At 42.4% G+C, this 57,671-nt stretch carries 54 protein-coding genes and 1 riboswitch (1 of these 55 running past the window's edge); of the genes, 24 read left to right on the top strand and 30 right to left on the bottom strand.

Annotated elements, in window-relative coordinates:
• Window positions 1–254, top strand: partial view of a GAF domain-containing sensor histidine kinase gene (locus NWQ57_RS02890; protein WP_306020513.1) — the end only. 919 nt of this gene lie to the left of the window's left edge; only the last 254 of its 1,173 coding nucleotides appear in the window; its start codon lies off the left edge, out of view; it ends in the stop codon at window positions 252–254.
• A 242-nt stretch (window positions 255–496) separates the two neighbouring features.
• Here the strand turns inward: NWQ57_RS02890 and sohB are convergent, their stop codons facing one another.
• Both sohB and NWQ57_RS02880 read right to left on the bottom strand, forming a co-directional pair.
• On the bottom strand, window positions 497–1,519 hold the full coding sequence (sohB, locus tag NWQ57_RS02885; RefSeq protein ID WP_306020512.1) for a protease SohB: 1,023 nt from the start codon (window positions 1,517–1,519) through the stop codon (window positions 497–499).
• A gap of 100 nt (window positions 1,520–1,619) precedes the next feature.
• Entirely contained in the window at window positions 1,620–4,205 is a 2,586-nt protein-coding gene (locus NWQ57_RS02880) for a VolA/Pla-1 family phospholipase (protein ID WP_306020511.1), read from the bottom strand.
• Window positions 4,206–4,465: 260 nt separating this feature from the next.
• Between NWQ57_RS02880 and NWQ57_RS02875 the strand changes: the two genes are divergently transcribed.
• Window positions 4,466–5,206 (top strand): YciK family oxidoreductase, encoded by a 741-nt coding sequence (locus NWQ57_RS02875; RefSeq protein ID WP_306020510.1) that lies wholly within the window; start codon window positions 4,466–4,468, stop codon window positions 5,204–5,206.
• A 74-nt stretch (window positions 5,207–5,280) separates the two neighbouring features.
• Here NWQ57_RS02875 and glnS read toward each other — a convergent pair whose 3' ends face one another.
• Window positions 5,281–6,948, bottom strand: a complete 1,668-nt coding sequence (gene glnS, locus NWQ57_RS02870; RefSeq protein ID WP_306020509.1) for a glutamine--tRNA ligase — start codon at window positions 6,946–6,948, stop codon at window positions 5,281–5,283.
• 275 nt (window positions 6,949–7,223) lie between these two features.
• Between glnS and NWQ57_RS02865 the strand changes: the two genes are divergently transcribed.
• Window positions 7,224–8,258, top strand: a complete 1,035-nt coding sequence (locus NWQ57_RS02865) for a LacI family DNA-binding transcriptional regulator (protein WP_306020507.1) — start codon at window positions 7,224–7,226, stop codon at window positions 8,256–8,258.
• A gap of 18 nt (window positions 8,259–8,276) precedes the next feature.
• Here NWQ57_RS02865 and NWQ57_RS02860 read toward each other — a convergent pair whose 3' ends face one another.
• The 9 genes from NWQ57_RS02860 to NWQ57_RS02820 form a co-directional block, all read right to left on the bottom strand.
• Complete coding sequence (locus NWQ57_RS02860; RefSeq protein ID WP_306020505.1) at window positions 8,277–9,965, bottom strand: alpha-amylase family glycosyl hydrolase; 1,689 nt, start codon at window positions 9,963–9,965, stop codon at window positions 8,277–8,279.
• Between the two features lie 9 nt (window positions 9,966–9,974).
• Window positions 9,975–11,489, bottom strand: coding sequence for an MFS transporter (locus NWQ57_RS02855; RefSeq protein WP_306020503.1), 1,515 nt, complete (start codon window positions 11,487–11,489; stop codon window positions 9,975–9,977).
• 317 nt (window positions 11,490–11,806) lie between these two features.
• Window positions 11,807–12,262 carry a thioesterase family protein gene (locus NWQ57_RS02850; RefSeq protein ID WP_306020502.1) on the bottom strand — a complete coding sequence of 152 codons (456 nt, stop codon included), beginning with the start codon at window positions 12,260–12,262 and terminating at the stop codon, window positions 11,807–11,809.
• Between the two features lie 27 nt (window positions 12,263–12,289).
• The gene (locus tag NWQ57_RS02845) at window positions 12,290–12,973 is read right to left on the bottom strand and encodes a rhomboid family intramembrane serine protease (protein ID WP_306020501.1); all 684 of its coding nucleotides are present in this window, start codon (window positions 12,971–12,973) and stop codon (window positions 12,290–12,292) included.
• A gap of 90 nt (window positions 12,974–13,063) precedes the next feature.
• Window positions 13,064–13,669, bottom strand: a complete 606-nt coding sequence (locus NWQ57_RS02840; protein WP_306020499.1) for a nucleotidyltransferase family protein — start codon at window positions 13,667–13,669, stop codon at window positions 13,064–13,066.
• A complete protein-coding gene (locus NWQ57_RS02835) occupies window positions 13,666–14,673 on the bottom strand; it encodes an XdhC family protein (RefSeq protein WP_306020497.1) in 1,008 nt (335 codons plus the stop codon). The genes NWQ57_RS02840 and NWQ57_RS02835 overlap by 4 nt, the downstream gene beginning before the upstream one ends.
• Window positions 14,674–14,686: 13 nt before the next feature.
• The gene (locus NWQ57_RS02830) at window positions 14,687–15,841 is read right to left on the bottom strand and encodes an RDD family protein (protein WP_306020496.1); all 1,155 of its coding nucleotides are present in this window, start codon (window positions 15,839–15,841) and stop codon (window positions 14,687–14,689) included.
• 14 nt (window positions 15,842–15,855) lie between these two features.
• Window positions 15,856–17,037, bottom strand: a complete 1,182-nt coding sequence (locus NWQ57_RS02825; RefSeq protein ID WP_306020495.1) for a VWA domain-containing protein — start codon at window positions 17,035–17,037, stop codon at window positions 15,856–15,858.
• Window positions 17,037–17,873 carry a MoxR family ATPase gene (locus tag NWQ57_RS02820; protein ID WP_306020493.1) on the bottom strand — a complete coding sequence of 279 codons (837 nt, stop codon included), beginning with the start codon at window positions 17,871–17,873 and terminating at the stop codon, window positions 17,037–17,039. Before NWQ57_RS02820 ends, NWQ57_RS02825 begins: the two co-directional genes overlap by 1 nt.
• A 186-nt stretch (window positions 17,874–18,059) precedes the next feature.
• On the opposite strand from NWQ57_RS02820, the gene cysK reads away from it, so the two are divergent.
• Both cysK and NWQ57_RS02810 read left to right on the top strand, forming a co-directional pair.
• Window positions 18,060–19,022: a cysteine synthase A gene (gene cysK, locus NWQ57_RS02815; protein WP_306020492.1), complete on the top strand. Its 963-nt coding sequence runs from the start codon at window positions 18,060–18,062 to the stop codon at window positions 19,020–19,022.
• 102 nt (window positions 19,023–19,124) lie between these two features.
• Window positions 19,125–19,568 (top strand): hypothetical protein, encoded by a 444-nt coding sequence (locus NWQ57_RS02810; RefSeq protein ID WP_306020491.1) that lies wholly within the window; start codon window positions 19,125–19,127, stop codon window positions 19,566–19,568.
• Between the two features lie 40 nt (window positions 19,569–19,608).
• Here NWQ57_RS02810 and ggt read toward each other — a convergent pair whose 3' ends face one another.
• Complete coding sequence (gene ggt / locus NWQ57_RS02805) at window positions 19,609–21,312, bottom strand: gamma-glutamyltransferase (RefSeq protein ID WP_306020490.1); 1,704 nt, start codon at window positions 21,310–21,312, stop codon at window positions 19,609–19,611.
• Window positions 21,313–21,531: 219 nt separating this feature from the next.
• Here ggt and rrtA point away from each other — a divergent pair, with 219 nt between their 5' ends.
• Entirely contained in the window at window positions 21,532–22,140 is a 609-nt protein-coding gene (gene rrtA / locus NWQ57_RS02800) for a rhombosortase (protein ID WP_306020489.1), read from the top strand.
• Between the two features lie 13 nt (window positions 22,141–22,153).
• On the opposite strand, the gene NWQ57_RS02795 is transcribed toward rrtA, so the two are convergent.
• Window positions 22,154–24,649: a prolyl oligopeptidase family serine peptidase gene (locus NWQ57_RS02795; RefSeq protein ID WP_306020488.1), complete on the bottom strand. Its 2,496-nt coding sequence runs from the start codon at window positions 24,647–24,649 to the stop codon at window positions 22,154–22,156.
• A 150-nt stretch (window positions 24,650–24,799) separates the two neighbouring features.
• Here NWQ57_RS02795 and NWQ57_RS02790 point away from each other — a divergent pair, with 150 nt between their 5' ends.
• The gene (locus tag NWQ57_RS02790) at window positions 24,800–25,339 is read left to right on the top strand and encodes a glutathione peroxidase (protein WP_306020487.1); all 540 of its coding nucleotides are present in this window, start codon (window positions 24,800–24,802) and stop codon (window positions 25,337–25,339) included.
• Between the two features lie 56 nt (window positions 25,340–25,395).
• Here the strand turns inward: NWQ57_RS02790 and NWQ57_RS02785 are convergent, their stop codons facing one another.
• The 5 genes from NWQ57_RS02785 to NWQ57_RS02765 all read right to left on the bottom strand — a co-directional run bounded on the left by NWQ57_RS02785 (window position 25,396) and on the right by NWQ57_RS02765 (window position 30,505).
• A complete protein-coding gene (locus tag NWQ57_RS02785; protein WP_306020486.1) occupies window positions 25,396–25,995 on the bottom strand; it encodes an FMN-dependent NADH-azoreductase in 600 nt (199 codons plus the stop codon).
• A 102-nt stretch (window positions 25,996–26,097) separates the two neighbouring features.
• On the bottom strand, window positions 26,098–26,862 hold the full coding sequence (locus NWQ57_RS02780) for an SDR family oxidoreductase (RefSeq protein WP_306020485.1): 765 nt from the start codon (window positions 26,860–26,862) through the stop codon (window positions 26,098–26,100).
• A 40-nt stretch (window positions 26,863–26,902) separates the two neighbouring features.
• Window positions 26,903–27,670: an SDR family NAD(P)-dependent oxidoreductase gene (locus tag NWQ57_RS02775; protein ID WP_306020483.1), complete on the bottom strand. Its 768-nt coding sequence runs from the start codon at window positions 27,668–27,670 to the stop codon at window positions 26,903–26,905.
• Complete coding sequence (locus NWQ57_RS02770) at window positions 27,667–28,671, bottom strand: NADP-dependent oxidoreductase (protein ID WP_306020482.1); 1,005 nt, start codon at window positions 28,669–28,671, stop codon at window positions 27,667–27,669. Before NWQ57_RS02770 ends, NWQ57_RS02775 begins: the two co-directional genes overlap by 4 nt.
• A 28-nt stretch (window positions 28,672–28,699) precedes the next feature.
• Window positions 28,700–30,505, bottom strand: coding sequence for an acyl-CoA dehydrogenase (locus tag NWQ57_RS02765; protein ID WP_306020481.1), 1,806 nt, complete (start codon window positions 30,503–30,505; stop codon window positions 28,700–28,702).
• Window positions 30,506–30,667: 162 nt separating this feature from the next.
• On the opposite strand from NWQ57_RS02765, the gene NWQ57_RS02760 reads away from it, so the two are divergent.
• On the top strand, window positions 30,668–31,642 hold the full coding sequence (locus NWQ57_RS02760; protein WP_306020480.1) for a GlxA family transcriptional regulator: 975 nt from the start codon (window positions 30,668–30,670) through the stop codon (window positions 31,640–31,642).
• Between the two features lie 400 nt (window positions 31,643–32,042).
• Window positions 32,043–32,351 (top strand): isoamylase early set domain-containing protein, encoded by a 309-nt coding sequence (locus tag NWQ57_RS02755; protein WP_306020479.1) that lies wholly within the window; start codon window positions 32,043–32,045, stop codon window positions 32,349–32,351.
• Between the two features lie 56 nt (window positions 32,352–32,407).
• Here the strand turns inward: NWQ57_RS02755 and NWQ57_RS02750 are convergent, their stop codons facing one another.
• The 3 genes from NWQ57_RS02750 to NWQ57_RS02740 form a co-directional block, all read right to left on the bottom strand.
• Window positions 32,408–34,369, bottom strand: a complete 1,962-nt coding sequence (locus NWQ57_RS02750; RefSeq protein WP_306020477.1) for a beta-galactosidase — start codon at window positions 34,367–34,369, stop codon at window positions 32,408–32,410.
• A 178-nt stretch (window positions 34,370–34,547) separates the two neighbouring features.
• Window positions 34,548–35,474 (bottom strand): electron transfer flavoprotein subunit alpha/FixB family protein, encoded by a 927-nt coding sequence (locus NWQ57_RS02745; protein WP_306020476.1) that lies wholly within the window; start codon window positions 35,472–35,474, stop codon window positions 34,548–34,550.
• Window positions 35,474–36,223 (bottom strand): electron transfer flavoprotein subunit beta/FixA family protein, encoded by a 750-nt coding sequence (locus NWQ57_RS02740; protein ID WP_306020475.1) that lies wholly within the window; start codon window positions 36,221–36,223, stop codon window positions 35,474–35,476. The genes NWQ57_RS02745 and NWQ57_RS02740 overlap by 1 nt, the downstream gene beginning before the upstream one ends.
• Window positions 36,224–36,664: 441 nt before the next feature.
• On the opposite strand from NWQ57_RS02740, the gene NWQ57_RS02735 reads away from it, so the two are divergent.
• The 5 genes from NWQ57_RS02735 (at window position 36,665) to fldA (ending at window position 40,770) form a co-directional block, all read left to right on the top strand.
• Complete coding sequence (locus NWQ57_RS02735; protein ID WP_306020599.1) at window positions 36,665–38,302, top strand: electron transfer flavoprotein-ubiquinone oxidoreductase; 1,638 nt, start codon at window positions 36,665–36,667, stop codon at window positions 38,300–38,302.
• A gap of 110 nt (window positions 38,303–38,412) precedes the next feature.
• Window positions 38,413–38,808: an H-NS family nucleoid-associated regulatory protein gene (locus NWQ57_RS02730; RefSeq protein WP_306020473.1), complete on the top strand. Its 396-nt coding sequence runs from the start codon at window positions 38,413–38,415 to the stop codon at window positions 38,806–38,808.
• Between the two features lie 57 nt (window positions 38,809–38,865).
• Window positions 38,866–39,669 carry an alpha/beta fold hydrolase gene (locus NWQ57_RS02725; protein WP_306020471.1) on the top strand — a complete coding sequence of 268 codons (804 nt, stop codon included), beginning with the start codon at window positions 38,866–38,868 and terminating at the stop codon, window positions 39,667–39,669.
• Window positions 39,670–39,981: 312 nt separating this feature from the next.
• Window positions 39,982–40,191, top strand: coding sequence for a DUF2788 domain-containing protein (locus NWQ57_RS02720; RefSeq protein WP_306020470.1), 210 nt, complete (start codon window positions 39,982–39,984; stop codon window positions 40,189–40,191).
• 54 nt (window positions 40,192–40,245) lie between these two features.
• On the top strand, window positions 40,246–40,770 hold the full coding sequence (fldA, locus tag NWQ57_RS02715; protein ID WP_306020469.1) for a flavodoxin FldA: 525 nt from the start codon (window positions 40,246–40,248) through the stop codon (window positions 40,768–40,770).
• 125 nt (window positions 40,771–40,895) lie between these two features.
• On the opposite strand, the gene NWQ57_RS02710 is transcribed toward fldA, so the two are convergent.
• Window positions 40,896–42,905, bottom strand: a complete 2,010-nt coding sequence (locus NWQ57_RS02710; protein ID WP_306020468.1) for a methyl-accepting chemotaxis protein — start codon at window positions 42,903–42,905, stop codon at window positions 40,896–40,898.
• 283 nt (window positions 42,906–43,188) lie between these two features.
• On the opposite strand from NWQ57_RS02710, the gene fur reads away from it, so the two are divergent.
• On the top strand, window positions 43,189–43,608 hold the full coding sequence (gene fur, locus NWQ57_RS02705) for a ferric iron uptake transcriptional regulator (protein ID WP_306020467.1): 420 nt from the start codon (window positions 43,189–43,191) through the stop codon (window positions 43,606–43,608).
• A gap of 163 nt (window positions 43,609–43,771) precedes the next feature.
• Here fur and moaE read toward each other — a convergent pair whose 3' ends face one another.
• The 6 genes from moaE to moaA form a co-directional block, all read right to left on the bottom strand.
• Window positions 43,772–44,263, bottom strand: a complete 492-nt coding sequence (gene moaE, locus NWQ57_RS02700; protein ID WP_306020466.1) for a molybdopterin synthase catalytic subunit MoaE — start codon at window positions 44,261–44,263, stop codon at window positions 43,772–43,774.
• Window positions 44,264–44,265: 2 nt separating this feature from the next.
• Complete coding sequence (gene moaD / locus NWQ57_RS02695; RefSeq protein ID WP_306020465.1) at window positions 44,266–44,523, bottom strand: molybdopterin converting factor subunit 1; 258 nt, start codon at window positions 44,521–44,523, stop codon at window positions 44,266–44,268.
• Window positions 44,524–44,538: 15 nt separating this feature from the next.
• Window positions 44,539–45,042, bottom strand: a complete 504-nt coding sequence (moaC, locus tag NWQ57_RS02690; protein ID WP_306020464.1) for a cyclic pyranopterin monophosphate synthase MoaC — start codon at window positions 45,040–45,042, stop codon at window positions 44,539–44,541.
• Window position 45,043: 1 nt separating this feature from the next.
• Window positions 45,044–45,589: a molybdenum cofactor biosynthesis protein B gene (moaB, locus tag NWQ57_RS02685; RefSeq protein WP_306020597.1), complete on the bottom strand. Its 546-nt coding sequence runs from the start codon at window positions 45,587–45,589 to the stop codon at window positions 45,044–45,046.
• A 36-nt stretch (window positions 45,590–45,625) separates the two neighbouring features.
• Window positions 45,626–46,195 (bottom strand): molybdenum cofactor guanylyltransferase, encoded by a 570-nt coding sequence (locus NWQ57_RS02680; protein WP_306020463.1) that lies wholly within the window; start codon window positions 46,193–46,195, stop codon window positions 45,626–45,628.
• A 1-nt stretch (window position 46,196) separates the two neighbouring features.
• Window positions 46,197–47,165 (bottom strand): GTP 3',8-cyclase MoaA, encoded by a 969-nt coding sequence (gene moaA / locus NWQ57_RS02675; RefSeq protein ID WP_306020462.1) that lies wholly within the window; start codon window positions 47,163–47,165, stop codon window positions 46,197–46,199.
• Window positions 47,156–47,317, bottom strand: a riboswitch (molybdenum cofactor riboswitch). (Overlaps the previous gene by 10 nt.)
• Before the next feature lie 239 nt (window positions 47,318–47,556).
• On the opposite strand from moaA, the gene NWQ57_RS02670 reads away from it, so the two are divergent.
• The 6 genes from NWQ57_RS02670 to NWQ57_RS02645 all read left to right on the top strand — a co-directional run bounded on the left by NWQ57_RS02670 (window position 47,557) and on the right by NWQ57_RS02645 (window position 53,114).
• Entirely contained in the window at window positions 47,557–48,474 is a 918-nt protein-coding gene (locus tag NWQ57_RS02670) for a kinase (RefSeq protein WP_306020461.1), read from the top strand.
• Window positions 48,464–49,285: a mannosyl-3-phosphoglycerate phosphatase gene (locus NWQ57_RS02665; RefSeq protein ID WP_306020460.1), complete on the top strand. Its 822-nt coding sequence runs from the start codon at window positions 48,464–48,466 to the stop codon at window positions 49,283–49,285. Before NWQ57_RS02670 ends, NWQ57_RS02665 begins: the two co-directional genes overlap by 11 nt.
• A gap of 45 nt (window positions 49,286–49,330) precedes the next feature.
• Window positions 49,331–50,557, top strand: a complete 1,227-nt coding sequence (locus NWQ57_RS02660; RefSeq protein WP_306020459.1) for a glycosyl transferase — start codon at window positions 49,331–49,333, stop codon at window positions 50,555–50,557.
• A gap of 11 nt (window positions 50,558–50,568) precedes the next feature.
• Window positions 50,569–52,326: a sugar phosphorylase gene (locus NWQ57_RS02655; RefSeq protein ID WP_306020458.1), complete on the top strand. Its 1,758-nt coding sequence runs from the start codon at window positions 50,569–50,571 to the stop codon at window positions 52,324–52,326.
• A 323-nt stretch (window positions 52,327–52,649) separates the two neighbouring features.
• A complete protein-coding gene (locus tag NWQ57_RS02650; protein ID WP_306020457.1) occupies window positions 52,650–52,859 on the top strand; it encodes a hypothetical protein in 210 nt (69 codons plus the stop codon).
• Window positions 52,860–52,895: 36 nt separating this feature from the next.
• Window positions 52,896–53,114: an EF-hand domain-containing protein gene (locus NWQ57_RS02645; protein WP_306020456.1), complete on the top strand. Its 219-nt coding sequence runs from the start codon at window positions 52,896–52,898 to the stop codon at window positions 53,112–53,114.
• Between the two features lie 147 nt (window positions 53,115–53,261).
• On the opposite strand, the gene NWQ57_RS02640 is transcribed toward NWQ57_RS02645, so the two are convergent.
• Window positions 53,262–54,101 carry a sulfurtransferase gene (locus tag NWQ57_RS02640; protein ID WP_306020455.1) on the bottom strand — a complete coding sequence of 280 codons (840 nt, stop codon included), beginning with the start codon at window positions 54,099–54,101 and terminating at the stop codon, window positions 53,262–53,264.
• 313 nt (window positions 54,102–54,414) lie between these two features.
• On the opposite strand from NWQ57_RS02640, the gene NWQ57_RS02635 reads away from it, so the two are divergent.
• From NWQ57_RS02635 to NWQ57_RS02625, 3 genes are all read left to right on the top strand, one after another.
• Entirely contained in the window at window positions 54,415–55,761 is a 1,347-nt protein-coding gene (locus NWQ57_RS02635) for a uracil-xanthine permease family protein (RefSeq protein ID WP_306020454.1), read from the top strand.
• 27 nt (window positions 55,762–55,788) lie between these two features.
• Window positions 55,789–57,159: an 8-oxoguanine deaminase gene (locus NWQ57_RS02630; protein ID WP_306020453.1), complete on the top strand. Its 1,371-nt coding sequence runs from the start codon at window positions 55,789–55,791 to the stop codon at window positions 57,157–57,159.
• Between the two features lie 272 nt (window positions 57,160–57,431).
• Window positions 57,432–57,671, top strand: a 240-nt coding sequence (locus tag NWQ57_RS02625; RefSeq protein WP_306020452.1) for a hypothetical protein, incomplete at its 3' end; no start/stop codon positions are given.

Raw genomic sequence — 57,671 nt, 5'->3', positions numbered from 1 at the left:
AAATCATCGAGGTAACATCAACCATCATTGAGGGCGTTTTCTCATTAAGTGTCAGTAACGGGGGCTCTCCTATCAGCCCAGAGACAGTTGATAAGCTTTTTCAGCCTTTTTGGCGCAATGAAAGTAACAAGAAAACCGGCGGTTTGGGTTTAGGTTTGTTCATAGCCTCTCAAATAACCTTGTCCCATAACGGATCGCTGACGGTAAGTTCAAATGAGAGCAGAACTGTTTTTACCTTCCAAGCAAGCCTTTGAGCCTTCAGTGTTATCACTGCGCCGCAAATAAAAATGTTAGAGAGTGCTTAACAGTTTAGCCGCAGTAATTGTCTCAATATCTGAGCTCATAAGGCGAATGTAAAAACACATAAGACATGGGCTTCTCAAGTTCAACATCATCTGAAATTAGGCATCAATAAAAAAGGCAAACTACCTTGCAGCAATTTGCCTAACGCTAAGCACTAATCAACGATGAGCTTGCGCGAATAGTGCGCTACGGCTTATTTAAACAAGTTGTTCTGCATTGACCATAATTTCACAAGCACCGACTCAATCGCGGTACTGGCGGCAAAACCTAGACGTTCAGCGATATTCTTTTTCATGGAATATTTAACGCTATAGATTTTACGTTGCTCATTGGCACGTAATAAATAATCGTCTGAAGTTTGAATTTCATCAACCAAACCTAGTTCTAAGGCTCTACTACCATACCAGTATTCACCGGTAGCCACTTTACTTATGTCTAATTCAGGACGATGCTCTTGTACAAAGCCTTTGAACATTTGATGAACTTCTTCTAGTTCTTCTTTGAATTTTTCGCGACCTTGCTCATTGTTTTCACCAAACATGGTTAATGTGCGTTTAAATTCTCCCGCGGTGTGTTGCTCCCACTCGATATTACTTTTTTTCAATAATTTATTAAAATTAGGCAATTGAGCAATGACCCCAATCGAGCCAATTATGGCAAATTTTGCAGCGAGTACTCTATCCGCAACACACGCCATCATGTAACCGCCACTGGCAGCGACCTTATCAACTGCAACCGTGAGTTTGATCTTTTTATCGCATAATCGTTGCAGTTGAGATGCGGCAAGTCCATAACCGTGCACTACTCCGCCGCCACTTTCTAGGCGTACCAGCACCTCATCTTCTGGTTTGGCAATCGTCAAAATGGCAGTAATTTCTTCTCGTAGATATTCTACTTCATGGGCATCCATTGAGCCTTTAAAGTCGATAACAAACAAATGGCTGCTTACTTGGTCTTCGGCACTCTTCTTTTGTTGTTTTTCTGCTTTTTTCTGTTCTTTATTATGCTTTTTTAACTGCTCTTTGGTGAGTAGCATACTGCGAGAATAATCGGCGACGTCTTCAAGTTTTTCTGATAAGGAGGTAATTTCGAGGTGTCCTTTCCCTGACTTTTGCTTAGAGGCTAAACTGATAATTCCTCCAATTGCTAATAGTAAGGCCACAACAATGGTAATCGCCTTAGCGGTAAATAAGCCGTATTCATATAAAAATTCCAAATTGGTACTCTCCTAATTTCGTTTCACACTTTATGGGGATGAATAACTAAAAAAAAAGCCAAGTCTAAGACTTGGCTTTGTTAAATCAACTTTTTCTAACTTAGTTCGCTACAACACTGGTATCTGACACAACAATAGTGGCTTGTCCCATTAGGTCAGTCGCAAAAAACTTAGCAATTTGAGCTTGCATTTCACGAGTTGTCGCCATGCTGAGCGCGGGATTCAACAATGAGCTATGCTCGCCACTGGTAAAACGAACAATGCCATTCCCTGGTGTAGTCGACACCACTCCTTCTAATCCAATAAGCGAAGCAAGAGCCTCAGTACCGGCTAGTGGAGCAACAAAATTAGGAATAACGCGATCTGAAAGTGCTGTTGAGCCATCATCATTTGTACCACCACCAACTACCTCAGCCATGTATACCGGCGTTTCAGTTGCAGCTAGTTGTGCTGCATAGGTATTTGGGTCGCTCGAATCTAATAGCGTTTGAGCAGCAAAGGTAAATTGAGAAAACAAGGCATTAGCTGCAGCACTTTGCTCTGCGCTAAAGCCTGCAGAAAATGCTGCGTAAGCAGGCGAAATCGCGCTTTGTAGCGGCAAACTATTTTCCTGTGCAAAGGCAGCTAAAAATTGTTGAAACTCAGTGGAAGATGCTGCAAACAACGAGCCCTTCACTAAATTACCAAAGGAGGCTGATTGCATAAGGAAATTTGCCACACCACCGCCAGGAACATTTAACGCAACAGCATTAAACTTGAACATCCCATCAAAAGCAGCTAACGCCGGATTGACTTCACTCAAGCTGGTATTGGCCACAGTTACTGCCGTGCTACCGATAATCGAACCAAGAGATTGTCCGGCTAAATAGACATTAGAGGCGTCAATATCAATACTCCCACTTGCATCAGCAAGTGCATGTAAACCTAAACGTAAGCCAAGAACATCGGCGATACCTTGCCTGGTGTTATCTCGGGCGGTTAACAAACTACTTAAGTTGAAATAATCTGTAGTGCTGCCACCAAAACCACCAGAAGCGTTAACAATAGTGCCATCTTCCAAGGTAAAACCGCGGCTACCATGTAAGGGATTATCAATCGCCACTGTGGCAAAACCGGCCAGTGATAGCGCGCCAGATAAGATCAACATATCTTCTTTTTTAGAGGTAATACCGTGGGTTAAAATCACCACAGGCCAACCGGCTTCTGGCTTAGAAATCGCTGTAACAGACCCACTCAAACCGGCTAATGCCGCCACAACGGCTTCATCAGGTACGGTAATTTGTACCTGCAAGGTTTCAGTACCGTTGGTGTTTCTGCCCTGTGGTTTTACAATTGGGCTGTAACGGGTAACGTGACGCTCATCACTTATTCCCAGTGCCGATACATCTAAATCTAACAACTGACCATTAGATGCGGCCTGACACAGGGCATTGTTGCTGCCCACAGGTAAGGTGCCATTGGCAATCAAACTAGGAATATTGTCTGCACCAATACCTTGCAGCGCTAAACCATTGGTACATGCTGCATGCCAAAAATCACTCAGGGGCGCAGTAGTACTTAAGTAGTAAGGTAAATCAATACTACCAGAACTGACTTGAGACGCACAAAATGGCCCTACTTGTGCGAAGGTACTTACTGCTGTTGAAAATAATGGTGAAGTGGGCGTTGCTAAGGTCGCTGCCAAGGCACTACAACTTTTCAAGCCGTATTGTTCCAAACCAGCAATTTGATCTGCGCTTAATAAAGCACCAGCAAGCACATCAAAGGCAGTAGCGTTTTGCTGTTCGGCTACAGTAATAGAAGGTAAATACTGCGCGGCCACTTGTGGGCTTACGCCCTGTGCCAAAGCACCTGCAAAACCTGCAATTTGAATGCCTTTCATGGTATTAAAAATGGTATCAGTGGTTTGCGTAGTAAAGGTAGAAGTGAAAATGATGGAATCAGCGTCTACCCCACCTTGACTCACAACCACTGACTCATAGGAATTCACTAAACCTTGCAGCGCCAGTTGAGAATCGCTAGATAGAGGTTGTGTAGTAATAGGTAAACTCACCGACTCATAAGAGGTAGATGCTTTTAGTGACTGACCATCGCTGGCCTTCAAACCATCGGTTAGGACCACGTAATATGACGTTGAACCTTCAAATGCTTTAAGTGGAATAATCGCAATATCGTCGCCGACAGCTTGAGCGGCAAAATCGACCCCAAAGGTAAGCTCTTCGTAAATCTTACAGCCCGTTAAAGGTGACGCGGTTAAACAATCAGCATCGTTTAATGCTCCGCCAATTGCCCCTTTAAATAAGCGCACTGAACCTGGGGTTGACACCGAAGCGGCGTCAAGAGAAATACCAGCAGGATGAGAAGTTGAAATACTGAATGCTTGCTGTGTAGACCAACCGTCTTGCGCACCTAAGGCTACCGATGGGCTGCCAAAGTCAGGAGCCATGCCCCCCGCTTTTGCTGCAACCTCATCTGGTACTTCTAGGGTGCCATCTTGAGTTTGTGCTGCTAATGCAAAAAGCAGATCGCTAGGAACCGGCAATACTCCGGCGCTGGGATCAAATACAATTCTTGAAGCAGCTCGGTCGGTGCTGCTTGCACTTTTCATTTCTTCAACGGTGTCTCCACCACAACTACTTAGTCCCAAAACAGCTGAAATACTCATAGCGAGTAATAATTTTTTCATAAGGTTTCCACGTTATCCGATGATTGTTGTCTGTTAATTTGGCCGTTTCTTTTATTGATTTTGTACGAAGGGTTTATCCGTGCAAGCAACAAGTTAGACCAGTTAAACTTGTTGCAATCTTATTGACTTTATTTGCTTTTTGCAAAGCTTTGTTAATATTTTGTAAGCCAAATCTGCCAATAAATGAGAAATTGCCTAAAAGTGCAAAAGTTCATTTATCAATGATATTATCCTGCCATCACTAACAATTAAGTTACTCCATGCTCAATTACACACCTCAAACACAATATTTAAGAGACAAGGTTATTTTAGTCACAGGCGCTGGTGACGGCATCGGCAAAGAAGCGGCCCTACAGTATGCTCGCTATGGTGCAACCGTTATTTTACTTGGTAAAACCGTCAAAAAATTAGAACAGGTTTATGATCAAATTATCAGCGAAGGCGGTAAAGAGCCCGCTATCGTGCCACTTGATTTACAGGGTGCAACTCCTAATCACTACGCGGGTTTAGCAGGTTCCATTGAACATCAGTTTGGCAAACTCGATGGTTTACTGCATAACGCGGCTAAACTGGGTAACCTCGGTCCCTTTGTTCAAATTCCAGTGGAAGAATGGCAATCTATTATGCAAGTAAATGTAAATAGCCAGTTTTATTTAACACAAGCTCTGTTACCACTGTTAAAAAAAGCGCCCGCAGCTTCGGTTATTTTTACCACCTCAGGTGTTGGTATCAAAGGTAAGGCCTATTGGGGGGCTTATGCTGTATCAAAATTTGCCACGCAAGGTATGATGGAGGTATTGGCTGATGAATATGAGAACTCGTCAATTCGTTTCAATTGCTTAAATCCCGGCGGCACCAAAACGGCAATGCGTGCATCTGCTTTTCCTGCCGAAGATGCGAGTTTACTTAAAACCCCTGCGGATCTTATGCCTTACTACTTGTATTTGATGGATGCCAATAGCTCAGCAGAGCGCGGAGAGACCATGCACGCACAAGCTTGATTGCCCACTTTTTGACGTTTCAGGCATAAAAAAAGCAGACTACGTGTCTGCTTTTTTTGTCTTTACCCTGTGCCTTACTCTTGATCTGCCTTTGCCCAAGAATCACGTAATCCAACAGTGCGGTTAAACACCAACTGGTCAGTGGTGCTACTTTTATCCAAAGTAAAGTACCCCATGCGTTCGAACTGTAATGAGTGACCCACCTCAGCATTTTGCAAACTAGGTTCAACAATAGCCTGTTTCACTAATAAGGATTCTGGATTCAAGGCCGCTAAAAAATCGTCTTCCCCAGCTGGATTGGGCACACTAAATAATCTGTCATACAAATTAACTTGTGCTTTTAGGCCATGAGTGGCTGAAACCCAATGAATAACCCCTTTAACCTTACGGCCATCGGCTGGATCCTTACCTAGGGTTTGTTCATCATAAGTGCAGTAAATGCAAATTACATTGCCTTGTTCGTCTTTTTCAACGCGCTCGGCTTTGATCACATAGGCATTGCGTAAACGCACTTCTTTGCCTAACACTAAACGTTTAAATTTCTTATTGGCTTCTTCGCGAAAATCTTCCGCTTCGATATAAATCTCGCGGGTAAAGGGTAATTGACGCGTCCCCATCGATTCATCATTAGGATGATTCTGTGCCACCAAGGTTTCGCTAGTATCACTTGGATAATTTTCAATAACGAGCTTTACAGGGTCAAGCACAGCCATCGCCCGTGGTGCATGTTCGTTTAATTCTTCACGTATACAGGCGTCTAACATAGACATTTCAACCAAATTATCCATTTTAGTCACACCAATACGTTTGCAAAACTCAACAATCGCGTTCGGTGTAAAACCTCGTCGACGTAAACCAGCAATAGTAGGCATTCGGGGGTCATCCCAACCCGCCACATGTTTTTCTTCAACTAGTTGAATAAGCTTACGTTTACTGAGCACAGTGTATTCAAGATTTAAACGAGAAAACTCGTATTGATGAGGCACTGTATCAATGGTGATATTACTCAATACCCAATCGTATAAACGACGATTATCTTGAAACTCTAATGTACATAATGAGTGTGTAATCCCCTCAATTGCATCAGAGATACAATGCGTAAAGTCATACATAGGATAGATACACCAAGCATCACCGGTTTGGTGATGATGGGCAAACTTAACACGGTATAACGCTGGATCACGCATACACATAAACGGTGAAGCCATATCAATTTTAGCGCGCAACAAACATTGGCCCTCTTGATATTCTCCCTGTTTCATTTTTTCAAAATGCGCTAAGTTATCTGCTACAGAGGCATCTCGGTAAGCGCTGTTTTGTCCAGGCGCCTTTAGCGTGCCGCGCAGCTGTCTTACTTCTTCTGGCGTTGAAAAGTCAACATAAGCCAAACCTTTGTTGATTAATTCAAGAGCAAAACCATACAACTGCTCAAAATAATCAGATGAATACCTGACTTTACCGTGCCATTTGAACCCCAACCAACTCACATCCTGCTGAATGGCATTCACATAATCGATGTCTTCTTTTTCAGGATTGGTGTCGTCAAAGCGAAGATTACAATAACCTGCGTAGTCTTGAGCTATGCCAAAATTCAAACAAATTGATTTTGCATGGCCAATGTGTAAATAACCATTTGGCTCAGGTGGAAAGCGCGTTTGAACAACGTTATGCAAGCCACTTTTAAGATCGTTATCAATAATTTGACGAATGAAGTTGGTCGGACGACTGTCAGTCTCGGCCATTAAGAATATCCTCTTAGCAATGATTGGTAAAATACGAGCCGCATATTATAACAGGTTGAAGTGAGTGCATAAGGGTTTTTCAGGGCCTAAGTACGCTGATCGTATCTTTAAGCGCCATCCTACGATTTTTGCTTAATTTTCCAGCATCGCTGTTTTCTTTTTTATGTTTTTGCAGAATATTAAGGAACAAAATCATAAGCTGGTGTATAAAAGTCAAGTTCGAGTCGTCACAGTCAAATAACGCAAATAGCGTTTCAGGGAATAAAGACGTAGTTATGAGAGATAAAGCAACATCTTTTGATATTGCCCACTTAGCCGGTGTATCACAGTCGACAGTTTCCAGAGCCCTAAGAAATAGCCCTTTGGTGAATAAAGAAACTCGCGAAAAAGTCCAAGCTATTGCAGCCGAGTTAAATTATAAAGTAGACAAAAACGCCAGTAACTTACGACGGCAACAAAGCGGTACGTTGGCGTTGTTGTTGTTTGAAGATCCTACGTCTGACGATTCGCTTATCAATCCGTTTTTCTTATCGATGTTGGGCAGTATTACCAAAGCCAGCGCAAAAGCGGGTTATGACTTACTTGTCTCATTTCAAAATCTAAATGACGACTGGCACGCCGAATACGAAGACTCGAACAAAGCGGATGGCATTATTCTGTTGGGCTACGGTGATTATGTGGATTACCGTGACAAACTGGCCAAATTAGAAGAGCAGCAAACACATTTTGTTCGCTGGGGAGCGCATGATGTTGATCATCCAGGTGTCTCAATAGGCAGCAATAATATTCAAGGTGGTTTTGACATCACCCAGCACATGATTAATCAAGGCCGTACAACCTTTGCTTTTATCGGTGGTGCCGACAAACACTGCCCTGAATTTATGGACCGCTATATTGGTTTTAGTCAAGCCTTACAAGAAGCTGGCTTGGTGCATAACCCCGTTATGCAAATTGAAGCAATATCCACCGAAGACTCTGGCTATCAAGCAACATGCAGTTTACTGGCAGCAGGTTTACCTTTTGATGCCCTAGTTTGTGCCAGTGATTTAATTGCGATGGGCGCAATGAGGGCATTGCGCGATAACAATATAAGCATTCCCCAGCAAGTTGCGGTGGCAGGTTACGACAATATTCCTATCTCAAGTTTCGCCAACCCCGCTTTGACCACCGTGCAGCAAAACACTAAATTAGCCGGAGAAATATTGGTTGAAAGCCTAATACAATTGATTAACGGCAGTAGAGTCGAACAATATTTAATGCCAGTGGACTTGGTTATTCGTCATTCTTGTGGCCATGTAGCGCAGAGTTAAATCTGCGCGCCACTTTTCCTACTTATAACGCATTAGCGCACTTAACTCTGTGAGTAATGCTTCTTGCGTCACCTCACCCTTATATAGCCATACTTGCACATCATGAGGCCCGACACTGCTGTTTAAGGTGTCTTGGCGGTCACTGATATTACGTTGTTCATCTGATGATTGGCGATACCAAACACCCTGCTGCAAGGCCTTATTGACGCTAAATTCCGCAGCGGTGTCGCCTTTATTCAACATCACTAAGGCAACTTGTGAAACCCCCTCTTTTACCAAGACGCGGTAGAATGCCGCTTTGTTACCCGCAAGCTCAATATTGACCTGTAAACCGTTTTGTAACGCAGGTATGTTTTTACGCAAGTTGGCGACACGGCTTAAGGCATGATGAATCGGGTGCTGTTTGGCCAATTCAATATTAGCTTGACCAAGGTAGTTACGATTACCTTGATGCTCCGCTTTACCGCGCATAAAGCCAAGCTCAGAGCCTTGGTACACCACTGGAATACCGCGACTCGTGAACAACCAATTATTCGCATCAATGAAACCCTCATCGGAGGCATTCATCCGAGGCATGTCATGATTGTCATAAAACGTGGTTAATTCATAAGGGTTTTCGTAGGGACCATGGGTTAAATACAGGACTTTTTCTAACTCTGCAAAATCGCTGTCTGGATTTTCAAACACTGACACAATGGCTTTTTGTTGCGGAAAATCCAATACACTAATTGCTCCATTTTTAGCCAAAGTATGCTGAGCAATAAAATTTGCATCGTAATTAAAACTTTCACCAAACATATAAAAGTTAGGGTATTTTGCTCTGATCCTATCGGACATCAGTCGCCAAAATGCATGTGGTACATGACGAATCGTGTCTATTCTAAATGCATCTGCGCCCTGCTCTATCCAATATAGATATGAGTTAATCAGATAGTCTTGGACTTGGGCATTACTTTCATCTAAGTTTGATAATTGCAGAATATCAGGAAACTTGTGAAAAAAGTCATGCAAGGGCTTAGCTGGGTCAAGTGCCTCTGGGGGCAGATTTTGATGGTCCGCCACCAATTTGCCATCCCTATCATACAATTCGCCAAATTTTGCTTGATCCTCAGGCATATCAAAGGAAGGCGTGCCGTGATTAGCAACTATGTCTAATACGGATTTTAAACCAAATTTTTCACGCATTTGTTGAGTATAGGCTTTGTAGTCCAAGCCAGGCGAGCCTAAATGCTCGTCCATCTGATAAAAGTTATTGGCCCAATAACCGTGATAACCGGTTTTACCACCATCTTTAAATGCACCACCAAACGTGATTGGTTCACCACCACTAAAAGCTTCATCAGGGTTATCTAAAATTGGTGTTAACCACACAGCGGTAAACCCCATATCTTTGATGTAGGCAGCATTATTTAACACACCTTGTAAATCCCCGCCCATGTAACCCACATAGGCGGTGTCGCCACTCTCGTTGCTTAAGGGCAAACCAAAAGTAGGATATTTACCACCCTGTTGCGGGTGATTGTTACTTGGATCACCGTCAACAAATCGATCAGTCATCACAAAATACACGGCTTCTTTGGTAAATGGCTGACTTGAACCATAAAACTCCTGAGGTGCCAGCGTAGTGCTCGTTCGCGTAGTCGTTGTACAGGCACTTAATACCAATGAAATGGCCAGTGCTAATTTTTTTGTGTGTCTTTGCTGCATCATTTTTCCTTAACCTTCAGTTGGCACTTGTACACGTAATGTCATCAAACCAGCAATCAACATACTGCAACCACCGACAACCAGGGCATAAATAGGCTCATTGTTAAATACTTTAGTGACTAAAAAACCCAGTATGCTGGCTGCTAGTATTTGTGGGATAACGATAAAAAAGTTGAAGATACCCATATAAACGCCGAGCTTTTTAATGGGTAAGGCATTCGATAATAACGCATAAGGAACCGACAACACTGAGGCCCAAGCAAAACCGACGCCAACCATGGAGAGCACTAACCAATTAGGATCGCGAATAATCAGAAAAGAAATAAAGCCCAGACCGCCTAACCCAAGGTTAATCAGATGGGCGAAACGTAAGTTAGTTAATTTTACAATGATAGGAATTAAAATCGCTGCAAAAATAGAGGTACCGTTATAAACGGCGTAAAGCACTCCCACCCAGTCAGCGCCCTCATTATAGGCTAAAGAACTTGGGTCTTTACTACCAAAATGAAACGAAGCAACACCGGATGTCATGTAAATCCACATTGCGAAAAAAGCAAACCACGAAAAAAATTGCACCACGGCAAGCTGACGCATGGCAACTGGCATTGCAAACAAATCATTCATGACTTCTGAAAAACCGTTAGCGGTCGATTGCCTATTAGCAAACCATCCTGCCAGCAACTGACACACACCAAAAGCGACTAACATGCCCGCAGCGATATACAAATTTTTATCGAGACGCTCAATATTAACGGCAATAACTAGCGCTAAAATAAGACCAAGGAGAGTAAATATCGCTCCGCCCTTGAGGTAACTGGCTGGCGAGCGAATATTTTCTACCACTTGTGCACCAAGACCCTTGTCAACTTCTGCCTGCTCAAATTCAGCCAATTCTTCTGGTGAATACTCTTTTGTTGAATACACCGTCCAAGCAACACACAGAAAAAATATGGTGCCACCGGCATAAAATGAGTATTTCACTGAGTCTGGAATAAGGCCAGCTTGCGCCACATTGGACACATCAAACCAATTTGTCATCATCCACGGTAAAGACGACGCTACTACCGCTCCTACCCCAATGAAAAAGCTTTGCATTGCATAACCCAGTGGACGCTGCTTTTTAGGCAACATATCACCAACAAAAGCCCGAAAAGGCTCCATTGAAACATTAATCGACGCGTCCATTATCCATAACATACCGGCCGCAACCCACAACGCCGGAGAGTTAGGCATAATAAACAACGCTAAACTTGCAGCAATGGCACCAAACAAGAAATAAGGACGGCGACGGCCCAAGCGGTTCCACGTTTTATCACTGAAGTAACCTATGATGGGCTGGATAATTAACCCAGTAATAGGTGCCGCTACCCACAGTACAGCCATATTGTTGTAGTCAGCGCCAAGGGTTTCAAAAATTCGACTGACGTTAGCGTTTTGCAATGCAAAGCCAAACTGAATACCCATAAAACCAAAACACATGTTCCAAATTTGCCAAAAATTCAATGTGGGTTGTGACTTATTCATTTATATTTCTCTGATTATTGAAATCTAGGTGAATACGCCTTTATCAGGCGCTGAAAAGTAGGTGTTAACTGTGATAATAGCAATGAATGAGCGCTGAGTATCAGCAACGTAAACGTATTGTTAATATTCGGTAACAGCAAATAGCCGCTAGACTACCCGTTATGACAGTATTTCAACAACATTTTGCATACGTATTCAGTTAAATTACTCAGATTATGTTAACGATTTGACCCTGTTTATAAACCGCGAACGTTTAAAAAAGCCCGTGTCCAACACGGGGAGCATCGAGCCACTTGCAGGAGCATTCTTTAAGTGAATTAAGTGAGGTCAATGCCTGCTTGATTAACCTGTATTGGTGCGGTTTCACGACTTAGTTGCTCAATTAACCAAGGTGTTAGCGGTGTTTTTTGAAAGGTTTTTGCGTCAACCAATACATAAGTTACCTGTGCTTCTACTACAGTTTGTAAAGTAGCAAACTGGCGTATCGTGACAGAATAACGATAAGAAGTATGACCAAATTTGATGGGAATGACTCGCAATTCAAGCACATCATCGAAAACCGCAGACGAGCGAAAATCGATTGTAAGATTAACCACTTGATTATCTAGCCCTTGTTCTAATAGTTTTTGAAACCCACCGATTTTGTACCGCATATATTCGGTAATCGCCAAATCGACATAATCACCATAGCGAGCATTGAATACCACTTGCTGTGCATCACACTCACCATAGCGTACACGGATCAATAAACTAAATTCTGCTTGTTGGTCCAAAGCGACCTTCCTTATTGTGTTAGTCAGTTAGGGTGGTCCAAGCCGTGCAGAAATGTCTTGCCGCTCAGCTTGCTGACTTTCTACTTGCCACTCATCGCCGATAATAGGATCATCTTCTTGAATGACTTCCCAGCGGTAACGCTTCACAGGTGGCAGAGGGTCAACATTTCGCCAAAGCAAAGCAGCGAGCGCACCTGCCAGCGCGCCAAAAAAGTGATATTCAAAACTGATGTATTCTTCTCGCGGAAATATCGTCATTGTCATACCGCCATACAGCAAAAATACTATCATCATAATAGCAACAGAGCTCTTATCTCGGCGAAATATGCTGGCCACCAATATAAAAAAGAACAAGCCATGGGCGATACCACTTGCTCCGATATGGTTAGCCTCTCTGGCAAACAGCCACACACCAAAGCCAGAAACCAACCAAATAAGCGCTAACACTCTGGCCCATACTTTGGGGTAGCCTAGCGCCAGCATGGTGCCCATAATAATCAGCGGCAAGGTGTTATTAAACAAATGCTCAAGCGATCCATGCACCAAGGGCGCAGTTAAAATACCCAGCAACCCAGACACGTCAAGAGGTCTAAGACCCATCCAAGACAAAGGCCAATGAAACAGTATTTCAGCAGATTTTAAGCACCATAGTAACGATACCAGTAGCGAGCTAACTATAATACTTTGACGAAAACGGCTATATTTTTTCATTCACCTTATATGCGGCACATAACATTAATTTAAAGTTTAAAAGGCCAATTTTCTGCATTATTGACTCGGCCATTGTCTATTTAGCTGAGCCTAGGCTTTAAACTGGGCCAACGATTTAGCTTTTTTAAAATCCTCTGGAGTATCAACGTCAAACTGGGCATTGGGGATATCTACCGTCACAACATGATTGGCAAAATGTTCGAGAACACTTTTTGCACCCTTGTCACCTCGTAACTCAGATAAATGAATATAATAGCTCCTCGGAAAAATACACGGGGCGCCCACTACATTATTGTAGCGGGCACTGATAATAGCCTCAGGAAATTCTTGATGTACTTTTATTAATCGTTGAATGTCTTCACTTTGCAATGCTATTTGATCTGCCAAACCTACTAATACATGAGTGCTTGTAGGTGCGACGTTTTTGATAAAATCAGCCAAACTATGGCCCATTCCTAAGGACCAGTTAGGCGCATAATAACACTCAATATGCTGCCCGACGGCCGCAATTATTTTGTTTTGGTTAGCCCCAACCACAATCGTAAAAGCAGCACGTTGTGCAAGGTAACCAAGGGCTGTTTTATAACAATTAATAGTATGTTCAAGCAGGCTCAGCCCCTTAATTTCGGCCAATTGTTTGATGCCGAAAAAGCGTTGACTGCTGCCCGCAGCTAAAATGACTGTGTGTAATGTCATGGCTTTACTATGCGGCTAATAGATTGTGCGTCCGTTTTTTCTAAGAAGGCATGCACCTCAGACACCATAGACAAGGCAATTGATTCTGGTAACTCACCGCCTAAGCGCAAACCAACCGGATTCGCCAAAGGATAGTGTAAATGTTGTTTAGATAACCTAGCGTGCGCAAGAACCCGTTCGGTTCGATGTAAAGGCCCTAATAATCCCACATAACTGGCCGCACTGTGCTGCAACAAACTGAGGGCTTGTGCATCTAATTTTATGTTATGGGTCAGTACTAAAGCGGCGTCTATTTGTTGCAACCATCTTGCCTGGCTCAGTTCTTCGAATGGTTGCCTAATAATGTGCTGCGCGTCGTTAAAATACCCCTCTCGTGCGTAACCGCTGCGAGGGTCGAGCAATAGCACTTGCCAACCGAGGGCGGCGGCCATTGCTACTACAGGACGGGCATCCACCCCTGCACCAAAAATAGCTAAGAAATAGGCACTGCGGATGGTTTGCGAAAAATAGCGTTCATTGTCAATTTGCTGAATACCACTATTTTTAAGCGCATCTTGAGTCAAGGCCTCGCTTAATTGATTATAAGGTTTTGCTTGATCAATACGCTGCACATAGGTGCCGGCTTGATTATTTTGCAGTAAGCCATAAAGAGTATGTAAGTGCAGGTAATCATTTGCCTGACTCACGGGTTGCAGAAGAATTTCGACCATCCCTCCACAGCCTATACCAAGTTGCCATGCTAAATCTTCTTCTTCGCGCATGTCATATTTTACGATACGATTTTGGGCATTATCCCAACAGCGTCTTGCTTGTCGCATGATGTCAGACTCTAAACAACCACCGCTTAACATGCCAAAATATTGGCCAAGGTCGTTAATCATCATCATGGCGCCTGCTTTACGATAAGAAGAGCCTTCGGTGTTTATTATGGTAGCCAATACCCATTGTTGAGCATCTCTTTGAGGCAGCCAATGGCCGAGGAGTTTATCTAATTGATTTGCCATAATTCACTAATAGTTATGCTGATTGATTTTCAGGAATAAAGTCGATTTTAGCAATACGTAAATCGATCACGACGGTGTGAGATATTTTATCTTGTATGGCTTGACGATTTGGATCCCAATACACTTGTAAAAACCCTAGCAAACCGGTGGCAAAACCCGCCCCGTAGCCACCATAACGGCCAAAGCTTTCCCAAAGATTGGGCTCTTTACCGTCAAGTTTAATGACTTTAATACCTAATAACTTTTTGCCCGGCGTTTGCCCACGAAGCCAAGCGGTAAAAATAGAAAAATAAAACGCTGCCCAACCAAAGCCTAAGCCTAAATCTTCCATGATGCCTTCAAACCAAGCCAAAATACCGGGTTCTTTTTGCTCGTTTGGGGCGTCACTCTCGTCTTTTGGCGTAGGCACCGCTTGGTCGGATGCAAGTGACTCAGCAGGCAATTGACCTTCACTGTTATCCACTAATTTATTATCAAGTTCAGCTTCTTGAAACTTAAGTTGATCTTGCCATTGTCTTAACATCGCACTTTTTTCTTGTGCAGAAAGTTGCTTCTCAGCCATATCGAGTAAACCTTCGAGTATATCGAGCGCTTCTTTTTCGGGTAAGGCTAACTCATTAAGCGATTCAGCTAAGTCATTACCTAAGGACTGCCAACACAAATACGTATTAGGGCATTCACCTGAGTCTACTTTTTCTACTAAGGCATTCGCCGAGAGCATATACTTAGTGGTCACTGCCACCACAGCCAATGCTTCTTTGCCGCTTATCTCGGTATAGTCTGTCGCTCCGTCATTTTTCGGTTGATTTAGTTCAAATGTCTCGAACACACCAAGAGCAAATATAAACAGTAACGAAGCGGCAATAAACCTAAGTGCGAGGCGCCCAGCATTAAAACGCTTTTTTAGCTTCAAACGATTACCAGCACGAAAAAAGGTTACCGCCGCCACACCGGCTAATAGAAAACTGGCTGATTGCGATAACATTGCGATTAACAAGGCATCAATACCAATGGCAATAGCGCGTTTTATGGGCCGTGCCAACGCAGTACCAAACAACTCAGGCGACACATGAAACGCATAAGGCGTAACAATTTGACGGGTTTCTTTGCGGGTTAAATGATGTTCATCTTGCTGATTTTGCCCAAGGACTTCGTTTTCAACGTGCATGTTTTACCCAAAATTTAGTGGCGCTTAATTAAGCTTTTTATGCCCTCGCTCAGACCGTCAAGTGTTAAAGGAAACATGCGTTCATCGAGTAGCTCTCGCATGATTGTAATCGAATGATAGTAATTCCAATAGTCTTCTAATTGAGGATTTAACCAAATAGCATGTTCAAAATGATGTAATAAACGTTGCATCCACGTGGCACCAGGTTCTTCATTCCAGTGTTCGACACTGCCACCGGGATAGGTAATTTCATAAGGTCCCATGGTCGCATCCCCCACAAAGATAACTTTATAGTCACGGCCGTATTTATGAATAATGTCCCACACTGATAGGGTTTCGCGCTCTCGGCGTTTGTTGTCTTTCCATACACCTTCATAAACACAGTTGTGAAAATAGAAAAATTCGAGATGCTTAAACTCCGTTTGCACCGCCGAAAAAAGCTCCTCACATTCTTTGATATGGGCGTCCATCGAGCCGCCAACATCAAAAAACATCAATACTTTTACTGCATTGTGGCGCTCTTTCACCATATGAATATCAAGCAAACCCGCGTTTTTGGCCGTAGCACCAATGGTGGTATGAATATCCAGTTCTTCGGTGGCGCCACTGCGGGCAAATTTTCGCAGTTTTCTCAGTGCGACTTTAATGTTTCGGGTACCGAGTTCGACGTCGCCCGATAAATTTTTAAACTCGCGTTTTTCCCAAACTTTTGCCGCTGAAAAATTACGATTACCTTGCTGGCCTATTCTTACGCCCTCGGGATTATAACCATTGGCCCCAAAGGGAGACGTGCCGCCAGTACCAATCCACTTATTGCCCCCTTGATGACGTTTTTCCTGCTCAGCTAAACGCTCTTGCAGTTTTTTCATTAGCTCATCAAGGCCGCCCATGGCTTTAATCTTAGCTTTCTCTTCTTCAGTAAAAAAACGATTTAAGGCATTGTTTAGCCAGTCTTCAGGAATGTCTTTACCAAACAAATCAAGACTTTGAACGCCTTCAAAATAATCTGCAAAGGCGCGATCAAATTTATCAAAATGACTTTCATCTTTGACCATGATCAACTTAGACAAGTGATAAAAATCATCAACACTGGCAAAAATAACGCCTTTTTCTAAGGCTTCGAGTAAGTCGAGCAACTCACGCAAACTCACTGGTAATTGGTAGTCGCGTAATTTAAAGAAAAAATCCACTAACATTAGCGACGCGCCATAAAGACCAATTTTTCAAACAAATGAATATCTTGCTCGTTCTTAAGTAGCGCACCGTACAAAGGCGGTATCGACTTTTTGCCGTCTTTATTTTGCAAGGCTTCTGCAGGAATATCTTCTGCTACTAATAACTTCAACCAATCTATTAACTCAGATGTCGAAGGTTTCTTTTTTAAACCAGGGATATCACGAAGTCCAAAAAATGCTTCGAGGGCTTGGTTTAATAAGTCTTTTTTGATCTCAGGGTAATGCACATCAACTATTCTTCGCATTTCATCTGCGTCTGGAAATTGAATGTAGTGAAAAAAGCAGCGACGTAAAAAGGCATCTGGCAGCTCTTTTTCATTGTTTGAGGTAATAATGACGATGGGACGCTGCGCGGCTTTTACAAGCTGCTGAGTCTCGTACACAAAAAATTCCATTTTATCTAACTCTAAAAGCAAGTCATTTGGAAACTCGATGTCGGCTTTATCGATTTCATCAATTAATAAAATGGTGCGTTTAGTTGACTCAAACGCTTGCCACAGTTTTCCCTTTACGATGTAGTTGGCGATATCGTGAACTTTGTCATCGCCTAATTGCGAGTCGCGTAAACGCGAAACGGCATCATATTCATATAAACCTTGTTGTGCCTTGGTGGTTGATTTGATATGCCATTGAATGAGATCCGCACCTAAACTTTGTGCCAATTGTTCGGCTAACATCGTTTTACCCGTTCCTGGTTCACCCTTGATTAATAATGGTTTTTCTAGTGTGATGGCGGCGTTGACCGCGAGTTGTAATTCGCGACTAGCGATGTATTTTTCGGTTCCTTTAAACGACATTCATGACCTCTAATTCAAATTAACAAATGATTAACCATAAGATATAGCGAAATAGCACTTTGAATTTACGTACTTCGCCTTAATCTTGTCATGGTAAAACAGAATTGTGCTCAATACGTATCAATAATAGTGATAAATTCCAATTGATTTGAACTGGGTTCATCTAAAAATAGCAAGGAAATAAAAATGCAAATTTACGACGATAATTCATTAGCCATCGGTAAAACCCCCTTGGTCAAACTAAATCGCGTTAGCGGTGGTAACGTTTACGCAAAAATTGAAGCGCGTAATCCAAGCTTCAGCGTAAAGTGCCGTATCGGTGCCAACATGATTTGGGATGCAGAAAAAAAAGGCATACTGACTGAAGGTAAAGAACTGGTTGAAGCAACCAGTGGTAACACTGGTATTGCATTGGCTTTTGTCGCTGCAGCAAAAGGCTACAAATTAACCCTCACTATGCCAAGCTCAATGAGCTTAGAGCGCCGCAAACTTTTAAAAGCACTCGGTGCAAATTTAGTGTTAACTGAAGCCGCTAAAGGCATGAAGGGCGCAGTAGCAGCAGCTAACGAAATTGTTGCTTCCGATCCTGAAAAATTTATTCCTTTGCATCAGTTTGAGAACCCTGCTAACCCAGAAATTCATGAACTTACCACAGGGCCTGAAATCTGGAATGATACCGATGGCGAAGTCGACATTTTTGTCGCAGGTGTCGGTACTGGCGGAACCATGACAGGTGTTAGCCGCTATTTAAAAAGTAAGGGGAAGACCATTACCTCTGTCGCGGTCGAACCAGCTGATTCGCCGGTTATTACTCAAGCCAAAGCAGGTTTACCTTTAACCCCGGGCCCACACAAAATCCAAGGGATCGGCGCTGGTTTCATTCCTGGCAACCTCGACTTAGACTTGGTTGATGCGGTAGAACAGGTCACCAATGAAGAATGCATGGCAATGTGCCATCGTTTAATGAAAGAAGAAGGCATCTTAGTGGGTATTTCTTCTGGTGCGGCTGTGGTTGCGGCAAAACGTTGGGCAGAAAAGCCAGAAAACGCCGATAAAAAAGTGGTGGTCATATTGGCCAGTGCGTCTGAGCGTTACTTAAGTAGCCCGCTTTTTGCCGGTGAGTTTTCAGAAACCGAAAACGTGCAATAAGCCTAAAGCTGATATACTTAACAAAGGGAAGCTTATGCTTCCCTTTTCTTTTGTGATTCGTTATAAAACAAGGCAGATCCTACTAAAAAGAGTGTTACTTACATGTACTTAAGATTAGGCCTAGTCATGCTATTACTGACTGCGATCGTTGGTTGTGATGGCTTAGAGAAAAAACAAGGAATGGGCAAATATGGCATGATGGACCCTAACCTGCCTGAATATACCGCCATTGAATTTTTTGATCACATGTTTCACGATGATGATCTCACTGAAGCGCTGAAGCTCAGCAGCCCCACTTTGAAACGCTTAATTTCCTCTTACCATACCAACCGTAATGCACAACGGCATGTTCTAAATTTACGCTTTGATAAGGTAAAGATCACGCCTCACACCGGTAGTGCTGGCCGGAATGAATTTTCTAAAGAGTCCAAAGTCATTATCTTTTTTGAAGGTGAACTCAACGGCAAGATCCTCAAAGATATGCGCGTTGTGGATTTAATTCGTGATGGAAAAGAATGGAAAGTAGATAAAATTAGTATTAAATAAGCCTTTGGGCAGCCTCAAATTAGAAGCTGCCTTTTTATTTTTACATGCCTACTGCTACGCCCTCTCTGCGAGGATCTGCCCCACCTATTAAAGTGTTATCTTTAATCTGAATACCATGTAAACCACTATTTAAATCTATTATTTTGACTTGATGGCCTTTGGCTTTTAAACCTTCTGCCAATTCTTCTGCCATAGTCCCTTTTTCCAAGGCAGTGTAATCGTTGCGATCAGTGACATGAGGTAAGTTAATAGCCTGCTGAATATCTAATCCCCAATCAAGTACACCTATTAAGGTTTGAGCAACATAGTTAATAATGCGACTGCCGCCAGGTGAACCAAGGGCAAGAAAAAGCTGCCCCTCTTTATCGAATACCATAGTCGGGCTCATGGCACTGCGTGGACGTTTTAGCGGCTCTACACGATTTAATACTGGTTTACCCATTGAGCTGGGATTTAAGGAAAAATCTGTCATTTGATTGTTAAGTAAAAACCCTTCAACGAATACCCCAGAGCCAAATGCAAATTCAATACTGGTGGTCATCGATAACGCGTTTCCTTCACTATCGACAATAGAAATATGACTGGTATTGGGCAATTCGTAAGCGTTATCTTGGCCAACTTTTAACATCGCATAAGGTTGTCCCGGCCTTGCTCGTCCCATGTCTTTATTTAGATCAATATGTCGTGCTCTGCTGCTTAAGTAACTTTGGCTTATCAAACCACTAATTGGCAAGCCTGTAAAATCTGTGTCCGCAATATACATCTCGCGATCAGCAAACGCTAATTTTGAAGCCTGAGTAAACAGGTGCATCGCCTCGAGAGAGTTAGGCGCATATTGCGACAAATTAAAGGGTTCTAACATTCGCAGAATCTGCAAGACATTAATGCCTCCAGAACTCGGTGGCCCCATCCCACAGACTTTAAAATCTTTATAAGCGCCACATACCGGTGAGCGTTTTAACGCTTGATATTGAGCAAAATCTTCCTCTGTGATTTCGCCTGGGTTAATGGTGGTAAATTGTGCAGCCTTGGCCATGGATTTAGCCAGTTCACCTTGGTAAAACCCATCAGCGCCAGTTTCAGCTATATGCAGCAATGTCCGAGCTAACGCACTGTTTTTTCGTAACTGTCCTTTTACTAAAGGTTTTCCATCAGGATAAAAATATACCGAAGAGTCTCTGAATTGGTACAAACCAGGATGAATTTTTAAGGCTAACAACGTGGCCAGTCTATCAGACACACGAAAGCCACCCTCTGATGTATTAATGGCGTCATTAAACAATTGAAGCCAAGGTAACTTTCCAAAATCCTGATGAGCTAATTCTAAGGCTTTTAGTACACCGGGCACGCCTACTGACTTACCGCCTACCACTGCGTCAATCCAAGACATGGGTTTGTCAGGCGTTTGCATAAACATGCTGGTTCTGCTTGCTTTTGGTGCAGTTTCACGGCCATCAAATGTATGCAGCTTTTTGCCTTTATTGTCCCAGTATAGAATAAAAGCCCCACCGCCAATTCCTGAAGATTGAGGCTCAACTAAGGTTAACATTGCTTGAACGGCAATGGCGGCATCGATGGCACTGCCGCCTTTTTCTAAGATATTTTTACCGGCCCACGACGCATAAGGATTTGCCGCTACAACCATGTATTTCTTAGCATTAAAAGCGTTTTTGCTCTGTCTTCCGGTGGCGGCTTCCGGTTCCCGATCTTCTCTTTGTTGAGCCTCAAGTGGCTGAACCAACATTAACGATACCCAACAGCATAAAAATCGAAAACGTATTCCCACATCAACCTCATCATATTTGTAGTTTCGAAGGCACACACTAACGAGCAGGCTTATAGATTGCAACAAGAGCACGGCACTAAGGTAAAAATATACAATTGTTTTTATACATCTAGATTTTTTAATATTGAAAGCGTGAGATTTTAGTTACCATGCTCAAAATAGAACAATGATTTTGCTATGTTAACTTTTAATTTACCCCTTGCTAGGCAATATGTGATCGGCCCGCTAGTATTGCTGGTTGTCTGCGTTTTATTGTTTCTCACTGAACCCACCGCTAGCCATTATTTAGCCTATGACCGACTTCAGATTGAGCAGTTTGAATGGTGGCGTTTATTTACGGGCAATCTTTTGCATACCAATGCCAATCATTTAGGGCTTAACTTGGCCGGCGTGACCCTATTATGGGCCTTACATGGGCAATATTTCACTGCCCGTCACTACCTGTTTATGCTATTGATACTCAGTTTGTGTACGACCTTAGGCATTTATTTTTTTGCAAAAACGCTGCAGTGGTATGTGGGTTTATCGGGCTTATTGCACGGCGTTTTTTTACTCGGTGCCTACTTTGACATTAAACACGGGTTAAAAACTGGTTGGCTGTTAATGATCGGGGTTATTGCTAAGGTTGCTCACGAGCAATATTTTGGTGCAAGTCAAGATGTTGCCAATCTGATTGCAGCGAAGGTTGCTGTTGATGCCCATTTGTATGGCACCTTAGCCGGTTTGATTATCGTTGTTTTATTACAGCTCTTTTCAATAAAAAAGGCCTCAACTCTTAAGAAGTGAGGCCTGATAGGCGCTACAAGTTTTGCTCGAACAATTTAAAAATTCGACGATATTCATCAAGCCACGAGCTAGGCTCAACAAAGCCGTGAGATTCAACCGGGTAAATAGCCGTTTCAAAATTCTGCTTTTCTAATTCAATTAAGCGCTGTACTAAACGCACAGAATCTTGAAAAAACACGTTACTGTCGACCATAGGAGCATTAATGAGAAGTGGCACTTTAAGTCCTTGGGCAAAATAAATCGGAGAGCTGCGCTCATAAGCAATCGGATCAACATCAGGCGTATTAAGGATATTAGAGGTATAACCGAAGTTATAATGAGCCCAATCGCTTACAGGTCGCAATGCTGCCCCAGCTTGGAATAAATCAGGTGCAGTAAAGAGCGACATAAAGGTCAAGAATCCGCCATACGAGCCACCGTAAGTCCCTACCCTTGCCCGGTCAACATCAACGTTATCCACTAACCAGTTAACGCCGTCCCTTAAATCTTCTATTTCCGGTTTACCCATATGTCGGTAGATAGCAGTGCGCCAATCTCGACCATATCCAGCAGAGGCGCGATAGTCCATATCCAGCACCACATAACCTTGCTGAACTAACAAGTTATGAAACATAAACTCGCGGAAATAATCAGACCAGCCCAAATGTGAATTCTGTAAGTAGCCTGCGCCATGATTAAACACCACAGCTTTGCGCAGCGGCTCTCCTTCTTTTCTTGGCGTGGCGTACACCCGAGCATAAATGGCCTGCTCAGTATGACTCGATTTAATAGGCACTACATCAGGGGCTAACCAGTTCATGGCCAAAAACTCTTGGCTTACTGTGTGGGTGATTTGCTCAGCCTCAGCTTGTCCTATCGTCTGGATATACAGCTCTGGTGGCATGGTTAATTTTGAATGGGTAAGCAGTAGTGAATTTTCGTCTGGGCTTAATTGATAATCAGTCATGCCGTTGAGATTGGTTAATTCTTCTGTGATTTTATCCTCTAAAGACACACGATATATTTCGTAAATACCGGGGTGTTTTTTATTTGCCTTAAAATATATATGCCGATCGTCGGCTGAAATCCTTGGCTCACTCACTTCAAAGCGCCCTTGTGTCAGGGCAAGCGCTTTAGCATTATATGGTTTGAGGTATAGCTGACTGTAGCCACTTTCTTCCGACAAGTAATACAAGGTTTCACTGTTGCTTAACCAGCCGAAGTCATTCATTTTGTAATTAATCCAGGCATCATCGTGTAAACGGTGCTGAACACGCCATTTTGCCTCATTCACATCGATAGTACTTAGCCATCTGTCTTTATTATCAGCAGCTGCTAGCATTACAGCGACGTTGTTACCTTGGGAATGCCACTGAATAGGGCTTTGAGACCAGTACCAATCATCAATTAATCTGATGGTTCGAGGTAAACGATTATCAACGTAGGTTTTACCTTGTGCGACGGCATTTTCGCGTTTGACTGACGCGAGTACATCGTCGTTGTATCCCGGTAAATCTGTGTAAGATAAGCGTTTTGCTTCATGACGGGATAAATTGAGCAACCATACACTTTGCTCTACGGGTTTCGCATCTGCGACACGTTGACGCACTTCAACACTGGTTATCCGCCCATCATCATTTATGTAGTCAGGCATGATATCGCCTTTGTCGCGATCGGCGCCGCTTGGCTGCACAACTAACAACAGCCATTGGCCATTGGGTGACAAACTCGCCTCTACTGTTTCCTTATCTTTTCCAAGGTAAAATGGCTGAGGGGTTGATGCCCTATTTTGTTGTTGTAATTGTTGCTTTTGTACAAATTGACTCTGGCGATCCGCTCGTCTTTGCGCCACAACCTTTAATAATTTTTGTTGCTCTTGGGCGAGGTAGTCTTTGGCTACATCAACTCCAATAGGCGCATCGTCAAACTCCCAACTTGCGTGCATTTCCCGCATACCGTTATGCGGATCAATAACGATAAAACTATTGCCGCTTTGAAAGCTCACTCGACCATCTGTGAGAAATTGCAGGTTGTGAGGTGCTGAATTATCTTTGCTTAATTGACGGAGCCTATTGTCAGTTAAATCTTTATAAAATACATTGCCGGCAAAAATCCATGCCGCCCCTTGCTTAGTAGGGCTCAATACTCGATTTTTGTAAGCAAATTGGTGTTGCTCCTCGAGCGTTATCACTTCTGCGTTGTTAGGCTTATCGAGTGATGTAAGCAGTAAGTTGAATAACGGACTGCCCTGCTGCTTTTGGCTATAAATAATATGTTGGCTATCATCCGCCCAAAATGCTGACATTGGTTGACGACCTAGCCAATCAGGATCGGCCATTATTTGCGTTAGACTCAGTTGAGTGGCCTGGGTAGACGGGGTTTGCGCTTTTATGGTTGCTGGCAAAATAGCAGGAGGTACGGCGACATGTTGTGCTACTGTTTGCTGTTGATTGTTGGTCTGACTCGCCACACAAGCAAACAGTAAGCTGCTAGAGCAAGCCAATAAAAGACAACGTGTTAATTGATGCATAGAACCCCATAATTGATCATTTTAATAACATATAAGCGGGCTATTATTGGCAGGTTTATCTCAATGAACAAGTAAAAATAAAAACATTAAGACTGATCCAAAATCACTATTTAGATATAGTAATCAACACTTAACCCACCAAGGATTGTTATGAAAAAAATACTTATCGCTGCCCTACTATTTTGCTCTGGTGCCAGCCAAGCAGCTGAATGTCCTGACCTCTTGAAATTCATGAAGCGTAAGTTAAATTCGCAAGAAACCGTCAATTTTTGTGAAGCTTATCAAGGCAAGACAGTGTTATTTGTCAACACTGCCAGTAAATGTGGCTTTACCCCGCAGTTCGAAGGCTTAGAAAAACTATATTCTGATTATCAAGACAAAGGTTTAGTGGTATTAGGCTTTCCGTCAAATGATTTTAAACAAGAGTTTTCCGACGAAAGTAAAACGGCTGAATTGTGTGAGTTAACGTATGGGGTAAAATTTCCCATGTTTGAAACCATAGCAGTAAGAGGCGATGATGTAGATCCGCTTTATCGCATGTTGGCTAAAAAGTCGGGTACCACACCTAAATGGAATTTTTACAAATACTTAATGGATAAAGACGGCAACATCGTTGATTCTTATGCATCAAACACCAAACCCACCGATAAAGATTTTATTGCTGACATAGAAAAAACGTTAGCCCACTAACAAAAAAAGCCTCAAGGCCATTCACCTTGAGGCAGCCATTTTTTGTAGCACTGCACTTACGCTATTAGTGATGAGATAGATTTCTCAGCATTCGACCACGCAGTAGCTGCTGCATCGGGCCCCATTGCAAGTCCTTCTGCATAAACAAAGTCTATATCCGTTAAACCTAAGAAACCCAATACGTCTTTTAAGTATTCAGTTTGGGTATCTTTAGGTGTGCCTGCATACATACCGCCTCGAGCCGCTAGCACATACACTTTTTTATTGCTCAGTAAACCTTGCGGGCCCGTTTCAGTATACTTGAAGGTGATTCCAGCGCGGGCAACACGATCAATCCATGCTTTAAAGGTACTGGGTACGCCAAAGTTGTACATTGGCATGCCAATAACCACGGTGTCAGCCTGTTGCAAATCAGCAATAAATAGTTCAGATAGTGAATTAAGTGCGACTTGCTCTTCGCTGCGACTGCTGACTTCACTGCCCCATGCCAGCATTTCATTCATGGTTAAATGTGGCAATTCCATTTCAGCTAAATTTCGCTCTACGACATTCACTGCTGTGCTTGCTTGTAAACGCGCAAGCAATTTTTGACTTAAGATATTAGAATTACCTTTGTCGTGACTCAAACTGCTATTGATAACTAAAACATTTTTCATAACGTGCTCCTCGTGTTGATGGAGCCCAGTTTTAACTACAATTAGTCGAAAAAAAAGCGCATAAAATGCACTTTTTTGTTCGACTTTTTAGAACTAAATAGTTTAACTCAAGAATCCACCGTCAACCGTTACCGTAGTACCAGTGGTATAACTTGACGCATCTGAAACCAAGTAAAGCACCGCTGCGGCCATTTCGTCAGGTTGAGCAGTGCGTCCTAATGGTATTTGCAATAAGGCTGTTTTGAGGATCTTTTCGTTAGACGTGAGCGCCGAAGCGAACTTCGTTTCAGTTAAGCCTGGCAATAAGGCATTAACGCGAATATTTAAGGGGCCACATTCTTTCGCAAAGGCCTTAGTCATGCTGATCACCGCCGCTTTGGTAACTGAATAAATACCTTGCATCGGACCTGGAGAAATACCATTTACTGACGCGGTATTTAAAATCACGCCACCGCCCTGCTCTTTCATCATCTTCCCGGCTGCAATCGACATGAAGAAATAACCACGAATATTAACATCAACGGTTTTGTTATACGCCGCTAAGTCAGTATCAAGTATGTGACCAAAAAACGGATTAGCAGCAGCATTGTTGATTAAGATATCTAATCGACCATATTGCTGCTTAATGTTGTCAAAAATGGCATCAATCTGCGCCATTTCTCCCACATGGCAGGCCATCGCAACAGCGTCACCACCTTGTGCTCTAATCTTTGCCGCCACTTCTTCACATCCATCAATTTTGCGACTCGATACAATAACTCTGGCCCCATAAGCAGCCAATAAATGCGCGATTGACTCGCCAATTCCGCGGCTTGCACCAGTCACTAAGGCGACTCTTCCTGTTAAATCAAATAAATCTTTTTTCATTATTTTTCCTCGTTATTTGTTACCACGTTAATGCTGGTTATTAGGCTAACATGCCACCATCAAGCACCACAGATTGACCAGTCATGAAACTTGATTCATCACTGCACAGCCACGCAAGTGCGGCAGCAATCTCATGCACTTCGCCTAAGCGTTTCATGGGATTGGCTTTTATCATGGCATTGCGCACGCGCTCATCGACATGGGCTAAAACGTTCTCCACCATCGGGGTACGAATAAAGCTTGGGCATACTGCGTTAACGCGGATATTGGCTTTGGCGTATTCAACCGCTGCTGATTTAGTCAGGCCCATCACCGCGTGTTTGGTAGCAGAATAAGCGGCAATACTGGGAGCAGAATGCAAACCCGCCACAGACGCGATATTAATCACGTGGCCGCCACCGTTTTCAAGCATCTGAATTATCTCTTGCTTCATGCAGTACCACACGCCAGCAAGATTAACCGCGACATTTTTATGAAAAACGGCATCGTCAACCAAGTGCATGGGTGTGGGTGTGTGATCGATACCCGCGTTATTAATCGCAACGTTTACGGGTCCATAAATTGCCTTAGCGTGGCTAAATAAAGCGGCGACAGAATCCACGTCGCTCACGTCAGCAGCAATGAAAGTGGCGGTGCCTCCCGCATCACAAATTTGCTTAACTACGGCTTCACCTTGCTGTGTATTGCGATCACTCACCACTACCTTAGCGCCACGACTTGCCACTAAAATTGCCGTTGCTGCGCCAATTCCTGAAGCTCCACCGGTGATCAAAATATGTTTGTTCTCTACATTTTTTATTGCTGTCATTCTGCCTCTACCTTAAGCACTAATTTACCTGTATTTTCGCCTTTAAATAGCATCAGTAAGGTTTCAGGAAAGTGTTCGATACCTGTCACTACATGCTCTTTTGCTTTTAATTTACCTTGTGCTATCCAACCAGCCATTTCAGTCGCCGCTGCCGCGTAATTAGCGATGTTATCAAAGACAACAATGCCTTCCATACGCGCACGGTTGACTAACAAACTAAGGTAGTTTGACGGCCCTTTTACTGGCGTTGTATTGTTGTATTGACTAATTGCACCGCAGACAACGATCCGCGCTTTCATGCGAATTTGCGTCAGCACATCATCAAGAATGTCGCCGCCGACGTTATCAAAAAATACGTCAACGCCCTTTGGACAAAGACGCTTCAATGCGTTTTTAACGTTCTCATTTTTATAATCAATCGCGCCATCAAAACCCAGCTCATCAACTAGGTATCGGCATTTATCAGCACCGCCCGCGATACCCACAACCTTACACCCTTTTATCTTGGCAATTTGACCCACTACGGTGCCTACAGCGCCTGCTGCACCTGACACTACTACCGTTTCACCTGCCTTGGGTAAACCGGTTTCAAGTAAACCAAAATAGGCTGTCATACCTGGCATACCCAACACACCCAAGTAGCGTTCTAAGGGCGCAATAGTAGGGTCAATTTTATGCAAACCCGCCGTACTAACGGCTGCATATTGCTGAACACCGCAATGGCCGTATACATAATCTCCAATCGCGAACTTGCTATCCTTTGTTGCAACCACTTGCCCTACCGTACTCGCACGCATAACCGCACCAATTTGTACCGGTTCAATGTATGATTTACCTTCATTCATCCATCCGCGCATCGCGGGGTCAAGTGACACATAGATAATCTTGATCAGGACCTGCTCATCTTTGAGTTCAGGTATCTCTGTCTCAACAAAATCCCAATTATCACGATTTGGCGCGCCGATTGGGCGAGACTTAAGTAAAAATTGTTTATTTTTCATTTTGCATCCTGTTCGCTGTTGTCGGAGATTAAAACCACGCTTCTTGCATGGCTGAACAGCTATCGTCTACTTCACTTAACAAGCGAAGATCGCGAGCGATAGTGGGTAATTCCCAATGAATAAAATATTTTGCAGCTTGTAATTTGCCGAGATAAAAAGCGTTGTCTTCTTCGTTCTGATTGTCTGAAGCTAAGGCTTTTTCAGCCACATTGGCTTGACGGATCCACATCCAACTCACCACTATTTGCCCAAACACTGTTAAAAAACAACTCGCATTCGCCAGTAATACAGCTTGTTTATCTGAGGCAAGTCCTTGCGCTAAACTGGGTATTAATTCGCTCATTTGTTGTAAATAGGGATTTAACTGTGCGATCAGTTTCTGACAATCATCACCCTTCATGTGACTAAAGTCACTTTGCATAATAGTTTGTAATTGTTTTAAACCCGCTCCATTGGCTTGCCATAATTTTCGAGTTAGCAGATCCAAAGCTTGTATACCGTTGGTGCCCTCATGAATAGGGTTTAAGCGGTTGTCACGCCAACACTGTTCAACGGGATACTCCCGTGTATAACCTGCGCCGCCTAGTACTTGAATCGCTAAGTCGTTAGCCTTGGGACCATATTCTGATGGCCATGCTTTAACAACTGGCGTTAGTAAATCCAATAACTCAGCCGCGTCTGCGCGAACAATTTCATCTTCGTGGGTGTGAATATCGTCAACCAAGCGAGCCGCATAAAAACACAGTGCCATACCACCTTCTACATAGGATTTTTGCGCAAGTAACATGCGCTTCACATCGCCGTGTTGAATTATCGTCGCTGGTTTATCACTGGGTTTATTATTGGGTGCGACGCGTCCTTGCGTGCGCTCTTTGGCATAGGCCAAGGAATATTGATAGCCGCGATAGCCAATCATAGCTGCACCAAATCCCACCCCAAGACGAGCTTCGTTCATCATTAAAAACATGTATCGCAAGCCTTGGTGCTCTTCGCCTACTAAGTATCCATGGCAGTCGTCTTTTTCACCAAAACTCAATACCGTAGAGGTGGTACCTCGGTAACCCAACTTGTGGATTAATCCCGCCAGCGCTACGTCATTGCTGTGGTCCACTTCGCCCTGCTCATTTAAGCGGTATTTGGGCACCACAAACAACGAGATCCCCTTCACCCCAGCCGGTGCACCTTGTATTTTTGCAAGCACTAAATGCACAATATTTTTTGATAATTCATGGTCGCCAGCTGAAATGTACATTTTATTGCCTTTGATGCGATACTGGCCGTTATCTGTTTTGTAAGCGGTGGTATGAATGTCAGCTAATGATGAACCAGCATGCGGCTCCGTTAATGCCATCGTGCCGGTAAATTCACCGCTTAACATACGCGGCATAAAACGAGTTTTAATGTCTTCTGAGGCAAAGTTTCGAATCACGTTTGCTGCTGCAATAGTTAAAAACGGGTAGCTAGTAGAAGAAGGGTTTGCTGCTGAAAAATAGCCCGCACACGCGGTCATAATGGTTTCAGGAAGCTGCATACCGCCTTCGTCAAAATCATAGCGTGCAGCCATTAAGCCGGCTTGAGCATAAGCATCAAATGCCGCTTGGACCTCTTCGATCATTGTGACTTTTGTACCATCAAAAGTGGGTTCGTTAGCATCAGCTTTAGCATTATGCGGGGCAAACTTTTCAGTGGCGATTTTATTGGCAGTGTCTAGCACAGCATCAAAGGTTTCTTTGTTATGTTCCCTGAAGCGTTCTCGCTGACAAAGATTTTCAGTGTCTAATAATTCGTAGAGTTGGAAATGCAGTTCTTTTTCTTTAATTAGCTCAGTATTCATATTGGTTAGCCGTCACATCTTCGATTGAATAAACATGGCTTAGCTTGACAAAATTTAATAGAGACAATAATTGTCATTTATGACATATTAATGGTCATTTTAGCCACACATAACGGGCTGTTATTGGCGGCTAAAAATTTTGTTTATAACGGGGATGAAATTTTGTTTAAAGTAACAATTTTGGGGTTTAATCAAGCCTATGCGAGTGCCATTACCGGTGCATTAGACTTGTTTGCCTTAGCTGGTGTCACTTGGCAAAGAATGCAAGGGCTTCCGCCTACCCCATTTTTTGAAGTACAAATAGCCACCCTCGGCAAACAAGTGGTGCGCTGTATTAATCAACTTGAAATCAACAGTCATATCGCTATCGAAGAACTTAAAAAAACCGACTTGTTATTGATCCCCACTATTGGTGGGTCGTTGTTAAGTGTGCTGCAAGAGAATCGAAATTTACTACCGCACATAAAGCGACATTATGAACTAGGGGCAGATATTGCGAGCAATTGCAGTGGCGCCTTTTTGTTAGCAGAAGCAGGCTTACTTGATGGACGTGAAGCTACTACCCATTGGGGCTATGCTCAGTTATTTAAAAGTCGCTATCCCAAAGTCCACTTAGCGGCAGAAAAACTGATCACAACCTCAGACAATATTTATTGCTCTGGTGGCGGTATGGCGTGGTTTGACTTGGCTCTGTTATTAATTGAGCGTTATTGTGGTCATGACGTTGCGACCACGACAGCTAAGGCCCATGTCATTGATTTATCTCGCGGTCAACAAGCCGCATATGCGTCTATACGTGCTAAAAAATACCATCAAGATCCCGAAGTATTACAAGTGCAAGAATGGTTAGAAGCGCACTTCAGCCAATCAGTGCAAATTAGTGATTTGGCCGATTTGGTAAACTTAACAAGTCGCACACTCAATCGGCGATTTAAACAAGCTACCGAGCAAAATCCACTTGAATATCTGCAAGGCTTGAGGGTAGAGGCAGCTAAAAAGTTACTTGAAAAGTCCCATGATAGTGCGCAGCGCATCGTCAGCCATGTGGGTTATGACGACCTTAGCTCATTTACTCGCTTATTTAAGAAACATACCGGACTCTCTCCGAGTCAGTACGCCAAAAAATTTAAACGTTAATTTCATCCTTTCTTCATATTTACTCACTAATTTAATCTCAGCATAGCGCGTAGGCCTGCTCAGCCAATTTTGGCAAACATGCATAAAAATTGCTTTTTGTAATCCGTAGTCCACTTTTCGTTTTTTTAAATTCATCAAAAAGTGGTCACGAAGGGCTGTTCTAAACGCTAAATTTCAAGATTTTTTTGATAAATATTAATTACTTAAGCGCTTGAAGATACAGGCAACACGAAAAAGCAAGGTTTGCACCAAAACAAACCATACCTTTTGTTTTCGACCTATTTTAGGGAAAGCCTAGCTGGCTGAATGTGAAAGTTTATTACAGATAGCTAGTCAAAAAAGCATTTTTGATGTATATTTAACCAATTATTGTAATTTTATTACCAATCGGAGAGCTAATATGGCCTTTAAAAAGCAGTACTTAAAATCAAAAGCAGTATGTAAAGTGACTTTCAAAATTAGCAAAGACGAAGCTCGTGAAGCAGAATCAGTGCGTTTAGTCGGTGATTTTAATAATTGGGACACTGCTGCAGTGCCTATGAAAAAATTAAAAGACGGTAGTTTTACCGCAACAGTCGAATTAGAAAAAGATGCAAAATATCAGTTTAGATATTTGCTCAACGATCAAGAATGGGAAAACGATTGGAGTGCGGATGAATATCTCCCCTCACCCGTTTCTTTGGACGAAAACTCAGTGGTTGCTGTTTAAACTCTGAAAGTCCTAGCACTCAATAGCGAGTGCTAGGATTTTTTTTAAGCCCTGACTTATCTAAACACGCTACTCACCGCCGGAACTTGCTGGCCTTCAAAACTCACTTCATTTTGATTAAAATTTTGTAATAAGGTTTTTTCACCACGCCGACTCAAGCGTATACCATCGGCCAATTCTGTTGTGCCAATGGCAAGTTCTGCACACTGTTGTCTTATTACAGTCTTAATTAAGTTTTCAGACAAAGCACCAATCACCGTGACATTGTCTAATATCGTCACAGCGGCCAAGCCAGCCATTGGTCCATCACTGTATTTGAAAAGAGCTTTAGCCTTGCCAACTTCATAAGATTCGCACCACAAAGTCGCGGTGAAACTTACGTTAAAATCAGCATCACTTGCTTCTAAACTTTGACTTAAAGTGGGACGTAAAGAATCAAAGTTTGCCAGCTTTATCCCCACTAAATCAGCAATCGCCGAGAACTGTCCGTTTTGCGGTACTAAACCCGATTCAGTGCGAAAAGCTGTACGAGGACCAAACAGTATCTTAGTGTCTTTTGCCGTCTCGACTAATAAACGTGCAACCTCGTCAGTAACCAAGGTTAATGCTGGTGCAATAACTAAGCTGTACGCATTATTCTCTAAATCAAGTGGACTGATAATATCCACATCCAAGCCTAAACTTCTGGCGACTGAATAAAATTGATAAAATTGTGCCCAGTAACTTAAGTTCGCATTATGTGGCTGCTGATCGTAAATCCACATACTTTCAAAATCATGTAAAAACGCGATTTTCGCTTTCACTGGACTTAAGGGATACTGTGTTGGCTCAACATTTGCGACTTCCTGGTAACCACGATCAGCACGACCATCTTGTTGAAGTAAGCCAGAATGCATAATTTCTTGAGCCATGTGCGATGCGCGCCAACGGAAATAGATCACACTTTGCGCCCCATGAGCCCACGCTTGCGCTGTCCATAATTGCACAGCACCTTGTGCTGGAAGAGGATTATATTGCGCCCAATTTGCATGACCACATTGTTGCTCCATCACCCAAAAGTCAGTGCCATTTTTTAAACCTCGGTAAATATCATGATTTAAACTGACTAAATCAGGATGACCTGTACGAGCGTAGCGAGTCTTAACCTCTTCAGATTCCCATGTTGCAAAGTATTCCAACATGCCGATCGGGTAACTGTCCCACGCGACAAAATCTAAATTTTTTGTGGCCTTATATAAGTCAAATTCACTGGCAAAAATCACAAAATTATGGGTAATAAACCGCCCCGGTGATAGGTCTCGCAGTATATCAATTTGTAACTGCTGAAACGCAATGATCATATCTGAACAGTACCGTTTAAAGTCAAGCACTTGTGAGGGATTCGCTTGACGCACAGCACTCAGATTGGGTGAGCTGATTTGTGTCCAACTTGAATAAGTTTGACTCCAAAATACAGTACCCCAAGCCTCATTAAGGGCCTCTAAATTTGTATAGCGCGCTTTAAGCCATTGCTGAAAACCCGCCACACTAGAGGCTGAATATGATTGCGCTGTTCCTTCATGGCCAAGTTCGTTGTCAGTTTGCCAGCCTACAACAGCAGGATGCTTACCATAACGTTCGGCCATTGCGCGAACTATACGTTGGCACTCTTGGCGATATATGACACTGCCGTGGTCGTAGTGACGGCGTGAACCAAATTTTTTCACTTGGTTGTTTTCATCAACAGCCAATATTTCTGGGTGAGCTTCAATCAACCATGCTGGTGGTGTAGCAGTAGGCGTACCTAAGACAACATTGAGTCCGTGTTGTTGGTAAATGTCAATGGCATCGTCTAACCATTGCCAATCAAACTGCCCAGCTTGAGGCTCAATTTTTTGCCAACTAAACTCGCCAATCCTAATAAAATTGAGGCCTAATGCCTGTTGTTGTTGAGCATGCAATTGCCATTGATCTGAGCCAACATGCTCTGGATAGTCACATACACCGAGGTTCAAACAAGGAATGGGGGCTTTGTTCATAATAAACTCAATAAGAAAAATAAAGGAGGCAATTACTGTCTAACGCAGACAGCAAGCGTTTAGTTGTTTTCAGTCAATTAATCGCAGACTTGATTTTAATTATATGATAAATAACACATAACAAAAAGCCACAAAAGAATCTTTTGTGGCCTTCAATGTTTACGCAAGTATTTTATCGTTAAAGAGCAGCTTCAAGCTCTGGTAGCACGGTGAACAAGTCGCCTACTAAACCATAATCTGCAACTTGAAAAATAGGCGCCTCTTCATCTTTGTTGATAGCGACAATTACTTTAGAGTCTTTCATTCCGGCTAAATGTTGAATGGCTCCGGAGATACCCACTGCGATATAAAGTTGAGGCGCGACGATTTTACCCGTTTGCCCTACTTGCATGTCATTGGGTACAAAACCAGCGTCGACGGCTGCACGTGATGCTCCCATGGCCGCGCCAAGTTTGTCTGCAATCCCTTCTAGCAATTTGAAGTTTTCTCCATTTTGCATACCACGACCACCGGAAATAATAACACTTGCAGCGGTTAGTTCAGGACGCTCAGACTTGGTTAATTCAGCGTTGACAAAGCTGGACTTGGTCGCTTCTTTTACCACTGAGCAGGTTTCGATGGGCGCTGAATTTCCGGTTGCTGAGGCATCAAACGCCGCAGTACGCACGGTTAATACTTTAATGGTATCAGACGATTGTACGGTCGCGAGTGCATTTCCTGCGTAAATAGGACGTAAGAATGTATCGCTGCTAATCACTTTAATGACATCGGATAACTGAGCAACATCTAATAACGCGGCAACTCGAGGTAGGAAGTTTTTACCTGTGGTGGTCGCTGGTGCCACAATATGTGAGTAGTCTTTGCCTAGTTCGGCCACTAACTCTGCGATATTTTCGGCCAGTTGATGTTGGTACTCTGCACTGTCTGCACACAATACTTTAGTCACACCAACCACATTGGAAGCTTGTTCAGCAACGCTTTGGCAATGGCTGCCTGCCACTAAGGCATGAACATCATTGTCAATCTGGCAGGCCGCGTTGATTAATTTAAGAGAGTCTGATTTCAGCTCTTGGTTGTCATGTTCTACGTAAACTAAAATAGCCATTAGATCACCTTCGCTTCGTTTTTCAATTTATCCACTAATTCTGCTACATCAGCGACTTTGATACCGCCTTTACGTTGCGCAGGGGCTTCGACTTTTAACACTTTCACGTTTGATACTAATGACACGCCAAAATCACTGGCGGGTTTGACCTCAAGGGGCTTTCTTTTCGCTTTCATGATATTGGGTAACGAGGCGTAGCGAGGCTCATTCAGACGTAAATCGGTTGTCACCACAGCAGGCAAGCTCAGCGCAACGGTTTGTAAACCACCATCGATTTCACGAGTAACTAAGACCTTTCCTTCTTCCATTTTTACTTCAGACGCAAAAGTGCCTTGTGGCATGCCCGTCAACGCAGCAAGCATCTGACCTGTTTGGTTGTTGTCTGAGTCAATCGACTGTTTACCTAAAATCACCAGTTCGGGACTTTCTTGCTCAACAACTTTTTGCAGTAACTTGGCAATTTGTAATGAATCAAGTGATTCACTGGTATCGATTTGAATGCCACGGTCAGCGCCAAGGGCCAGCGCCGTTCTGATTTGCTCTTGGCACGCTTTATCACCAATTGATACAACAACGATTTCTGTGGCGATGCCTTTTTCTTTAAGGCGCACGGCTTCTTCAACTGCTATCTCACAAAATGGATTGAGTGACATTTTGGCGTTGGTCAAATCGACAGCTGAGTTGTCGGGTTTCACCCTAACTTTCACGTTGTAATCAATAGCACGCTTGATTGGCACTAGAATTTTCATTATTACCTCTGTCTATGGGTATCGATTGTATTAATAAGCATTATTAATGCTTAGATAAGTTGGCGTCAATTTACGTAATGTTAACGTAAACGTCAACTTACCATCGTTGTTACCATTTTTAACTGTAACTTCGTTTTGACAAATCTTAATGTCGAGTATGATAGGGATGTTAATGATTGAGAAATTGACGCCTTCAAGTCAACATGCCATTAACAAATTATTATTAAACAACTGTTTTTAAATGCTTTTTTATTTTCAATCATTAGAAGTTAATAACAGTAGTGATTTACAAAAACATAATAAGCCTTAACGAACATATCGTGAAATTAGTTCAAAACTACGCCAAAATCAGGCTATGTGCTTAGATTTTAAGGCTAAGTTCAGTATTTTTTTGATGAATAGATAAATATAAAAGAGGAACACATGGTGGAACGAGAATCGATGGAGTTTGACGTAGTAATAGTCGGTGCGGGTCCAGCCGGTCTATCTACAGCATGTCATTTAATGCAATTAGCTAAAAAAGCTGACAAAGAGCTGATGGTTTGTGTGGTCGAAAAAGGTTCTGAAGTAGGTGCCCATATATTATCTGGTGCCGTTTTTGAAACAAAAGCCTTGGCTGAACTTTTTCCAGATTGGCAAGAGCGTGGCGCACCGCTTCACACCAAAGTCACAGAAGATCATATTTATCTGCTCAAAGATGATACTAAGGCGACAAAAATACCCAATATTGCTGTACCAAAAACCATGCATAATGAAGGAAATTATATTGTCAGTATGGGGAATGTTTGTCGTTGGTTAGCAAGCCAAGCAGAAGAACTTGGCGTTGAAATATTTCCTGGCTTTGCTGCCGCTGAGGTGCTGTACAATGAAGATGGCAGTGTGGGCGGAGTAATTACAGGCGACATGGGCCTTGATGCTGAAGGTCAACCTAAAGACTCCTTCATGCCTGGCATGGAACTGCGTGCAAAATACACTGTATTTGCTGAAGGTTGTCGCGGACATTTAGGCAAACAACTGATTAAAAGATTTGATCTAGATAAAGATGTGTCACCCCAGCACTACGGTATTGGCTTTAAAGAAATTTGGGATATCGATCCTGCCAAACATCAAGAAGGCTTAGTGGTGCACAGCGCTGGTTGGCCGCTTTCAGATGCGACCGGCGGGGCCTACTTATATCATGCCGAGAATAATCAGGTTTTGGTTGGATTGATCATGGATTTAAATTATAGCAACCCACATTTAAGTCCATTTGATGAGTTTCAGCGTCTCAAACACCACCCTATTTTTAAGCAGTATCTAGAAGGTGGTAAACGCGTATCCTATGGCGCTCGCGCTATTGCAAAAGGTGGTTTTAATTCCTTACCTAAAATGACCTTTGCAGGTGGTTTATTAGTGGGTTGTGACGCTGGCACTTTAAATTTTGCTAAAATTAAAGGCAATCACACTGCCATGAAATCAGGTTTATTAGCGGCTGAAACGCTATTTGAGACCTTGCAAGATGAGAGCGAGCAAGGCGGGAAAGATCTAAACGCTTATACGGACAAATTCAAGGCGTCTTGGCTGTATAAAGAATTATTTAATTCTCGTAACTTTGGCCCAGCGATCCATAAATTAGGCACATTTTGGGGTGGCGCATTCAATACTATTGAACAAAATCTGTTTGGTGGAAATATGTTTATCACACTCAAGGATAACCATCATGACCACAATCAGTTAAAACTTGCCGAAGATTGTGTTAAACCCCGATATCCAAAACCAGATGGTGTACTCAGTTTTGATAAGCTCTCGTCAGTATTTTTATCTAATACTAATCATGAAGAAGAACAACCTTGTCATTTAAAATTACTAGACAAAACCATACCTATTTTAATTAATTTACCGAAATATGATGAGCCAGCTCAGCGTTATTGCCCAGCTGGCGTTTATGAAATTATTGAAAACCCACAAGGCGAAAAGGCTTTACAAATAAATGCGCAAAACTGCGTTCATTGCAAAACGTGTGATATTAAAGATCCGAATCAAAATATTAATTGGGTGGTACCAGAGGGAGCAGGAGGACCGAATTACCCTAATATGTAATCACCCGGAATTAAAGATGAAAAAAGCGAGAGTATTCTCGCTTTTTTATTGCGGTTTATATTATTTAACTATATTTTTGTAGCCTCTAATTTCTTACTTATAGAGGTTGTATGTTAAATTTTTTATCAATATTAACTCATGGAAGAAAATTACAAGGAGCAGTAAAAGATTTAAGTATCGAAGAGCTTGAATCAGTCGCCACAAAGCTCAATACGATTATTGACGCAAGAAAACAAAAAGAAGCACAATTACAGCAACAAGAAGCAGCAAAAAAAGAAAAATTAGCTGATATTCTTCAACAAATGCAGGATGCAGGTCTTGATGTAGCTGATTTACATCAAGTAAGTCAAAAGCCGGCGCCTAAGCCGCAAAAGAAACGCCCAGTAAAGTATCAAATCAGTGATGATAATGGTGAAATTCACCAATGGACCGGTATTGGAAGAATGCCGAAGGTGTACGCGAAAGCCATTGCCAGCGGTAAAAAATTAGAAGACTTTTTGATTTAATTTTTTACTCTGATTATGTGATTTTTACAGTATTTGTTAGCTAAGGTTATTATTGTTTTGTCGAAAATTAATTATCAAACGTATCTTTGTGAAAAAGAACGTCCTTGGGTTCTACTGATTCACGGATTGTTTGGCAGTTTAGATAATTTATCTGCTTTAAGACGTGGATTAAATGGAAATTATAATATCTTAAGTGTTGATTTACCCGATCATGGTAAATCAACCAGAACCAACAAATTTAGTTTTGATTTGTATGCCACCCTTATTATTGAATTGTTAGCTGAGTTAACTATTCAAAAAGTGAATATTGTTGGGCATTCTTTAGGTGGCAAAGTTTCCATGAACATTGCTCTTAAGAAGCCCGAATTGGTGCAGCGTTTAGTGATTATTGATATTGCACCGGTCGCCTATTCACGCAGCCATGATTCTGTATTTTTAGGGCTTGATAGTATCCCTCTTGCCACAATTACTACTCGCAACATGGCAGATGATTTTTTAAAGCAACATGTCCATGAACTATCAACCAGACAGTTCTTATTAAAAAGTCTTTATCAAGATGAAGATGGTTGGCATTGGTATTTTAATTTAGCATTACTGAAAAGAGACTACTTAGATATCCTGGCAGAAATTAAGGCTGACACTGTTTATAAGGGCCCTACTCTGTTTATAAAAGGTGAATTGTCCGATTATCTCTTACCTGCGCATCGAGATAAAATCGTTTCACTGTTTCCAAACAGCCAATCCAAATTAATAGGAGGTACGGGACATTGGTTGCATGCGGAGAAACCCGCTATTTGTCTTAAAACCATTGAACTTTTTTTTACTAAAACAGCATCATCGACATCGGGCCTAAGTGCTTGAATTTGGGACTCACCTTTCAGTCGCTTGATTAGTCTTTGAATTGTATGCAAAAAACCCGTTCTGACTGATTGCGACCGACACCAACAAGCACTTTGTGATCATATGGTCTTTTCAGTATGTTTATGCGTACCACTGAGCTGATATCTCCGGTTAAAAATCTGTTTTTTGGGGAAGATTATCAATCTAAAAGCATAACTCCGCATAGTAAGTGTAACCTTGGTTAATTTGACTTTAATACCTCGGACTAATTTTAAAGCGATTAAGCTTATGCTAGTATGCGACCGATTTTAAATGAGGTAGTACAAGCAACAGATGCTAAACAAATATTACGAACAAATTGAAGCGATTGGATTAAATCTTACACTCCTTGGTTTGTTTTTATTGATGGGCTATGTTGTTCACGATCTGTTGAAAAAAAATGATGTGCCCACAATAGGCAAGGTAGTTGTTTATTTCGTCCTTTTTCTGGGCGCCGCTGGTTTTGTATTCAAAGGCATTATGCAATATGTCATTGAACATTAAGAACAAGCCGTAAATTCAAATCAACAAAATTAGACAATAGAGGTAAGGTATATAATGGCAAGTGTGGGGCTATTTTTCGGCAGCGACACAGGCAATACAGAACATATTGCTAAAATGATTCAAAAAGAATTGGGTAAAAGCCTAATCGATGTGCATGACATAGCCAAAAGCAGTAAAGAAGATATTGCTAAATTTGATTTGTTATTGTTTGGTATTCCTACTTGGTATTACGGTGAAGCTCAATGCGATTGGGACGACTTTTTCCCTGAACTCGAACAAATTGATTTCAATGACAAGTTAGTGGCTATTTTCGGCTGTGGTGATCAGGAAGACTATGCTGAATACTTTCTTGATGCTATGGGCATGGTCAGAGATATCGTTGAATCTAAAGGCGCTATCATTATCGGCAACTGGTCTACTGAAGGTTATGATTTTGAAGCCTCAAAAGGCATGGCCGATGAAAACCATTTTGTTGGTTTAGGCATTGATGAAGACCGTCAACCAGAGCTTACCGAACAGCGCGTTAAAGCTTGGTGTAAACAAATTCATGAAGAGATGTGCTTAGCTGAATTGGGCTAAATAGCTGTAACTGCATCTTTGTAATTAATAAAAAAGGAGCATGTGCTCCTTTTTTCGATCCTGCTAATAAAGTGCTGCTTAGTTCGATACGGTGTGGTACGCACGCACAGCTTTGCTCAGCAGTATTAAAGCGTAAACTTAGCTACCACGTTTTTTAATTCCTCAGACAAACTATCCATTTTACCTATGGCTTGATTTGCTTCTGCTGTGCTAACAGCACTTTGCTCGGCAATTTCAACAATGGATTGTAGGTTACTTGCCATTGAATTGAGTAATGTATCTTGGGTTTGAGTGTCTTGTGAGATAACTTTATTGATCGCCGACAGTTGTTCAATGACGGTTGTCATATTGGCGATATCGTCGGTGACTTGCTCAATCATTTTGACACTCTCAACAGACTGTTCACTGCCTATAGTCATTGCATCTACTGCTTGTTTCGCATCATTTTGTAAGGTGGTGATGACATGTTCTATTTCTTCAGTGGAAAGTTGGGTTTTGGTGGCTAAGTTTCTCACTTCTTCTGCAACCACCGCAAAACCACGGCCTTGCTCACCAGCCCTCGCAGCCTCAATAGCAGCGTTCAGAGCAAGTAGATTTGTCTGTTCTGCAATACTTTTTATCACAGACAAAATAGCGACGATATTTTTACTGTTTTCATCTAAACGATTGATTATCAAAGAGGATGAAGTAGCTTGATTAGCTTGAATAATAATTTGTTGTTTCGCAAGCCCCACTCGCTCTGACACTCCTTGAGCTTGTTCGGCAACACCATTGAGCTGATTGCTTGAATGAGTGATCTGTAAAAGATTACCACGGCTCGTATTTCTGACTTTTTCAGTATTACTTGTTGTGTCAATAATGTGCTTTCGTTGCGAAGCCACAAGATTCAGGGTTCGGCTTCCTAACGCAACACTCAGAGTAACGGCTTGACTAAGAAGGTTTTCTTTTTGATGAATCTGTTCAACCACATGATGTAAGTTAGCTGACAATTCATTCACGGAACGTGACAAAGTAGCAAATTCATCATCCCCTATCACTCTCGCCTGATGCGTGAGATCACCTTTAGCTAATATTGACAGGCTACGATTAATTCGAGCTAAAGGCAAAGCGATGGAACGAGTGACCCATATACCAACAGCTGCCACCAAAGCTAATGTTACAACAAAAATACCTAAGCCAAGCCAAATGTTAGCTTCAACTGCGGATAAAATCGTCTCTTGGCCGACTAATGTGTCATCATTTATCTGTTTAAATACAACAGCAAGTAAGTCAATTGCTTGCTCAAAGGCCCTGTCAGCTAATCCTTGTTGTTTTTGAGCTTCATTTAACAGTTGAATGCGTTTTTCCAGCAAACTAAACAAACCGTTTTCTTGCTCGAATCCTTGTATAAAACGTTGATATTCAGAATTAAAGCTTGCTACTAATCCGTCCGTTTCAATACCTTGTGATAGGCGATTAAAAAAATCGACATCCACAGCGATATTGCTCAAACCAAATTCTATGTTTTCCTTTTCAGTTTGATAGTTTTGCAGCTCAGAGATATGACTGAAATCTTTTAAGCCCCGATTTAAGGTAACAATTTTGTTATCAATATTAGCCCCTGTACCCAGTAATCTCGCAAAGTTTGCCGAACTATTTTCCAGATAAGACAGATCTTGCATCAGAGCACTGGCTTCATCACCGCGAGACATAATATTCGAAACAAGTTCGCTTATTTGTTGTTCAATACTCAACTGTTGGCTGCGGCTACTGTACATGTTCTGAGCAAAATCTAAGTAGGCATATGCCCTCTTTTTACCTTGTAAATAGCTGGTATCATTTGCAGACATATTTGCTGACAAAGCATCAAATTGTTGTTTAGTTTGCCGTACCAACAAAGAAAAATTTTTGTTGTTGTTAGTTAAGGTGGCTAAGTCTTGTAAAAAAAAGCCAGTTGTTGACTCTTTTGCCAGTGATAACAGACCTGTTTGTACTTGCAACATTTTGGCTTGAATGGGCATTTTTTCTTCAACCACATTGCGAGCAGAGTAACTAATTTCATTTAACCCCAAATATGACACTACATTACTGACCAGTAACATGGCTGAAATAATGGCAAACCCTAATATAATCTTATGTAACACTGTTAAATTCATCTAATAAAACCTATCAAAAAGCCATTTTGCTAAGCTAAAACTTACTCAATTCTTATCGGCAATAATTTAAACTTATCCAGGAAAATAACATCTTCTATACTTTCTTAACACTAATTGAATAGTCTTGCTCACTATATAAAAATAGTGAAGCTCAACACATATTTAACTATTTACTTACTCACCTGGTTTTATTAACCACTTAGCCACTAAATAATGGTCTTGGCACTTTCAAATCGTGTTGAGTACCTTATAATGGAGCCACAACTTATTTATTAGTAAGCTAATGGAACAAAATAAAGAATTGAAAAAAGCGGGTTTAAAAATCACTCTGCCCCGCTTAAAAATACTCGAGATTTTACAAGAGCCCGCTAACCAGCACATTAGTGCCGAAGATGTCTATAAACTACTTATTGAACACGGCGAAGAAATTGGCTTAGCCACGGTTTACCGCGTATTAAACCAATTTGATGACGCTGGTATTTTAAATCGTCATCATTTTGAAGGTGGCAAGTCTGTTTTTGAGATCAGTCATAAGAAACATCATGATCATTTAGTGTGTTTGAAATGTGGAAAAGTTATTGAGTTTGAAGATGACGTCATAGAAAAACGTCAAGATGAAGTGGCGAAACGTCACAATATCAAGTTAACTCACCACAGCCTATATTTGTACGGTGAGTGCGAAACGGATTGTAGTGAAGACTAGCCAAAAGTTTGCTAGCGCGTTGCACGACGCGCTATAGCAGCGCTTTTAGCTCAATATTAAGGGTTTTGCCCTGCCCAGTTAAACAAGTCATGTAAACATATTTGGTGGCAATTACGCCGCAGAATTTTTAATAATCGATACGCAAGATTCGCTTTACTGCATCCTACGATGTTTTGGGTGACCAGCGGTTAGCGGCCTGTTGGTCGGTTTGTTTTGCTTCTACCCAAAAATCGCCTGATTCACTCAATTCTTTTTTCCAAAAAGGCGCGTTTACTTTTAAATAATCCATCATAAACTCTGCGCTTTGAAATGCGGCTTGGCGGTGCTGGCTTGTCACGCCCACCATGACAATTTGCTCGTTCACCGCCAACTTACCCACCCGATGGATAAGGGTAACACTACCCAATGACCACTTTTCTTTGGCTTGTCGTACAATGTCAGCTAAAGCGATTTGAGTCATCGCTGGATAATGCTCTAAAAATAAACCATTGAGTAGCTGGTTTGCGTTAAAGTCTCTGACCAAGCCCACAAAAAAAACCACGGCACCGTTGTTGGCACTTAAGTGCTGTAAACGCTGATACTCAAACGCTACATCGAAGTCCGCTTCTTGCACGCTAATGCGGTCTTCATTATGTAAATTTAGATTAGCGCTCATCACTAACCTCCCGTTACTGGCGGGAAGATAGCCACTTCATCATGACCATTAATTGGAGTATCGAGATTGGCCATAGTTTGATTCACTGCAATTAAACAGCTATGCGTCGTGATCAATTCACGCCACTGTTCGCCCTTTGAAGCAAGGTATTCACACAAGGCCTTTACCGTTAAGGGGGTCGGTAGCTGCGCTATATCAAGGCTCAACTGGTCGGTAGCTAAGCGCTCGCGTATTTGACCAAAAAATAAAACCTTTAACATAGGGACTTCTCTTTTTTAATTTGCCTGCCAAGTGCCACTTTTTCCACCTTGCTTATGAACGACCCGGATATCTGAAATAACCATACTTGGATCAACAGCTTTACACATATCAAACAACGTTAAAGCCGCAACAGACACCGCGGTCAGGGCTTCCATCTCAACACCCGTTTGTCCTGAAAGCTTGCACATTGATTCAATTTCTACTGCACATTCGTTGCCCAACAGCTCAAAATCCACTTGCACTTTACTAAGCATTAGGGGGTGACATAAAGGGATCAAATCACTGCACTTTTTCGCTGCTTGAATACCAGCGACCCTCGCAACTGCCAACACATCCCCTTTTTTGTGTTGATTGTTGACTAAGATCTCAAAAGCATGGGCTGACATGGTAATTTTGCCCTTAGCGACAGCGGTTCGCTGAGTAGTGAGTTTATCCGTTACATCAACCATGGCCGCTTTGCCTTGTTGATCGACATGCGAAAACTGTGCTTGCTCGAACGCCTCGTTTTTTTGAGTCATATCAACCTCGTGGATCGCAATTTGGCTGAGCAGATTGTTTTAAATGCACAACAAAGTTACATGGCTTATGGGTGGCGCTTAATTGTTGCTGCAATATACCGTTCCAACCTGTCTTACAGGCTCCTGTGGAACCGGGTAGACAAAATATAGCGGTACTATTCGCCATGCCTGCCAATGCTCGTGATTGCACGGTAGAGGTCCCTATTTCAGTAAACGACAGATAGCGAAATAATTCACCAAAGCCCTCGATGTCTTTATCAAATAACACGCTTAAGGCTTCTGGTGTAGTATCTCTGGCAGTAAAGCCCGTTCCACCGGTACATAACACCACTTGTACATCGTCAGAGGCTATCCACCGTGAAACCGCGGCCCTCAACTGATATTTATCGTCTTTGACGATAAGGTGTTCAATAACATTGTGCCCATCCGCTGTTGCAGCACTCACTAAAAACTGCCCTGATGTGTCATTTTCTGGCGTTCGAGTATCTGACACGGTAAGCACTGCAATGTTTAATGATTGTTTTTCTTGAGTATCATGTTTACTCATCATCAAATTACCTTAAAAAGTATGAGTCAATTCAGCCTATTGGCAATGCAAGGAAAATGCTTTTGGCTCGTTTACATTAACGAGTTCAGCCCTATTATCGACGAAGAATGATTGCCCATTTAATTGTTGTAATAACGCTTTAATAGACCAGTTTTGTGTATGTATCATTTGCTGCTCTACTGCCTGTCGAAGATGAGGCGTATTAGGCAAATAACAAGGTAAAAAACAATTATTTGGATAAGCCGCACACCCATGAGTACGCCCAAATTCCAATAAGTTATTTAAGGTTGTAATCGTTAAATTAGGCATGTCTACCGGCACAAAGAGGAAGCCTGTTATCGGGGTAAACAAATCAATATGGGCCAGTACCGCGTGGATACCAGACAACGGACCCCGCTGTGGTAAAATATCCGCGATGCCCCCGACTTCATTCTCACCACTAACCAACACATCGACATCAGTCAGCTGCGCTAATAATTGAGTACAGTGACCGAGCAATGAATTTTGTAATTTGCTTGAAAACATGGCCGCCTTATTCTGACCCATTCGGCTTGATTGGCCACCAGCAAGCACCACCGCGAGGGTTTTGGTTTTTGTTGCTGCCACTTTAACCGCCCAACATTGCCAGATGTTTGGTTGCACCGGTCAGGCCGTCTTGTAACCAGTGGCTGGCTTCTTTATCGCCTAACAAAGCCACTAATTCTTGTTGAAGCCCTTGTTCGTCACCTGCAGTGATATAGCGACGAATATTCAAACCTTCCTCAGCAAACAAACATAAGTGCAATTTTCCGGTAGCTGAAATTCGTAAACGATTACATGAATGACAAAAGTCTTTGCTGTAGGGCATTATCAAACCAATCTTGCCCGCGTAATCAGGGTGATAAAACTCTTGGGCAGGCCCAGCAGCTTTGTCCCTAATGACTTGTCCCCAACCGCTTTGCAATAGTTGATTTTTAAGAGGTTCCGCTGATACATGATTTTTTTGAAAAAATGTCACATTGTCGCCGGTTTGCATTAGCTCAATAAGCCGTAAACTGATCGGTGTTGATTTAACCCAATTTAAAAAGCTAGCAAATTCTGCTTCATTGTATTGACGCATCAATACGGCATTCACCTTCACCTTGAGCCCTAAAAGTAAAGCCTTATCAATGCCCCGTAAGATAGTATCTAAACTGTCATGACCAGTAATTGCAGCAAACAACCTAGGATCAAGGCTATCAATACTGATATTAATGGAATCTAAGCCAGCCTCAGCCCACTCTTCTACACACTTTTCAAGCTTGTAACCATTACTAGTTAAGGCAACATGTTCGATTCCGGGAGTAGAGGCGCATTGCCTGATTATCTCGGGCAGGTCTTTACGTAAGGAGGGTTCGCCACCGGTTATACGCACTTTACTGGTACCCAATTTGGCAAAGGTGCTTACCAATGTGCTAATTTCAGCCACACTCATAAAATCACGATCAGAGTCGCACGCATAACCGTCAGGTAAGCAATACGTGCAACTGAAATTACAAACATCAGTGATTGACAGGCGCAGGTAATGAAAGCGCCGGCCAAATTTATCTTCTAACATATTTAACACCTTTCCAAAGTAAAGCGCATTTAACAAAATGGCTTTGGGGAGGCTGCTTGATTTCTCGCACAACCCTGGCAATCCAATCACGAATTGCGGCTTAGTCACCCTGTCATTGATTTAGGTCACTAAGCTCGGAGTTAGTTTACAAGGACTTCCGTCCAGTCGATTCTTTAAACAATCGAAACACACTATTCGATTCTTACTCTGTTGTAACATAAACAGCTCATTAGACACTAGCTGCTGCAGTAAATAAGCCTAATTTTTTTGCGTACTGAGTGAATTATCGTGCTGAATTTTGTTACGTACACATTGTGGCATGTATGTTGATACCTGTAATCATGGTTGCAGAGTACGCACCTTAATTTGCATAAAAACTTTATGCTGACTAATGGAAAACGACAAGCCCATGATCGAGCAATTTATCAATGAACACAAGCTAAGCAGTGGGTTTATTACTACCGCAAAGCGCTACTACACACCTTTGGCTGACCGCATCGCTTTGCACCAAAAAGAGGCAAGAAAGACTTATTATGTGGGTATCAACGGCTGCCAAGGTTCCGGAAAATCAACTTTAGGCGATTTTTTAGGCACTTACCTAAAACAACGCTATCAGCTCAATGTGGTTATTTTATCACTTGATGATTTTTACCTGAATCAAAGTCAGCGGCTCACGTTAGCAGCAAGCGTCCATCCCTTGTTTAAAACACGGGGCGTACCTGGTACTCATAATACGGCACTGATGCATAGCGTTTTAACCGCGTTAAGCTGCACTGAAGGATCCCTTGCTCTGCCTAAGTTTAATAAAGCCAATGACAACCCTTTCCCAGAAGACCAATGGTCAAGGGTAACGGGGCCTGTAGATATTGTCATTTTAGAAGGTTGGTGCTGGGGCGTAACAGCCCAAAGCCCGCAAGAACTGACGGCGCCGGTGAACGAGCTGGAAGTAAATGAAGATCCGCAGGCTACGTGGCGCACTTACGTAAACCAGCAATTAGCCAGCTGTTATGAACCTTTATATCAACAGATGCACTATTGGGTAATGCTAAAAGCCCCAGATTTTTCAAATGTGTTTAACTGGCGATTAGAGCAAGAACAGAAACTTGCCGCTTCGTTGGCATCTACCTCAAACACGCAGATAATGAATGCCCAACAAATTGAACGCTTTATCCAATTTTATCAACGCCTCACAGAGCACGGTTTGAGCACTCTACCCTCACATTGTAACGAAGTGTTTGAGCTAAACTCACAGCGAAAGATTATGAAACATATTACTCAAAGCGAACAAGGAGTACAGCGTGTTAAATAACCAAAGCCCTGTAATTTTTACAGACTTAGACGGCACGTTACTCGATCACGACGATTACAGTTTCAGCGCAGCGACTGGCACCTTAGCGAAACTCAAAGCCCAGAATATTTCTGTCATTCCTAACACCAGTAAAACCCGTGCTGAGGTCGAGGTGCTCAGAGATAAAATCGGTCTGACGGGGCCTTTTATAGTCGAAAATGGCGCAGCCATTTATTTACCTTTGAATTTTCTTACCAATCCACCACTTCAGCTAGAAAAATCTGGACAATACTTACGATTTGCCTTTGCTTCTCCCCGTGACACTTGGTTAAACCTGCTCGATTCGGTGAAACCCAAGTTTGAGGGCTTATTTCGACATTTTGCCACGATGACGGTCGAGCAAGTTTGTGAGGCAACAGGTTTGCAAAAAACAGACGCCACCTTGGCAATGCAGCGAGAATTTGGAGAGCCTATTGAATGGCTTGGCAATGATGAACAAAGACAACAGTTTATTGCTGCACTTAGAAATTTAGGCGCGACACCTGTTGAAGGTGGGCGTTTTATCCATCTTAAAGATGAGTGTGATAAGGCACACGCAATGAATTGGTTGATGTTACAACTTAAACAGCAACAACCACAAGAAAACTGGGTATCTGTTGCACTAGGCGACGGGCAAAACGACGCTGTAATGTTAGCGGGCGCTGATTATCCTATTCGGATTTTATCACCAAGTAATCCACCACCCTATATCGATACCCAAAAAACCGTTATTACTAGCACCCTTACGGGTCCAGCAGGTTGGTCTGAATGTTTGGAGCCCTTACTTTTTTAATCTGTTCACATTTTTTTAAATAATACTTAACTCACTGGAGGCAAAATGGCCGACTTTTATCAAAATGGCATTGTGACCACATTACATAACTTATCAAATCGTCCGATCACAGATGTCGAGAAAGAATTACTTAAATTTTCTAAAAAACGCCCAATGGGGCTGATTTTGCCCTCACTCTATTCTGAACTTGAAGGCCCTGCACTCAAACATATCATTGAAGAATTATGCGATGTGCCTTATTTATCTCAAGTTGTCATCGGTTTGGATCGCGCCGACTTAGCCCAATACAAACATGCACTCAAATTTTTCTCGCGCTTACCTCAGCATCATCGTATTTTGTGGAATGATGGACCCCGTTTAAAAGCCTTAGACGAAAAATTACGAGAGCTCGGCCTAGCGCCTAAAGAGCTAGGCAAAGGGCGTAACGTCTGGTATTGCATGGGTTATGTATTAGCTTCAAATAAAGCAGAGTCGGTGGCGCTGCATGACTGTGACATACTGACCTATGACCGCTCATTACTAGCAAAACTCATCTACCCAGTGGCTAATCCTCAGTTTAACTATGAGTTTTGCAAAGGTTTTTATGCGCGAGTTGCTGGCGGCAAAATAAACGGACGCGTATCGCGTTTGTTGGTTACTCCCTTGATAAAAGCCTTAAAAAAAGTACTAGGCCCGAGTGCTTACTTAGATTATATGGACAGTTTTCGCTATCCATTAGCGGGAGAGTTTTCGTTTCGTAAAGACGTACTCAATGACATACGCATCCCCAGCGATTGGGGACTCGAAATAGGCGTATTGTCTGAAATGCATCGCAACTATTCGTCTAATCGTTTATGTCAGGCGGATATTGCGCATACTTATGATCATAAACACCAAGATTTGTCGGCCCATAATGACCAAGGTGGCCTCTCTAAGATGTCAATCGACATCACCAAGTCGTTGTTCCGTAAATTGGCTACGCAAGGTGAAACCTTCAGTATGGAACTGTTCCGCTCACTCAAGGCAACCTATTACAGGATTGCGCTGGATTTTGTAGAGGCCTATCACAATGACGCTTTAATGAACGGTTTAGCACTGGATATTCATAGCGAAGAAAAGGCGGTTGAACTGTTTGCGCAAAATATCATGAAAGCCGGTGAGAGCTTTTTAGATAACCCTATGGAAACCCCATTTATTCCAAGTTGGAATAGGGTGGTAAGTGCGATGCCTGATGTACTTGAGAAGCTAAAAGAAGCGGTCGAATTAGACTTAAACGAATTTCAAGATAGTTGAGGTGTAGCACGATGTTAACGATAGTTGAACAACTTAAAGAGCGGGTTAATCACCACTTAAAGGTGATTTACGCGGAAATCGAGTTGAGTGAAACCATAGAAGATATTGCGCAACAGCTGTTAGTCACCATGAATATTGACCACAGCGACAAGTTAATGGTGCCTTTGCGCCACCATAATAATTGGGACCAAAGCGATATTGTTTTAATCACTTATGGCGACAGCATTGAGCAAAAGGAGATTGCACCGCTTAAAACACTCAAGCAGTTTTTAATGCAGTATTGCCCAGACACCATCAACAGTGTGCATATTTTACCGTTTTTTCCCTACAGTTCGGATGACGGGTTTTCAGTAATCGACTATTCAAGTGTGAACGAAGCGTTAGGTGACTGGGACGACATCAAAGCCATTTGTAGCGATTTCAGACTAATGTCCGATGTGGTAATTAATCACTGCTCTGCGCGCAGTGCATGGTTTAATAATTTTATCAAAGGTGAAGGACCTGGCAGTGACTTTTTCTTTACTGCTTCGCCATTAGATGACTTATCGCAAGTCGTTCGCCCCCGTACATCAGACTTATTGCGTTTAACTGAAACCGCTAATGGTGAGCAATACGTGTGGTGCACGTTCAGTCACGACCAAGTCGATTTTGATTTTCGAAATCCTAAGGTATTACTGGCGTTTGTATCTATAATTCGCCAATACCTAGACGCAGGCATTCGTATTTTTCGCTTGGACGCGGTAGCATTTTTATGGAAAAAGTTGGGCTCACCTTCTATTAATTTAGAGGAAACCCACGAAGTGGTGCGCTTACTGCGCACTTTGATGGAACATGCGGTGTCTGACGCGGTGATCATTACTGAAACCAATATTCCAAACAGACAAAACTTAACCTATTTTGGTAATGCTAACGAAGCCCATGGGATCTACAATTTTTCCTTGCCCCCCTTGTTAGTCAACACCCTTGTCACAGGAAACTGTCGGCATTTAAAAGCCTGGCTAGGCAGTATGCCGCCCGCGCAAAATGGCACCTTCTTTTTTAATTTTATAGCTTCACATGATGGCATTGGTTTAAGACCCGCTGAAGGTTTATTAAGTGATGATGAGCTGAGTTCATTGGTCACCACCATGCAAAATTTTGGCGGAAGAATTTCGTGGCGTATGGCCGAAAATGGGGGGCAAAAAGCTTATGAAATCAACATAGCTTTATTTGACGCTTTGCAAGGCACCACTAAAGGCCAAGATAAGTGGGGTTTAGAACGCTTTATTTGTGCCCACAGCATCATGTTTGCTTTAGAAGGGATCCCAGGTTTATACATCCATAGTCTTTTGGGCACGAATAACGACTATGAAAAATTAAAAAACACCAGCCACAATCGCGCAATTAATCGACACAAATGGGATTATGACGCACTAACAGAAGCCCTAGACAGCCCCTACAGCCAACACAGTAAAGTACTTAAACGCATGTCACACCTGATTAGTGTGCGAAAGCGACAACCCGCATTTCATCCCAATGCAGTGCAATTTACCTTGCAACTAGGTGAACAACTATTCGGGTTTTGGCGTCAAAGCCTTGATCGACGCCAAAGTATTTTTTGTATCTACAATATTTCTGACCAAGAGCAAACAGTTCGTTTAAGTGACATCAATCTTATTGGTACAGACACGTGGGTCGACTTACTCACTGAGCAAGCCATTCAACATGAAGATTTGGAGATGGTTTTGAGTCCATATCGCGCAGTGTGGATCAGTAACCTAGCCCATTAATGATTAGTTTAAGGCGCGTGATCACCGCTCAACTGTTTAGACGTTGAGTGGGTGATTTTACTAACATGTCACCGATAAGAATCACCTTAAACGCTTGATTTAAGTGCTTTTAAGAACATCGCTCCCCTCACCTGTCTGTCATCAACCACGTTTTATGGTAAACCAAGCTCATCAGCGTCCGCGTGAAGTTAAAAACTGCACCTAATAAACTGATTAATATAGATAAATTTTGTTTGGCACGAGGCTTGATACAGCCGGTTTGTCCACAGCTAAAGACGAGCTCTTTGGCTGTCACTCAAAGAACACGAAATGGAGAAAATCTTATGAAGAAATCAGTCTTATTTAGTTTTTGTATGTTCTGTAGTCATATGGCCTTGGCAAACGACGCCTTATTTATTCAACTTGATGCAAACAGCGATGGATCAATAAGTATCGAAGAAGCCGCGGCAGATGCGAGCGTCAGCGCCAAGTTCATGGAGCTAGACATCGACAAAAACGGCTACCTTTCCGCCGAAGAATTTGAAAATCTGTAGCATTGTATTTAACACTATCGAAAACGGAGAAATTGAATGAAAACTCTACTTTGTATTACCGCAGTTTTATTTGTCAGTGCCAATGTATTTGCCAGCAACATAAACTTCGACCGCTTTGATACCGATAAAGATGGGTTAATTAGCCAAGAAGAAGCTAAGGTTAACGATACGCTTATGACCCTGTTTGCTGAGCTTGACTTAAACCAAGACGGGTATCTTTCTAAATCGGAATTATCCCCTAATACGCCCGAATGATGAGGATTGGCACGAATACCTAGAGTACCTAGGGCTGTGTAATAGCGATTTAATGGGCTTAGCTTCGGCTAAGTCCAATTAAACACCGATAAGTCTACGAAAAAATAGTAACTGCACTTGCTGAGTGACCTTAGCAAAGCTTACTTACTAGCCCAGCGCCACTGGCAATTTTGCGTCTGCTCCCCATTCGCTCCAAGAGCCATCATAAACAGATAACTTATAGTAACCGAGTTCTGATGCCGCCAAAGCAAGGATACACGCCGTTACACCGGAACCACAGCTGGTAACAATGTAGGAATCTTCGTTAATTCCTCGTTGTGCAAAGAGATCGTGAAGTTCAGTAACATTTTTAAGATGCCCGTCTTTAAGGCATAAAGTAAAAGGCAAATTAATTGATGAAGGAATATGCCCTGAGCGTAAGCCAGCCCTTGGCTCGGGAGCACTGCCCTTGAATCGTCCTTCAGAACGAGCATCTAATACGGTAATAGCCTTTAGATGTTTTAAAATGGCCCGAGTCGACACAAAAAACCGTGGTTTCGCTAAGGCTTCAAAATTGCCCACATGAAAAGGAGCTAGGCTTTTTTCATTGATTGCATAGCCTTGCTTAATCCACCCGGGTAAACCACCGTCTAAAATTTGAATATTGTCATGGCCCATTGCTTTAAACATCCACCACACCCGCGGAGCACAGAAAAGCCCTTTGCTGTCATAAACAATAATATGACTATTTTTATCAATGCCTAATTTACGCACCTCTCGTTGAAATGTCGCTTCATTTGGCATGGTATGCACAAAAGGAGATTTTTTATCACATAGCACTTTTTCGAAATCAACCACAACTGAGCCAGGAATAAATCCTGCAGGCAACGTTTCTGGTTGCCCAGTAGCGATATCAGCCATCGTTATAAAGAGCACAATAATATTGCGCCCATCTAAATGCGCTTCAAGCCATTCTGCAGACACTAAATTAGATGATAAACGCGCCATCAAGCCTATCCTTTGTTGAATCAATTAAATTAACGATACCTTCATTACTAAGATTGAAACCTTATCAGCGCCTGATGCATCATGAGCGCATCAACGTGGTCTAGACTTTCTCCCCTTGCACTCATTTGGCGCTTATTAGTCAAACCATAAATGCCGAGCGTATTATAGTTTTATCATAAAGATCAGCAATTTATTCATTTTTATCTCTTCCTGACTAACTGGTCAAATTATTGCTTTAAACAAGTCATGAATAGTAACGTAGCAGCAAGAACTCACTGAGTGAACTTGACGCTGAAATGAAAAGAAGTGCCTCATGCCAGCAAACACTGAAATCTTATATGGCCTACACGACAAACCCAAAGTATCCCATTGTATTACCGCCGCAATCCAACATGTCATGGCCTGTTTTATTGGTATCATTACCCCTACCTTGATCATAGGCAATGCCTTAGACCTGCAAGCTGAGATCCCCTACTTGATCAGCATGGCACTCATGGTATCGGGAGTTTCAACCTTTATTCAAGCCAAAATGATTGGGCCAATTGGCAGTGGTTTAATTGCGGTACAAGGCACTAGTTTTACCTTTATTGGCGCCTTATTAGCGGCAGGTTTTATGGTAAAGCAGCGCGGGGGGTCAAATGACGATATCCTCGCCATCATGTTTGGTATTTCTTTTTGGGGGGCATTGGTAGAAATTGGGCTCAGCCAATTTATCGACAAAGTAAAAAGTATAATTACTCCCCTAACCACAGGTATCGTCATTACCACGATAGGCATTACCCTAATAAAAGTCGGCATGACTGACTTAGCTGGCGGTTATGGATACGCTGACTTTGGTTCGCCAGCCAACTTACTGCTGGGTATCAGCGTACTATTCATCGTTATTTTATTTAATGCATCAAAATATCCGATGTTGAGGCTATCTGCGATTTTTATCGGCATGTTGAGTGGCAGTTGTATGGCGTGGTGGTTCGATTTGATCAACTACGACTCGATGGTTGACTTACCCTTAATGAGCATACCCATTCCTTTTAAATACGGATTTGATTTTCAATGGGATGTATTTATCCCCATAGCCTTGGTGTACTTTTTAAGTGCGATAGAAACCGCAGGTGATTTAACCGCAAACAGTTTATTTTGCCGCCAACCTATCAGTGGCCCTCTCTACCTAAAAAGAATAAAAGGCGGCATTTTGGGTGACGGGGTAAATTCTATGTTAGCCGCCGCATTTAATAATTTTCCTAACACAACATTCGGCCAAAATAATGCGGTTATCCAACTGACAGGGGTTGCCAGTCGCCATGTGGCCTTTTATATTGCTGGATTTTTAGTGCTATTGGGATTGTTTCCTGCCGTTGGTGCAATGATTCAACTGATGCCTAAATCAGTACTAGGCGGCGCTACATTAGTGATGTTTGCCACTATAGCCGTGGCTGGTGTAAAAATACTCACCAGCGAGCCTATCGATCGCCGCAATAGTTTAATCATTGCCACATCAATGGGTCTTGGCTTAGGTGTAATGATGGTTCCTGATGCATTGGCTCAATTACCACCATTGGCTAAAAATATATTTTCGTCGTCCGTCACGGTAGCAGGATTTTGCGCAATATTGATGAGTATCGCGATACCCCGTCCGGCTAAAAATAATCAAGAAATATAAGCACAAAACAACAAGGACAATAAAGTAATGGCTAGTTTCCCAGCCCCAACTGTGTGGCTAAAACACCCCGCGGCAATTTTTACTGCAAATAACGCCGATGCGCAAAACGGTGTGGTTATCCAAGGCACTACAATCATTGAATTGGTTCCTAGTGGTCAACAACCAAAAATAAAAGTGGACCAATACATTGATTGCAGCCCTTATATTATTACCCCTGGATTGATTAACACCCATCATCATTTTTACCAAACTTTAACTCGCTGCGTTCCTGGCGCATTGAACCAGCCCTTGTTTCCTTGGTTAAAATTCTTGTATCAGGTTTGGAAAAATTTGACGCCAGAAATGTTGCACAGTGCCACGCAACTGGCAGGCTTAGAATTAATGTTGTCAGGCGCTACTACCGTGGCAGATCATCATTATGTGTTCCCAAAAGGTCTGGAAAATGGCATTGATATCCAAGTGAACGCCATACAGGCTTTAGGGTGCAGAGCCACCTTAACGCGAGGTTCTATGAGCTTAGGGGAAAGTAAAGGAGGCTTGCCACCTGATTCAGTTATTCAGACAGAAGATGTGATATTGGCTGACAGTCAGCGCCTTATAGACAGCTATCATGACACATCAGATGATGCCATGATCCAAATTGCGCTGGCACCTTGCTCGCCTTTTTCAGTATCCAAAGAATTGATGGAAGCGACTGCACGCTTAGCAGAAAAGAACGAGGTGAAAACGCACACGCATTTGGCCGAAACGGAAGATGAAAATAGCTTTTGTTTAAGAGAATACGGCATGCGCCCCTTAGATTATTTAGAATCTTGTGGCTGGTTAAACGAACGTAGCTGGTTGGCGCATGGCATTCATTTCACCTCCAGTGAAATCGAGCGCTTAGGAAAAGCAAAAGTAGGCATTGCTCATTGCCCCAGTTCTAATATGCTCCTTGCCTCGGGTATTTGTCCTACAGTTGAATTAGAAAGAGCCGGATGCAATATTGGCCTTGCGGTAGACGGTTCTGCTTCCAACGATTGTTCTAACATGATCCAAGAAGCGCGCCAATCATTACTGCAACAGCGTCTTCGCTATGGCGCTGAGCAAATTACTGCACAACGCGTACTTTCTTACGCAACAACTGGCTCCGCAGCGGTGCTGGGCAGAAAAAATATTGGCCAAATACAAGTAGGGTTTCAAGCGGATTTTGCCTTCTTCTCCACCAATGAGTTGAGATTTTCAGGTGTGGGTGATCTCATTGCCGCGTTAGTTACCTGCGGTGCTCACCAAGTTGATAAGTTAATGGTTGCGGGAAAGTGGCTAATAGAAGACCAACAACACACGCAATTTATCCAATCTGAATTAATGCAACAACACCAAGCGTTAGCGAATAGTTTGCAGGCAAAAGTTAACTAAATCGCAACCAACCATTTTGGTGCACCACGCTAAACATTGTACTTGCGTGGTGCACCATAACGCTATCTTTCACAATAAAACCTCAAATTTCAACGTTTCACGTCGGGTAAAAAATTTACATTCTCTATTTAAATCATAAGGTTAAGTCGATAAATATTTGTTGACCAAATGGACAAGTAATTGGCACTGTTCGTGCAAAATCATCTGCGGAACACATTTCATCCAATAAAAATGACACACGTAGACTACGAGAAAACCTGGGGATACCAACAATGAAAGTTAATAGATTTATTTGTACACCACTGGCTAAAGCCGTTGCATTAGGCATAGCAATGACAGCAGCAGGCCACGCGTTTGCACAAGAGCCTGATGCAGCAAATAAAAAAGAAAATGATATAGAAAAAATCCAGGTAACGGGTTCATTAGGCAGTTTGCCAGGACAAGATGTAGAAGCCGTATTTGGCTTTGGTAAGTCTATCTTAGAAACTCCTCGCTCGGCCTCTACCATCAGT

It is taken from the genome of Paraglaciecola sp., from assembly GCF_030730205.1.
GTDB lineage: Bacteria > Pseudomonadota > Gammaproteobacteria > Enterobacterales > Alteromonadaceae > Paraglaciecola.
The sequence above is the reverse complement of the archived record's forward strand: the minus strand, read 5'-3'. Positions and strand labels throughout refer to the sequence as shown.

Bases quoted from the DNA above. Each gene is read 5' to 3' on its own strand.
- NWQ57_RS02780 (WP_306020485.1), bottom strand. From the start codon at position 26,862: ATGAAAAAAGATTTATTTGATTTAACAGGAAGAGTCGCCTTAGTGACT.
- NWQ57_RS02635 (WP_306020454.1), top strand. From the start codon at position 54,415: ATGCCAGCAAACACTGAAATCTTATATGGCCTACACGACAAACCCAAA.
- NWQ57_RS02820 (WP_306020493.1), bottom strand. From the start codon at position 17,873: ATGTCGTTTAAAGGAACCGAAAAATACATCGCTAGTCGCGAATTACAA.
- NWQ57_RS02645 (WP_306020456.1), top strand. From the start codon at position 52,896: ATGAAAACTCTACTTTGTATTACCGCAGTTTTATTTGTCAGTGCCAAT.
- NWQ57_RS02880 (WP_306020511.1), bottom strand. From the start codon at position 4,205: ATGAAAAAATTATTACTCGCTATGAGTATTTCAGCTGTTTTGGGACTA.
- NWQ57_RS02720 (WP_306020470.1), top strand. From the start codon at position 39,982: ATGCTAAACAAATATTACGAACAAATTGAAGCGATTGGATTAAATCTT.
- NWQ57_RS02670 (WP_306020461.1), top strand. From the start codon at position 47,557: ATGGAAAACGACAAGCCCATGATCGAGCAATTTATCAATGAACACAAG.
- NWQ57_RS02790 (WP_306020487.1), top strand. From the start codon at position 24,800: ATGAAAAAAATACTTATCGCTGCCCTACTATTTTGCTCTGGTGCCAGC.
- NWQ57_RS02750 (WP_306020477.1), bottom strand. From the start codon at position 34,369: ATGAACAAAGCCCCCATTCCTTGTTTGAACCTCGGTGTATGTGACTAT.
- glnS (WP_306020509.1), bottom strand. From the start codon at position 6,948: ATGGCCGAGACTGACAGTCGTCCGACCAACTTCATTCGTCAAATTATT.
- NWQ57_RS02755 (WP_306020479.1), top strand. From the start codon at position 32,043: ATGGCCTTTAAAAAGCAGTACTTAAAATCAAAAGCAGTATGTAAAGTG.
- NWQ57_RS02765 (WP_306020481.1), bottom strand. From the start codon at position 30,505: ATGAATACTGAGCTAATTAAAGAAAAAGAACTGCATTTCCAACTCTAC.
- NWQ57_RS02840 (WP_306020499.1), bottom strand. From the start codon at position 13,669: ATGACATTACACACAGTCATTTTAGCTGCGGGCAGCAGTCAACGCTTT.
- moaD (WP_306020465.1), bottom strand. From the start codon at position 44,523: ATGTTAAAGGTTTTATTTTTTGGTCAAATACGCGAGCGCTTAGCTACC.
- NWQ57_RS02795 (WP_306020488.1), bottom strand. From the start codon at position 24,649: ATGCATCAATTAACACGTTGTCTTTTATTGGCTTGCTCTAGCAGCTTA.
- ggt (WP_306020490.1), bottom strand. From the start codon at position 21,312: ATGTTGGTTCAGCCACTTGAGGCTCAACAAAGAGAAGATCGGGAACCG.
- NWQ57_RS02770 (WP_306020482.1), bottom strand. From the start codon at position 28,671: ATGAAAAATAAACAATTTTTACTTAAGTCTCGCCCAATCGGCGCGCCA.
- NWQ57_RS02855 (WP_306020503.1), bottom strand. From the start codon at position 11,489: ATGAATAAGTCACAACCCACATTGAATTTTTGGCAAATTTGGAACATG.
- fldA (WP_306020469.1), top strand. From the start codon at position 40,246: ATGGCAAGTGTGGGGCTATTTTTCGGCAGCGACACAGGCAATACAGAA.
- NWQ57_RS02835 (WP_306020497.1), bottom strand. From the start codon at position 14,673: ATGGCAAATCAATTAGATAAACTCCTCGGCCATTGGCTGCCTCAAAGA.
- NWQ57_RS02630 (WP_306020453.1), top strand. From the start codon at position 55,789: ATGGCTAGTTTCCCAGCCCCAACTGTGTGGCTAAAACACCCCGCGGCA.
- NWQ57_RS02745 (WP_306020476.1), bottom strand. From the start codon at position 35,474: ATGGCTATTTTAGTTTACGTAGAACATGACAACCAAGAGCTGAAATCA.
- NWQ57_RS02660 (WP_306020459.1), top strand. From the start codon at position 49,331: ATGGCCGACTTTTATCAAAATGGCATTGTGACCACATTACATAACTTA.
- NWQ57_RS02785 (WP_306020486.1), bottom strand. From the start codon at position 25,995: ATGAAAAATGTTTTAGTTATCAATAGCAGTTTGAGTCACGACAAAGGT.
- moaA (WP_306020462.1), bottom strand. From the start codon at position 47,165: ATGTTAGAAGATAAATTTGGCCGGCGCTTTCATTACCTGCGCCTGTCA.
- NWQ57_RS02860 (WP_306020505.1), bottom strand. From the start codon at position 9,965: ATGCAGCAAAGACACACAAAAAAATTAGCACTGGCCATTTCATTGGTA.
- NWQ57_RS02735 (WP_306020599.1), top strand. From the start codon at position 36,665: ATGGAGTTTGACGTAGTAATAGTCGGTGCGGGTCCAGCCGGTCTATCT.
- NWQ57_RS02845 (WP_306020501.1), bottom strand. From the start codon at position 12,973: ATGAAAAAATATAGCCGTTTTCGTCAAAGTATTATAGTTAGCTCGCTA.
- NWQ57_RS02875 (WP_306020510.1), top strand. From the start codon at position 4,466: ATGCTCAATTACACACCTCAAACACAATATTTAAGAGACAAGGTTATT.
- NWQ57_RS02775 (WP_306020483.1), bottom strand. From the start codon at position 27,670: ATGACAGCAATAAAAAATGTAGAGAACAAACATATTTTGATCACCGGT.
- NWQ57_RS02865 (WP_306020507.1), top strand. From the start codon at position 7,224: ATGAGAGATAAAGCAACATCTTTTGATATTGCCCACTTAGCCGGTGTA.
- NWQ57_RS02710 (WP_306020468.1), bottom strand. From the start codon at position 42,905: ATGAATTTAACAGTGTTACATAAGATTATATTAGGGTTTGCCATTATT.
- NWQ57_RS02730 (WP_306020473.1), top strand. From the start codon at position 38,413: ATGTTAAATTTTTTATCAATATTAACTCATGGAAGAAAATTACAAGGA.
- moaE (WP_306020466.1), bottom strand. From the start codon at position 44,263: ATGAGCGCTAATCTAAATTTACATAATGAAGACCGCATTAGCGTGCAA.
- fur (WP_306020467.1), top strand. From the start codon at position 43,189: ATGGAACAAAATAAAGAATTGAAAAAAGCGGGTTTAAAAATCACTCTG.
- NWQ57_RS02655 (WP_306020458.1), top strand. From the start codon at position 50,569: ATGTTAACGATAGTTGAACAACTTAAAGAGCGGGTTAATCACCACTTA.
- cysK (WP_306020492.1), top strand. From the start codon at position 18,060: ATGCAAATTTACGACGATAATTCATTAGCCATCGGTAAAACCCCCTTG.
- NWQ57_RS02740 (WP_306020475.1), bottom strand. From the start codon at position 36,223: ATGAAAATTCTAGTGCCAATCAAGCGTGCTATTGATTACAACGTGAAA.
- NWQ57_RS02830 (WP_306020496.1), bottom strand. From the start codon at position 15,841: ATGCACGTTGAAAACGAAGTCCTTGGGCAAAATCAGCAAGATGAACAT.
- NWQ57_RS02650 (WP_306020457.1), top strand. From the start codon at position 52,650: ATGAAGAAATCAGTCTTATTTAGTTTTTGTATGTTCTGTAGTCATATG.
- moaC (WP_306020464.1), bottom strand. From the start codon at position 45,042: ATGACTCAAAAAAACGAGGCGTTCGAGCAAGCACAGTTTTCGCATGTC.
- NWQ57_RS02640 (WP_306020455.1), bottom strand. From the start codon at position 54,101: ATGGCGCGTTTATCATCTAATTTAGTGTCTGCAGAATGGCTTGAAGCG.
- rrtA (WP_306020489.1), top strand. From the start codon at position 21,532: ATGTTAACTTTTAATTTACCCCTTGCTAGGCAATATGTGATCGGCCCG.
- NWQ57_RS02810 (WP_306020491.1), top strand. From the start codon at position 19,125: ATGTACTTAAGATTAGGCCTAGTCATGCTATTACTGACTGCGATCGTT.
- NWQ57_RS02825 (WP_306020495.1), bottom strand. From the start codon at position 17,037: ATGTTAGTGGATTTTTTCTTTAAATTACGCGACTACCAATTACCAGTG.
- moaB (WP_306020597.1), bottom strand. From the start codon at position 45,589: ATGAGTAAACATGATACTCAAGAAAAACAATCATTAAACATTGCAGTG.